Source organism: Novosphingobium sp. FW305-C-111 (genome assembly GCF_058783565.1).
Genome location: NZ_JBYSYP010000002.1, coordinates 164,432 through 219,874, shown reverse-complemented (window position 1 = coordinate 219,874; position 55,443 = coordinate 164,432). Strand labels below are relative to the sequence as shown.

At 67.2% G+C, this 55,443-nt stretch carries 55 protein-coding genes (2 of these 55 only partly in view); 24 read left to right on the top strand and 31 right to left on the bottom strand.

Features of this window, described 5'->3' with window-relative positions; genetic code table 11:
• Positions 1-920: the 5' portion of a GDP-L-fucose synthase gene (gene fcl, locus AC3WLD_RS03605; protein WP_492555554.1), read on the bottom strand. It extends 40 nt beyond the left edge of the window; only the first 920 of its 960 coding nucleotides appear in the window; it begins with the start codon at positions 918-920; its stop codon lies off the left edge, out of view.
• 137 nt (positions 921-1,057) lie between these two features.
• On the opposite strand from fcl, the gene AC3WLD_RS03600 reads away from it, so the two are divergent.
• A complete protein-coding gene (locus AC3WLD_RS03600) occupies positions 1,058-1,474 on the top strand; it encodes a GtrA family protein (protein ID WP_492555553.1) in 417 nt (138 codons plus the stop codon).
• Here the strand turns inward: AC3WLD_RS03600 and AC3WLD_RS03595 are convergent.
• The 4 genes from AC3WLD_RS03595 to AC3WLD_RS03580 are packed head-to-tail and all read right to left on the bottom strand — an operon-like array spanning position 1,471 to position 5,376.
• Positions 1,471-2,208, bottom strand: a complete 738-nt coding sequence (locus AC3WLD_RS03595; RefSeq protein ID WP_492555552.1) for an SDR family oxidoreductase — start codon at positions 2,206-2,208, stop codon at positions 1,471-1,473. The two genes, AC3WLD_RS03600 and AC3WLD_RS03595, sit on opposite strands and share 4 nt — an antisense overlap.
• Positions 2,205-3,527, bottom strand: a complete 1,323-nt coding sequence (locus tag AC3WLD_RS03590) for an FAD-binding oxidoreductase (RefSeq protein ID WP_492555551.1) — start codon at positions 3,525-3,527, stop codon at positions 2,205-2,207. The genes AC3WLD_RS03595 and AC3WLD_RS03590 overlap by 4 nt, the downstream gene beginning before the upstream one ends.
• Complete coding sequence (locus AC3WLD_RS03585) at positions 3,524-3,952, bottom strand: GtrA family protein (protein ID WP_492555550.1); 429 nt, start codon at positions 3,950-3,952, stop codon at positions 3,524-3,526. Before AC3WLD_RS03585 ends, AC3WLD_RS03590 begins: the two co-directional genes overlap by 4 nt.
• On the bottom strand, positions 3,949-5,376 hold the full coding sequence (locus tag AC3WLD_RS03580; protein WP_492555549.1) for a UbiA family prenyltransferase: 1,428 nt from the start codon (positions 5,374-5,376) through the stop codon (positions 3,949-3,951). Before AC3WLD_RS03580 ends, AC3WLD_RS03585 begins: the two co-directional genes overlap by 4 nt.
• Before the next feature lie 184 nt (positions 5,377-5,560).
• Between AC3WLD_RS03580 and AC3WLD_RS03575 the strand changes: the two genes are divergently transcribed.
• A complete protein-coding gene (locus AC3WLD_RS03575; protein WP_492555548.1) occupies positions 5,561-6,823 on the top strand; it encodes a hypothetical protein in 1,263 nt (420 codons plus the stop codon).
• Between the two features lie 98 nt (positions 6,824-6,921).
• Positions 6,922-8,160, top strand: coding sequence for a sialidase family protein (locus AC3WLD_RS03570; protein ID WP_492555547.1), 1,239 nt, complete (start codon positions 6,922-6,924; stop codon positions 8,158-8,160).
• A 7-nt stretch (positions 8,161-8,167) separates the two neighbouring features.
• Here the strand turns inward: AC3WLD_RS03570 and AC3WLD_RS03565 are convergent, their stop codons facing one another.
• On the bottom strand, positions 8,168-9,217 hold the full coding sequence (locus AC3WLD_RS03565) for a sialidase family protein (protein WP_492555546.1): 1,050 nt from the start codon (positions 9,215-9,217) through the stop codon (positions 8,168-8,170).
• Here AC3WLD_RS03565 and AC3WLD_RS03560 point away from each other — a divergent pair.
• Entirely contained in the window at positions 9,210-9,584 is a 375-nt protein-coding gene (locus AC3WLD_RS03560) for a hypothetical protein (RefSeq protein WP_492555545.1), read from the top strand. The genes AC3WLD_RS03565 and AC3WLD_RS03560 overlap by 8 nt on opposite strands.
• Before the next feature lie 123 nt (positions 9,585-9,707).
• Here the strand turns inward: AC3WLD_RS03560 and AC3WLD_RS03555 are convergent, their stop codons facing one another.
• The 5 genes from AC3WLD_RS03555 to AC3WLD_RS03535 form a co-directional block, all read right to left on the bottom strand.
• Positions 9,708-10,607, bottom strand: a complete 900-nt coding sequence (locus tag AC3WLD_RS03555) for a glycosyltransferase family 2 protein (RefSeq protein WP_492555544.1) — start codon at positions 10,605-10,607, stop codon at positions 9,708-9,710.
• A gap of 12 nt (positions 10,608-10,619) precedes the next feature.
• Positions 10,620-11,690 carry a GDP-mannose 4,6-dehydratase gene (gmd, locus tag AC3WLD_RS03550; protein ID WP_492555543.1) on the bottom strand — a complete coding sequence of 357 codons (1,071 nt, stop codon included), beginning with the start codon at positions 11,688-11,690 and terminating at the stop codon, positions 10,620-10,622.
• Between the two features lie 87 nt (positions 11,691-11,777).
• Positions 11,778-12,356, bottom strand: a complete 579-nt coding sequence (locus AC3WLD_RS03545; RefSeq protein WP_492555542.1) for an LptA/OstA family protein — start codon at positions 12,354-12,356, stop codon at positions 11,778-11,780.
• Positions 12,357-12,361: 5 nt separating this feature from the next.
• Positions 12,362-13,006: an LPS export ABC transporter periplasmic protein LptC gene (locus tag AC3WLD_RS03540; RefSeq protein WP_492555541.1), complete on the bottom strand. Its 645-nt coding sequence runs from the start codon at positions 13,004-13,006 to the stop codon at positions 12,362-12,364.
• Positions 13,007-13,018: 12 nt separating this feature from the next.
• Complete coding sequence (locus tag AC3WLD_RS03535; protein WP_492555540.1) at positions 13,019-13,636, bottom strand: ribonuclease D; 618 nt, start codon at positions 13,634-13,636, stop codon at positions 13,019-13,021.
• Between the two features lie 57 nt (positions 13,637-13,693).
• Between AC3WLD_RS03535 and ung the strand changes: the two genes are divergently transcribed.
• A complete protein-coding gene (ung, locus tag AC3WLD_RS03530) occupies positions 13,694-14,377 on the top strand; it encodes a uracil-DNA glycosylase (RefSeq protein ID WP_492555539.1) in 684 nt (227 codons plus the stop codon).
• 6 nt (positions 14,378-14,383) lie between these two features.
• Here ung and AC3WLD_RS03525 read toward each other — a convergent pair whose 3' ends face one another.
• Positions 14,384-14,977 (bottom strand): hemerythrin domain-containing protein, encoded by a 594-nt coding sequence (locus AC3WLD_RS03525; RefSeq protein WP_492555538.1) that lies wholly within the window; start codon positions 14,975-14,977, stop codon positions 14,384-14,386.
• A gap of 113 nt (positions 14,978-15,090) precedes the next feature.
• Here AC3WLD_RS03525 and AC3WLD_RS03520 point away from each other — a divergent pair, with 113 nt between their 5' ends.
• Positions 15,091-16,197, top strand: a complete 1,107-nt coding sequence (locus AC3WLD_RS03520) for an acyltransferase family protein (RefSeq protein ID WP_492555537.1) — start codon at positions 15,091-15,093, stop codon at positions 16,195-16,197.
• 59 nt (positions 16,198-16,256) lie between these two features.
• Here the strand turns inward: AC3WLD_RS03520 and AC3WLD_RS03515 are convergent, their stop codons facing one another.
• The 4 genes from AC3WLD_RS03515 to AC3WLD_RS03500 all read right to left on the bottom strand — a co-directional run bounded on the left by AC3WLD_RS03515 (position 16,257) and on the right by AC3WLD_RS03500 (position 25,324).
• Entirely contained in the window at positions 16,257-17,693 is a 1,437-nt protein-coding gene (locus AC3WLD_RS03515) for a glutamate synthase subunit beta (RefSeq protein WP_492555536.1), read from the bottom strand.
• Positions 17,694-17,706: 13 nt separating this feature from the next.
• On the bottom strand, positions 17,707-22,347 hold the full coding sequence (gene gltB / locus AC3WLD_RS03510; protein ID WP_492555535.1) for a glutamate synthase large subunit: 4,641 nt from the start codon (positions 22,345-22,347) through the stop codon (positions 17,707-17,709).
• Between the two features lie 180 nt (positions 22,348-22,527).
• Positions 22,528-24,039 (bottom strand): hypothetical protein, encoded by a 1,512-nt coding sequence (locus AC3WLD_RS03505; protein WP_492555534.1) that lies wholly within the window; start codon positions 24,037-24,039, stop codon positions 22,528-22,530.
• Positions 24,040-24,082: 43 nt separating this feature from the next.
• Positions 24,083-25,324, bottom strand: coding sequence for a TIGR04063 family PEP-CTERM/XrtA system glycosyltransferase (locus AC3WLD_RS03500; RefSeq protein ID WP_492555533.1), 1,242 nt, complete (start codon positions 25,322-25,324; stop codon positions 24,083-24,085).
• Positions 25,325-25,423: 99 nt separating this feature from the next.
• On the opposite strand from AC3WLD_RS03500, the gene AC3WLD_RS03495 reads away from it, so the two are divergent.
• The 3 genes from AC3WLD_RS03495 (at position 25,424) to AC3WLD_RS03485 (ending at position 27,466) form a co-directional block, all read left to right on the top strand.
• A complete protein-coding gene (locus tag AC3WLD_RS03495; RefSeq protein WP_492555532.1) occupies positions 25,424-25,573 on the top strand; it encodes a hypothetical protein in 150 nt (49 codons plus the stop codon).
• Positions 25,566-26,939 carry a putative O-glycosylation ligase, exosortase A system-associated gene (locus tag AC3WLD_RS03490; RefSeq protein ID WP_492555531.1) on the top strand — a complete coding sequence of 458 codons (1,374 nt, stop codon included), beginning with the start codon at positions 25,566-25,568 and terminating at the stop codon, positions 26,937-26,939. Before AC3WLD_RS03495 ends, AC3WLD_RS03490 begins: the two co-directional genes overlap by 8 nt.
• A 77-nt stretch (positions 26,940-27,016) precedes the next feature.
• The gene (locus tag AC3WLD_RS03485) at positions 27,017-27,466 is read left to right on the top strand and encodes a MaoC family dehydratase (RefSeq protein ID WP_492555648.1); all 450 of its coding nucleotides are present in this window, start codon (positions 27,017-27,019) and stop codon (positions 27,464-27,466) included.
• Between the two features lie 51 nt (positions 27,467-27,517).
• Here AC3WLD_RS03485 and AC3WLD_RS03480 read toward each other — a convergent pair whose 3' ends face one another.
• The gene (locus tag AC3WLD_RS03480) at positions 27,518-28,771 is read right to left on the bottom strand and encodes a polyhydroxyalkanoate depolymerase (RefSeq protein WP_492555530.1); all 1,254 of its coding nucleotides are present in this window, start codon (positions 28,769-28,771) and stop codon (positions 27,518-27,520) included.
• A 165-nt stretch (positions 28,772-28,936) separates the two neighbouring features.
• On the opposite strand from AC3WLD_RS03480, the gene AC3WLD_RS03475 reads away from it, so the two are divergent.
• The 5 genes from AC3WLD_RS03475 to AC3WLD_RS03455 all read left to right on the top strand — a co-directional run bounded on the left by AC3WLD_RS03475 (position 28,937) and on the right by AC3WLD_RS03455 (position 34,809).
• Positions 28,937-30,742: an ABC transporter transmembrane domain-containing protein gene (locus AC3WLD_RS03475; RefSeq protein ID WP_492555529.1), complete on the top strand. Its 1,806-nt coding sequence runs from the start codon at positions 28,937-28,939 to the stop codon at positions 30,740-30,742.
• Between the two features lie 113 nt (positions 30,743-30,855).
• Positions 30,856-32,982, top strand: coding sequence for a M13 family metallopeptidase (locus AC3WLD_RS03470; RefSeq protein ID WP_492555528.1), 2,127 nt, complete (start codon positions 30,856-30,858; stop codon positions 32,980-32,982).
• 65 nt (positions 32,983-33,047) lie between these two features.
• Positions 33,048-33,863: an undecaprenyl-diphosphate phosphatase gene (locus AC3WLD_RS03465; protein WP_492555527.1), complete on the top strand. Its 816-nt coding sequence runs from the start codon at positions 33,048-33,050 to the stop codon at positions 33,861-33,863.
• A 315-nt stretch (positions 33,864-34,178) separates the two neighbouring features.
• On the top strand, positions 34,179-34,448 hold the full coding sequence (locus AC3WLD_RS03460) for a GlsB/YeaQ/YmgE family stress response membrane protein (protein WP_492555526.1): 270 nt from the start codon (positions 34,179-34,181) through the stop codon (positions 34,446-34,448).
• Positions 34,449-34,524: 76 nt separating this feature from the next.
• Positions 34,525-34,809, top strand: a complete 285-nt coding sequence (locus AC3WLD_RS03455; RefSeq protein WP_492555525.1) for a hypothetical protein — start codon at positions 34,525-34,527, stop codon at positions 34,807-34,809.
• A 308-nt stretch (positions 34,810-35,117) separates the two neighbouring features.
• Here the strand turns inward: AC3WLD_RS03455 and phhA are convergent, their stop codons facing one another.
• Positions 35,118-36,044, bottom strand: a complete 927-nt coding sequence (gene phhA, locus AC3WLD_RS03450; protein ID WP_492555524.1) for a phenylalanine 4-monooxygenase — start codon at positions 36,042-36,044, stop codon at positions 35,118-35,120.
• Positions 36,045-36,143: 99 nt separating this feature from the next.
• On the opposite strand from phhA, the gene ppk2 reads away from it, so the two are divergent.
• From ppk2 to ribA, 5 genes are all read left to right on the top strand, one after another.
• Positions 36,144-36,923, top strand: coding sequence for a polyphosphate kinase 2 (gene ppk2 / locus AC3WLD_RS03445; protein ID WP_492555523.1), 780 nt, complete (start codon positions 36,144-36,146; stop codon positions 36,921-36,923).
• Between the two features lie 110 nt (positions 36,924-37,033).
• Positions 37,034-37,201, top strand: coding sequence for a 50S ribosomal protein L33 (rpmG, locus tag AC3WLD_RS03440; protein WP_011446825.1), 168 nt, complete (start codon positions 37,034-37,036; stop codon positions 37,199-37,201).
• 90 nt (positions 37,202-37,291) lie between these two features.
• Positions 37,292-37,960 carry a LolA family protein gene (locus tag AC3WLD_RS03435; RefSeq protein WP_492555522.1) on the top strand — a complete coding sequence of 223 codons (669 nt, stop codon included), beginning with the start codon at positions 37,292-37,294 and terminating at the stop codon, positions 37,958-37,960.
• 293 nt (positions 37,961-38,253) lie between these two features.
• Complete coding sequence (locus AC3WLD_RS03430; protein ID WP_492555647.1) at positions 38,254-39,045, top strand: exodeoxyribonuclease III; 792 nt, start codon at positions 38,254-38,256, stop codon at positions 39,043-39,045.
• The gene (ribA, locus tag AC3WLD_RS03425; protein ID WP_492555521.1) at positions 39,042-40,106 is read left to right on the top strand and encodes a GTP cyclohydrolase II; all 1,065 of its coding nucleotides are present in this window, start codon (positions 39,042-39,044) and stop codon (positions 40,104-40,106) included. Before AC3WLD_RS03430 ends, ribA begins: the two co-directional genes overlap by 4 nt.
• 34 nt (positions 40,107-40,140) lie before the next feature.
• On the opposite strand, the gene AC3WLD_RS03420 is transcribed toward ribA, so the two are convergent.
• The 9 genes from AC3WLD_RS03420 to panC form a co-directional block, all read right to left on the bottom strand.
• Positions 40,141-40,443 carry a hypothetical protein gene (locus tag AC3WLD_RS03420; protein WP_492555520.1) on the bottom strand — a complete coding sequence of 101 codons (303 nt, stop codon included), beginning with the start codon at positions 40,441-40,443 and terminating at the stop codon, positions 40,141-40,143.
• Positions 40,444-40,502: 59 nt separating this feature from the next.
• Positions 40,503-40,856: a hypothetical protein gene (locus AC3WLD_RS03415; protein WP_492555519.1), complete on the bottom strand. Its 354-nt coding sequence runs from the start codon at positions 40,854-40,856 to the stop codon at positions 40,503-40,505.
• Between the two features lie 46 nt (positions 40,857-40,902).
• Entirely contained in the window at positions 40,903-41,844 is a 942-nt protein-coding gene (locus tag AC3WLD_RS03410) for a right-handed parallel beta-helix repeat-containing protein (RefSeq protein ID WP_492555518.1), read from the bottom strand.
• Positions 41,845-41,927: 83 nt separating this feature from the next.
• A complete protein-coding gene (locus AC3WLD_RS03405) occupies positions 41,928-42,266 on the bottom strand; it encodes a hypothetical protein (protein WP_492555517.1) in 339 nt (112 codons plus the stop codon).
• 74 nt (positions 42,267-42,340) lie between these two features.
• Positions 42,341-43,210 carry a 3-hydroxyacyl-CoA dehydrogenase NAD-binding domain-containing protein gene (locus AC3WLD_RS03400; RefSeq protein WP_492555516.1) on the bottom strand — a complete coding sequence of 290 codons (870 nt, stop codon included), beginning with the start codon at positions 43,208-43,210 and terminating at the stop codon, positions 42,341-42,343.
• Positions 43,211-43,297: 87 nt separating this feature from the next.
• Positions 43,298-43,861: a cob(I)yrinic acid a,c-diamide adenosyltransferase gene (locus tag AC3WLD_RS03395; RefSeq protein WP_492555515.1), complete on the bottom strand. Its 564-nt coding sequence runs from the start codon at positions 43,859-43,861 to the stop codon at positions 43,298-43,300.
• Between the two features lie 16 nt (positions 43,862-43,877).
• Positions 43,878-44,105, bottom strand: coding sequence for an HIG1 domain-containing protein (locus AC3WLD_RS03390; protein ID WP_492555514.1), 228 nt, complete (start codon positions 44,103-44,105; stop codon positions 43,878-43,880).
• Positions 44,102-44,944: a tRNA glutamyl-Q(34) synthetase GluQRS gene (gluQRS, locus tag AC3WLD_RS03385; RefSeq protein WP_492555513.1), complete on the bottom strand. Its 843-nt coding sequence runs from the start codon at positions 44,942-44,944 to the stop codon at positions 44,102-44,104. Before gluQRS ends, AC3WLD_RS03390 begins: the two co-directional genes overlap by 4 nt.
• A gap of 14 nt (positions 44,945-44,958) precedes the next feature.
• The gene (gene panC, locus AC3WLD_RS03380) at positions 44,959-45,813 is read right to left on the bottom strand and encodes a pantoate--beta-alanine ligase (protein WP_492555512.1); all 855 of its coding nucleotides are present in this window, start codon (positions 45,811-45,813) and stop codon (positions 44,959-44,961) included.
• A 101-nt stretch (positions 45,814-45,914) separates the two neighbouring features.
• Here panC and AC3WLD_RS03375 point away from each other — a divergent pair, with 101 nt between their 5' ends.
• The 4 genes from AC3WLD_RS03375 to AC3WLD_RS03360 all read left to right on the top strand — a co-directional run bounded on the left by AC3WLD_RS03375 (position 45,915) and on the right by AC3WLD_RS03360 (position 49,794).
• Positions 45,915-46,733, top strand: coding sequence for a division plane positioning ATPase MipZ (locus tag AC3WLD_RS03375; RefSeq protein ID WP_492555511.1), 819 nt, complete (start codon positions 45,915-45,917; stop codon positions 46,731-46,733).
• Positions 46,730-47,026, top strand: coding sequence for a J domain-containing protein (locus AC3WLD_RS03370; RefSeq protein WP_492555510.1), 297 nt, complete (start codon positions 46,730-46,732; stop codon positions 47,024-47,026). The genes AC3WLD_RS03375 and AC3WLD_RS03370 overlap by 4 nt, the downstream gene beginning before the upstream one ends.
• 48 nt (positions 47,027-47,074) lie before the next feature.
• Positions 47,075-48,478, top strand: a complete 1,404-nt coding sequence (pgmG, locus tag AC3WLD_RS03365) for a phosphoglucomutase/phosphomannomutase PgmG (RefSeq protein WP_492555509.1) — start codon at positions 47,075-47,077, stop codon at positions 48,476-48,478.
• A 110-nt stretch (positions 48,479-48,588) separates the two neighbouring features.
• The gene (locus AC3WLD_RS03360; protein WP_492555508.1) at positions 48,589-49,794 is read left to right on the top strand and encodes an adenylate/guanylate cyclase domain-containing protein; all 1,206 of its coding nucleotides are present in this window, start codon (positions 48,589-48,591) and stop codon (positions 49,792-49,794) included.
• 71 nt (positions 49,795-49,865) lie between these two features.
• On the opposite strand, the gene AC3WLD_RS03355 is transcribed toward AC3WLD_RS03360, so the two are convergent.
• Positions 49,866-50,777 carry a BON domain-containing protein gene (locus AC3WLD_RS03355; RefSeq protein ID WP_492555507.1) on the bottom strand — a complete coding sequence of 304 codons (912 nt, stop codon included), beginning with the start codon at positions 50,775-50,777 and terminating at the stop codon, positions 49,866-49,868.
• Between the two features lie 190 nt (positions 50,778-50,967).
• Between AC3WLD_RS03355 and AC3WLD_RS03350 the strand changes: the two genes are divergently transcribed.
• Positions 50,968-53,400, top strand: a complete 2,433-nt coding sequence (locus tag AC3WLD_RS03350; protein WP_492555506.1) for a ligase-associated DNA damage response DEXH box helicase — start codon at positions 50,968-50,970, stop codon at positions 53,398-53,400.
• Positions 53,401-53,561: 161 nt separating this feature from the next.
• Here the strand turns inward: AC3WLD_RS03350 and AC3WLD_RS03345 are convergent, their stop codons facing one another.
• The 3 genes from AC3WLD_RS03345 to AC3WLD_RS03335 form a co-directional block, all read right to left on the bottom strand.
• Positions 53,562-54,002 (bottom strand): ExbD/TolR family protein, encoded by a 441-nt coding sequence (locus AC3WLD_RS03345; protein WP_492555505.1) that lies wholly within the window; start codon positions 54,000-54,002, stop codon positions 53,562-53,564.
• Positions 54,003-54,049: 47 nt separating this feature from the next.
• Positions 54,050-54,580 (bottom strand): ExbD/TolR family protein, encoded by a 531-nt coding sequence (locus AC3WLD_RS03340; RefSeq protein WP_492555504.1) that lies wholly within the window; start codon positions 54,578-54,580, stop codon positions 54,050-54,052.
• 120 nt (positions 54,581-54,700) lie between these two features.
• A protein-coding gene (locus tag AC3WLD_RS03335; RefSeq protein ID WP_492555503.1) for a MotA/TolQ/ExbB proton channel family protein crosses the window boundary here: on the bottom strand, positions 54,701-55,443 show its 3' portion. Its footprint extends 19 nt past the window's final position; 743 of the gene's 762 nt are visible here — the last part of the coding sequence; the start codon falls outside the window, past its right edge; its stop codon occupies positions 54,701-54,703.

Genomic DNA, 55,443 nt, shown 5'->3' with positions numbered 1-55,443 from the left:
GCATAGGCGCTGGCGATGCCCTCGCGCAATCCGATCGTCGGCCGCCAGCCCATTGCGGCGATCTTGTCGCCGCTCATCAGCTTGCGCGGCGTACCGTCGGGCTTGGTTTCGTCCTTGGTGATCGCGCCGGTGAAGCCGACCACGTCGCAGACCAGCTGCGCCAGCTCGCCGATCGGGATGTCGGTGCCGGAGCCGAGGTTGACGTGCTCGAAATCCGAGTAGTTCCTCAGCAGGAACACGCAGCCGTCGGCCAGATCGTCGACGTGGAGGAACTCGCGCCGCGGCGTCCCGGTGCCCCAGATCTCGATGCTCCGGGCACCGGATTCGCGGGCTTCATGCGCCTTGCGGATCAGCGCCGGGAGGACGTGGCTCGACTTGAGGTCGTAGTTGTCGCCGGGGCCGTAAAGATTGGTCGGCATCGCGCTGATGTAGTCGCAGCCGTACTGGCGGCGGTAAGCCTGGCACAGCTTGATCCCGGCGATCTTGGCAATCGCGTACCATTCGTTGGTCGGCTCGAGCGGGCCGGTGAGCAGCGCGGCCTCGACGATCGGCTGCTCCGCGAACTTGGGGTAGATGCAAGAGGAACCGAGGAACAGAAGCTTCTCGACATCGGCCTGCCGGGCCGCCTCGATGACGTTCGCCTCGATCATCAGGTTGTCGTAGAGAAACTCGCCGGGAAAGCTGTCGTTGGCGAGGATCCCGCCGACCTTGGCGGCAGCGAGGACCACGGCGTCGGGCCGGTTCGCGGCGAACCATGCGCGGACCGAGGCCTGTTCCTTGAGATCGAGCTCGCTGCGACTGGCGGTGAGCACCTCGCAGCCCTCGCTCGCCAGCCTGCGGACGATCGCGGAGCCGACCATGCCCCTGTGCCCAGCCACGAAAACGCGTTTTCCGGCAAGATCATAGGCGGGTCGGGTCATCGGTGTTCCTGTGGGGCTGGCCAAGCAATGCTGCAATGCAATACTGATAGGCCGGTGAAGCGCCGGGGGCAATGACCGTTACGCCCTTGTCGTTACACAAGCGCACCCGAACGACACCTGACAACACACAAGGCGACATGAAGGCCCAATCGATCGATCTCGCCAAGTACTGCACCTTCGCGATGGCCGCGGGGGCGGCCAACCTCGTGACGCAGGAGCTGGTGGTGCAGGCAGTGCCCTCTTGGCCGGTGATGCTCTCGATCCTGGCGGGCACCGGGGTGGCGTTCCTGGTCAAGTATGTCGGCGTCAAGCTGTGGGTCTTCGCCGACCCGTACCACAGCCACGGGCACGAGGCGCGCAAGGTGGTGCGCTATGCGCTGCTCGGGTTCCTCACCACGACGATCTTCTGGGCGATCGAGCTTGCCGCCTGGTGGATCTGGCGCGACCCGCAGATCAAGTACGCCGGCGCGGTCATCGGCCTCGCACTCAGCCACGTCGCCAAGTACTTCCTCGACCGCGATTACGTGTTCAACCGTGCGCCGGAAGCCGCCTAGAGGCTTGTCTTCTTGAACACGAACTCCGGAATGTGGCGGATGACCATCATCACCGCCCACCAGACCGGGCGGACCCAGACAACGTTGCGACGCTTCGCCACCGCCTTATAGATCGCGTTGCCCACTTCCTCGGGATGCGCGGTGAGCGGCTTGGGCAGCGGCATGCCCTCCGTCATCTTGGTATAGACGAAGCCCGGCAGCACCGTGACGACGTGGACCCCGGTCTTGCCGAAGCGGTTGCGCAGGCCCGAAAGAAACGCGGTGAAGCCCGCCTTGGCCGAACCATAGACGTAGTTCGACGCGCGGCCGCGCACCCCGGCGACCGAGCTGATCCCGACCAGCGTCCCGCTGCCCCGCACGGCGAAACGGTTGGCCAGCACCGCAAGGATGCTCGCCGGCCCTTCGAAGTTGGAGCGCATGACCTGCGCCGCCGCCACCGGATCGGCCTCACTCGCCTTCTGGTCGGGCATGAAGCCGACCGCGCAGACTGCAACGCCCGGCAGCTCGGGCAGCGAATCGACGAACCCGGCGTGGCTTTCCAGCGCCAGCGCATCGAAAGCGTGTGCGGTCGCGGACACGTTGTAGCGGACGGCGAGGTCCTTGCAGTCGTCGGCCAGGCTCGCCGCATCGCGCGCCGCCAGCTGGATCGGATGACCTTCCCTCGCGAAGCGGTGCGCGGCCGCGCGCGCCATGTCCGATTTCGCGCCAAGAATCAGGACGGGTTCCTTGCTCACAGTCCAAGCCTTTCCGATTGCAGCGAGCGAAACCGCGGCTTCGCGCCAGAGGCGTCGCGATAGGCGCGAAATGCTTCCACCCGGTTATCGCTGGCAGACAAAGTTGCCGCGCTCATCCGGCTGTCCTTGGCGAGGTACTGACGCCCGCCGTGCGCGATGACGATGCGGTCGAGCGTCTCGAACAGCGCCCGGGTCCGTTCCGATACCGGGAAGTCGAGCGCGAGCGTGTAGCCGGGCATCGGAAACGACATTCCGCCGCCGCCTTCGCCGAACCGCTTGAGCACGGCCAGGAACGAGCCGAGTCCGGCGCGCGAGATCGCCTCGAGCAGGGCGGTCAGCCCGGCTTCCGAGCGCTCCAGCGGCAGCGCGCACTGGAACTGGGCGAACCCCGGCTTGCCATAGATCCGGTTCCAGTCACGGATGGCGTCGAGCGGGTAGAAGTAGCTGTCCCAGTCGACCACCGCGTGCCGCCCCTTGGCCTTGCCCGCGGCGTAATAGAGCTGGTTGAACAGCCGCACGGTCAGCCCGTTGAGCGCGAAAGCGGGGAAATCGATCGGCACCGCCAGCTTCGGTCGTTTCTTGCCGGCAAACGGCGCGGCCTGTTTCGCGGGTGGCAGGTCGGCCAGCTTCGCATGCTCGCCCAGCATCACCAGCGAACGGCCGAGCGCCTTCCCCTTGGCCAGGCAATCGATCCACGCCACCGAATAGGTCGCGTCCTGCGAAGCCTCGAACGCCGCCATCGCCGCGGCGAGGTTGTCGGCAGGGATCGTGGTCTGGCGGATCCACGCACTCTCCACGGCGCGCAGCCGGATCGCGGCGCGCAGGATCACGCCGGTCAGGCCCATGCCGCCCAAGGTCCATTCGAACAGCTCGGCATTCTCGCTGCGCGAACAGCGCCGCACGGTCCCGTCCGCGCCCGCGAGATCCAGCCAGTCGACGCAGTTGCGCATCGAGCCTTCGCCATGGTGGTTCTTGCCGTGGACGTCGGCGGCGATCATCCCGCCAAGGGTCACCAGCTTGGTGCCGGGGGTGACCGCGGGGAACCAGCCGCGCGGCAGGAAAGTGGCGATCACCTCTTCCAGCAGCACGCCCGCTTCGGCAACCAGCACGCCTTCCGAAGCATCGAACGCCAGCATACGGCCCATGCCGCGCATCGCCAGCGTCTGTTCGCGGTTGAGCGCACTGTCGCCATAAGCGCGGCCATTGCCCCGCGCGATCAGCGCCCCGTCAGCCAACGCAGAGGTGACGTCTGTTTGGTCGCGCGCACTGCTGACCGCGCAATCGGCCACGGGAAAGCGGCCCCACCCCGACAGCTTCATGCCGGGGTCCTTGCCGTGCCCAGAATGTCGGCGAACACGAACCGGCGGTCGAGCCGGTACTTGACCACATAGCCGATGGCGAGGCCCAGCACCGCGCCGGCCTCGCGCATGGCGTCGGTCTGCCAGACCAGCCAGAAGGCGGTCTCCATGCCCCAGAAGATCGCGGTCGTGATCAGTCCCATCGCGGTGTAGAGGCCGAAGCGCTTGCCGTCCTCTGCCGCCGTCCTGGTCGCGGCGTAGAAGATCCAGCGCTTGTCGAGCAGGTACTTGACCACCAGCCCGGCGAGCGTCCCGGCGCCGAGCGCGATCACGAACAGCACCGGCCCTGTCCCGAACGCCAATACCCCGCGCTGGACGCCGAGGTTCACCAGCGTCGCGATCACCGCGAACAGGCTGTAGCGCAGGACCAGTTCCCACAGCTTCACAGGACGGCGCTCGCGACGAAGCAGGCCAGCACCAGCACCCCGCAGACGAGGCTCTTGCGGTCGGTCACCGCATAGACCACCGGATCGTCGTGCATGTCGCCGCGCGAGGCGACCATGACCATGCGGCTGATCCAGTAGAGCAGGATCAGGCACGCGCCCCACAGTCCGGCCGGCTCGCCATAGAGCGCCGTGACCGTGGTGGAATTGAGGTAGAGCGCCAGCACGAGCACGGAGACGTAGCCTGCCGAGATCGCCATCTGCTGGACCAGCGGCAGGTCGTCCTTGATGTACCCGCGCCCGGCGATCTTGACCGAGCCGCTGGCGATGCCGCCGACCAGCTCCGCCTGCCGCTTCACCGCCGCCAGCGACAGGAAGAAGAAGATCGAGAAGGCGAGCAGCCACATCGACACCGGGATGTCCGTCGCCACCCCGCCCGCCAGGATGCGGATGGTGTAAAGCCCGGCGAGCACGCAGATATCGACGATCAGCTTGCGCTTGAGATAGAACGAATAGGCGGTGGTCGCGAGGTAGTAGGCGAGCATCACGCCCAGGAATTTCGGGCCGAGCAGCGCGGCAAGCCCCGCCCCGGCCAGCCACAGCAGCAACGCCATCCACGTCCCGTGCGCGATCGGGATCGCCCCGCTGGCGAACGGCCGCTTGCGCTTGCGCGGGTGCGCGCGGTCCGCCGCAAGGTCGAGCAGGTCGTTGACCACGTAGACGCTCGAGGCGATCAGGCTGAACGCGAAGAACGCGATCACCGCGTCTAGGATGGCCGACGGATCGAAGCGGTGGGCCGCCACCAGCGGCACGAAGATCAGGAAGTTCTTGAGCCACTGGTGCGGCCGCGCCGCCTTGGCATAAGCGCGCAGTGCTGGTCCGGCGGTTTCGATGTGGTGAGTCTCGATCCCCAGTGCATCGGCCTTGCCGCGCAGGCCGCGGCTGGGCGAAACAGTGACGGCGCGGTGCGCCTCGGCCCAGACGGCGAGGTCGGCCGGATGGTCTCCGGCATAGGCGAAACCGCCCTTGCCGTATCGCTCGGTCAGGAACCGGGCCTTGTTGCGGCCCTTGAGGTTGGTCGTCTCGTCGGAACCGTGAACCTCGTCGAACAGGCCGAGATGATCGGCCACCCGCTGCGCCAGGGCGGCGTTGCTGGCAGTGACCAGCGCCGTCTTCCCGCCGTCTGCGCGCCACTGGCGGATGTAGGCGAGAACGTCTTCGTTCCACGGCAGGGTGGTGCAATCGACATCGGCGAGCGCGTTCAGGCGCGTCTTGAGACCGGCCTTGCCGCCCTGCAGCGCCAGTAGCGCCCGGGGAAGCGTCGTCCAGTTCCGGCCCATCGCCGACCAGAACGTCTCGTACAGCATGTCGGAGCGCAGCAGGGTGCCGTCGAGGTCGACGGCCAGGACGCGCGGGGTCTCGCTCATGAGGCAGGTCGGGAAATGGGAGGCATCAGGGACGGCGGCACCGGCAGTAGTTCAGAGCAGCCCCGGACGTAGCATCGCGAGGCGGCCCGAGGCCAACGGAATTTGTGCGTTGCGGTATCGCTTTATGCTCCTGTAGGCAGGACCGGTCCGGACCATGCCGGGCGCAAGCGGGGTTCGGAGTGCGATGACGACACTTGTGGGCGTTCTCCAGAAAATCAGCGATCGGACATTCGCGGTGGCGGCGGCGGCCATTGTGGTGCTGACCGCCGCGGTCCTCTGGCGAATCGGCTACCTCAACGAAATCCCCAGTCACACCGAGGACGCGTGGCTGATCCTGCGCGGCGCGATCGATCCCGATGAGACGTATCGCCTGCCGCTCGGTTATCCGGGGTTCCTCGCGCCGTTCCTTGCCGGATTGCCCGAAGCCGCGGCGGTCAAGACGCTCAATTTCCTCGCCTATCTCGTTTTTCTCGCCCTGGCATGGCGATGGCTCGCAAGCGGCGGGGGGCGGCGAAGCGGGCTCGAGCGCGTACCTTCGGCGGCGTTGCTGGCGGTGCTCGCGGCGGCCCTGCTGGTCCACCCCTATGTGATGCTCAGCCTGTCGCGGACGAACGAATCGATCCTCGCCGGCGCGCTGTTCATGGGCCTGGTCCTGCTGATGACCCGCCGTCCGACGCTCGGTTCGGCGTTGCTCGCGGGGCTGCTGCTGGGGCTGTCGATGCACGTCCGCGCCAACGGCGTGTCGATGGCCCTGCCGCTCGGGGTGTGGCTGCTGTGGGGAGAGAGCGCCCGCGGCTGGCGCGAGCGACTGCGCCTTGCCGTGCCGCGCGGGGCGGCGCTCGCCGTAGCCGGAGGCGGCGCGTTCGCGCTGTTCAGCATGGCCGTCGCCGGCGTGCCCGACTATCGCCCGAGCAACGGTGGCTACAACCTGTTCGCGGCGACGAATGCCTATTCCTGGGATGAGATCCTGCGCAACCAGAACGCGGAATATGCAATGCGCAAGGCGCTCCCGGAACACGGGGTCGACTTCAAGCAGCGCAACTTCGTGCCGCAGGAGCAGTACGTCGCCTGGGCCAGGGAGTATGCGGTCGCGCATCCGGGAGAGGTAGTGCGGCTGACCGCGCTGAAGGCCATGACCTTCGTCGCGCCGCGACTCGCCAACGCCAATTCTCCGGCCAAGGTCGCGCTGCAATTCTTCGCCGCCGGGTTGTTCTGGATCTCGTTCGGCTGGACCGCGCTCGCGTTCCTGCGCCGCCGCCGATGGAGCGACGGGATGCTGCTGCTGATCGTCGCCAGCTATGCGATCCCGTTCATCCTGACCAACGCCGACCCGCGCATGCGCTTCCCGCTGGACCTGCTGTTCTACGTCCAGCTCATTGCGCTGGCTTTAGCGGCCGCGGCGAAGCGCTTCGGCAGCGCGGGAGCGGAGGCTGCGCGCGGCACCTGACCCTCGATAGCACCATTTTGGACAAAAACTAACTTTAGATAGGCCATAAGTATATATACTTAGACGCACCTAACGACCGGACAGTGGTGGGGTGCATCGTGCGCAAGGGTTTCTGGGGAATCGTGCTTGCGACAGCGCTTGCGGGATGCGGCGGCGATACGGGATCGGGCAGCCAGGCCATGCTCGCGCTCCCGGCAAGCCAGGTGGTGCAAGCCGCCCCGGCCCCGGTGGCCACCGCGACCACGGCGGCGACGCTGACCATGACCGAACTGGTCAACGACAGCCTCGTCCTCGACCCTGCGGTGCCCAGCCTCGACAGCGCCAAGTATGGCCCGCGCACCTTCCAGGGCATCCCGAGCATTGCCCGCGTCGGCAGCCGGTTGTGGGCCGCCTGGCTCGGCGACATCTCCGCAGCCAAGTGGGAGGCGCCCGGCAACTTCCTGATCCTCGCCTATTCCGACAACGACGGTAAGAGCTGGTCGCGCGAGTTCTACCTCGTGCCTAAGAACCCGGTGACCGACCGGACCGGCGACCCGCGGCTGTGGCTCGCGCCCGATGGCAAGCTCTGGGTGCTGTACTTCCAGTCCGGCGGCGGGATGAACATTGACGGCCAGCTCGGCGCGTGGGTGGCGGTCATCTCGAACCCGCTTGCGACCATGCCGACGTTCGAGCCCGGCTTCCGCCTCGCAGACGGTGAGCCGAACATGCCCTTCCAGTACCAGGGCCGCTGGTACATCCCGATCGACTATCTCGGCGGCAACCCGACGCGCTTTCGCGACCGGTTCGGCAAGCACATCTATGCGTTTGACTGGGCGAACCGGCAAGTGACCAAGGTCGCCACCGTTCCGCAGACGCCAAACGCCGACTTCAACGAGATGAACTTCGTCGAACGCAAGGACGGTAGCCTGCTCAACCAGAGCCGCAGCTTCGGCGGCATCGTGCAAAGCATCGCGCCGGCCGGGACGTTGACCTTCCCGGTCCCGACCTTGTGGGGCTTCTACCCTTCGATCCCCTCGCGCCACGTTCTCTCGCGCTCGCCATCGGGCCGGCTAGTGATGATCTACAACCAGACCGATAACGGTGCCGGGCGTACGGACATGACCATCGCGCTGTCGAATGACGACGGGAAAAGCTGGCCGTACCGCGCGATCTTCGACGCGCGGCAGCAGGTTTCGTATCCGGAGGTCACCTACAGCCCGACGGGCAAGATCCAGGTGATCTATGACCGCGGGCGCAACGGCGCCAAGGAAATCTGGCTGTCGGAAATCGACGAGGATTCGGTGGTGCGGGGCCGGGTCAAGTCGGCCCTCCGCCTGGTCAACGTGCCGGCGAAGTAGCGCGCGCCTACTGCTTGTTGACCAGCCTGACGGTCACCTGCGGGGTGCCCTTCACGATCGATTCCTCGTTGATCCGGGTGTACCAGATCTCCTTGTAGCCATTCCGGCCCCGGTCCGAGATGACCAAGATGTCGCCATTCGCGGCAAAGTCGATATCCGGATAGGATACCTGCGGGCGGCTGTCGAAAACATGGTGGAACGGCCAAGTTGCGCCGTCGTCGTCCGAAAGGGCGATCGCCATGTCGGTCCGGCCCGCACCGTTGTTGGTCTGGTTGTAGATCATCATCAGCCGCCCCGACGGCGTGCGCGCAAGCGAGTGACGCGACGGGATCGACGGGTAGAACAGCCAGCGGCTGAGCGCGTTGAAGGTCAGCGAACCGATACCGGTGCTCGTCGACTGGTAGATCCCGTCGTAGCTGCGCGACTGGGTATAGAGCCGCCCGTTCCTGAGCTCGACGTAGTTGTGCTCGTTGAAGTCCGCGTTCGGCGTCTTGGGCACGGTCGAGACCTTGGTCACCCGCTTGTTCGCCCAGTCGAATGAATAGATGTGCTTGCCGGCGCGCTCAGGAAAGCGCTTCGGATTGCCGTTGATGTAATCGACCGGGAGATACCACTGGTTCCGGAATTTGAAGGGACGTGCCGGGAGCCCGTCGGTCAGGTGGAATCCAGGCTCGAACGACGGCGTCGCCGCCAGCGGATCGGTGATGATGTTCGCCCAGACGCCGAGCTGACCGTCGAGCACCATGCCGCCGCCGGACTGGCAGTAAAGCACCCACAGCTTGCCATCGGGCGCAAGCCAGAGGCGGGGATCGCACGTCCGGTCCGTGACCGGGTTTTGCGGCACCAGGTAGTATTCGCGAGACCAGTTGACCCCGTCGTCATCGCTGTAAGCCAGGATCAGGAAATTGCCCGTGGCCTCCCACTTGGCCGCGGTCGCGTCGCCCAGCCAGACCGACCAGATCCGGTTGCCGACCCGCGCCATGCTCGGGATGCCTTGGAACGTGCGCTTGCCATAAAGGCTGGTGTCGATGCTCGGCACCGCAGGAAACTTGACCAAGCTGTCGTTTGCCGTGGTCGGCACCGGAGTGGGAGTCGGCGTCGGTGTCGGGGTGGGCTTCGGAGTGGGCGTTGGAGTCGGGGTCGGCTCCGGTGCTGGTGTCGGCCCTGGGCTGGGGCTCGGCGCGGGGGCCGGCGTTGGGGTCGGTGACGGAACCGGCGTGGGTGAAGGCGACGACGGACTGGGTGACGGAGCCGGGCTGGGCGCGGGCGCGGGCGTCGGCGAGGGCACCGGGCTCGGCAGGGAAATCGGCGATTCGCTACCGCCGCTGCCTCCGCCGCACCCGGCAAGAACCAGCGCCATCGCCGCGCTTGTCAGCAAACCTGCTCGCATCTGCCCGATATTCCTTTTCCGGACAGCCGCTTAAGTGCGATCCGCCGAACCTGTTAATAGCACCGCCTTCTAACCGTCGACAGCGGGTTAGAAAAGGATGTTAACCTTGGATAACGTCCGTTCCGGGACAGGATATGCGGAAAGTCACGGAGTCGGGTCAGACGTCGGTTTGGTTGGCGACGGTCGTGCCGTATCGATTCGGCCTTTGGACCAGCAGGCGCAGGTAGGGCGCGACCCGATGGCGCAGCCCGGCCAGCGGGCGCGAATCGTGGAGCGCAACGAATCGCCGCCAGTCGCGGGCATGGACCTTGCGGTCTTCCGCCCAGCGCTTCTTCAGGCGCGCCGCCAGGCCGAGCGTTTCGTCGTGCGATGACCCAGATACCGAATTGGCCGCACAGGTTCCGCCGACGCGGCTGGCTAGAAACATCGGCACGCCCGCCTTGCCGGCGCGGAGGCCGTAATCGAGGTCGCCGTAGATATGCTCGAAGTCCGGGATCAGGTTGCCCAGCCGGGCTTCTGCCGCCGCCGAGACCAGCACCACGTTGCCGCTTACCGTGTCCGCCGGGATCGGCCTGCCCTCGGGCGCAAGGAGCATCATCCGCAGTGGCTTGCCCGACGGGTCCGGGCGGACCTGCGCGCCGTAGGTGATGGTCTGCGCCCCGGGTTCGCGAACCGCGGCCGAAACGATCACCGCTTCGCCGCGCGTCACGCAGGCATCCGCGTCCTCGACCAGCATCGCCAGCGTGCCCTCTTCGAGCACGACGTCGTCGTTCAGCCACAGGTAGAAGTCGAACGGTCGGCCCGAAGCCTTGGCGCTGTCCCAGGCGAGTCGCATCCCGCCGTTCCAGAACAGCGAGCCGTCGCCGCGGACGACGTTGGCGGCGGGCAGCAGCGCGCGCACGGCATCGCCGGTGCCGTCGCTCGAACCGTCATCGACGAGAAACAAGCCGGACGGATCGAACAGCGGCTCGCGGGCCAGCCGCTCGAGGCAGGCCACGGTCAGGTCCCGCCGGTTGAAGCAGGTCATCAGCACCGCGATCCGGGCGGGTGCAGGCATGATCCCGGCTCCTCAGGCGTCCTTGGCGATCGGCGCGTCCTGCATCACCGCGAGGTCGGCGAGGACCATCTCGCGGGCGAGGTCTCGCGGAGAGGTGTCGTGCTTCCAGCCGAGCTTCTGCTGCGCCTTGGTCGGATCGCCGATCAGCAGGTCGACTTCAGTCGGGCGGAAATAGCGCGGGTCGATCTCGACCAGCACCTTGCCGGTCTTGCGGCAAATGCCCTGCTCTTCGAGGCCGGTGCCCTTGAAGTCGACGTCGATGCCGACGTCCTCGAACGCCCAGCGGACGAATTCGCGGACCTCGGTCGTCTCGCCGGTGGCGAGGACATAGTCGTCGGGCTCATCCTGCTGGGTCATCATCCACATGCCGCGGACGTATTCCTTGGCATGACCCCAGTCGCGCTTGGCGTCGAGGTTGCCGAGGTAGAGCTTGTCCTGCCGGCCGAGCTTGATCGCCGCGGCGGCCCGGGTGATCTTGCGTGTCACGAAGGTTTCGCCGCGCAGCGGGCTCTCGTGGTTGAAAAGGATGCCGTTGGAGGCGTGGATGCCATAGGCCTCGCGGTAGTTCACCGTGATCCAGTAGGCATAGAGCTTGGCCGCGGCATACGGGCTGCGCGGATAGAACGGCGTGGTCTCGCGCTGCGGCACTTCCTGGACGAGGCCGTAAAGTTCCGAGGTCGAGGCCTGGTAGAACCGGGTCTTCTTCTCCATGCCGAGGATACGGATCGCCTCGAGCAGGCGCAACGTGCCGATCCCGTCGGCGTTGGCGGTGTATTCCGGGGTCTCGAAGCTGACCTGGACGTGGCTCTGCGCGGCGAGGTTGTAGATCTCGTCCGGCTGGGTTTCCTGGACGATCCGGATCAGGTTGGTCGAATCCGTCAGGTCGCCGTAATGCAGCTTGAAGCGCTGATGCGGGGTGTGCGGGTCTTGATAGATGTCCTCGATCCGGCCGGTGTTGAACGACGACGAGCGCCGCTTCATTCCGTGAACGGTATAACCCTTTTCGAGCAGAAGCCTGGCGAGATAGGCGCCATCCTGTCCCGTCACGCCCGTGATCAGGGCAACCTTGCCGTTGTCAGACAAATTCCAATGCTCCGCTTGTCCCGTCCGCGACGCAACTTAGCCGCGAACGATTATGTTGCAATGCAAAAAACCCTTAAGGGCGCGCGTTCAGTTACGGCTGGGCACGCTGAAGGTCCCCGACACGCGGCCACCGCCGCGGCTGGGGCCACCGATTGCCGAGGACGAACCGCCGGCCCGGCCGTCGACGCTCGACACGCCGCTCTTCAGATCGATGACCAGCCGGCCGCCGTTGAGCGTGTCGCTGCCGCGCCGCAGCGCGACATTGCCGACCATGGTGATGATTCGTGCGTTGAAGTCATAGACGGCGACGTCACCGCGGGCGGTTTCCCCGCCGCGCGAGACAAACACCCCGCCGGTTGCATCGATGCGCTGGATCTTGAGGCTGCCCGCGTCGGTGTAGGCGACCGTGGTGCGGGCGGCGCGCAGGCGCAGGTTGTCCTGCGTGATGTCGACGTTGCCCGACAGCACGACGCGGTTCTGCCTGTCCTGGAGCTCGATCCGGTCCGCCGCATAGTTCACCGGCGCGTTGGAATTGTGCCCGCCGATGCCTTGGGCGGCGATCTGCTGCGCGCCCGCGATCAGCGCGGCCGCGCCGGCGAAACCGATCGCGAAATGGCGCAAGGGGCGATTGCCGCGGACGGCCTGGAGAAGGGTTTGCTGGGTCATGTCGGTCAGGGCATCTGCAACTTGCCGGGCTCCATCCGCAGGCGGGCGTTGCCGTCGAGAGTGACGGTACGCTGCGACAGGTCGGCGATTATCCGGTCGGCGGAGAAAGTGCCAGCAGGAATCCGGCCTTCGACCCGCCCGCGGCTCATCATCCGCTTGGCGGTGACGTCAATGTTCATGTCCATCGCGGTCATCCGGTAGCCGTCGGCAGTCTGGAAGTTGACCGGCCCGAACACGTCGATCTGCTCGCGCGAATAGTCGTAATTGCCTGATCCGGCGGTGAGGATTGCCGGGCCATCGGCGAGGAGGATGCGCGCGACAAGGTCGTTCATCGCCACCACCGGGGTCCGCGCGGAACGCTGGACGGCGCCGCCCGCAGTGATCGAGAAGTTGCGTCCCTCGTCATCCTGGCCGCGGTACATGGCGTTGCTGACCTTGAGCCGGTCTTCGACCACGGCAACCTTGTTGCGGTCGAGCAGGAAGCTGATCTCGCCGCGGGGCGACAGGGGGGCAAGGATCATGACCGCGGCAAGCACGCCGATCGCCATCGGCAGGCCGACCGCGAGGGTGCGGACGAGCTTGTCGTGGAAGCCCCCCGGCGCGGCGAAGTGCTGGCGGCGGCTGCGCTGGATATCGGCCTGGAGGGTCATCCCGCGCGAGGCCTATTCGTGGCTGAAGATGTCGCGGTCGGCCCAGCCGGCGATGTCGAGCAGGGCGCGCGTCGGGAGGAAGTCGAAGCACGCCTGGGCGATTTCGGTGCGGCGCTCGCGGGCTAGGCGCTCGACGAAGATCGCGTGCATCTCGTGGAGGTAGCGCACGTCTGACGCGGCATATTCCTGCTGCGCGTCGCTGAGCGTCGGCGCGCCCCAGTCGCTCGATTGCTGCTGCTTGGAGATTTCCTTGCCGAGCAGCTCGCGGACCAGTTCCTTCAGGCCGTGCCGGTCGGTGTAGGTGCGGGTCAGCTTGGAGGCGATCTTGGTGCAGAACACCGGCCCGGCCATGACGCCGAGATAGTGCTGGATCGCAGCGAGGTCGAAACGGGCGAAATGGTAGAGCTTGAGCCGCGCAGGATCGGCCAGCACCGCCTTCAGGTTCGGCGCGGCATAGTCGCTGCCGACCTTGAAGCGGACCAGGTGCTCGTCGCCCTTTCCGTCGGAAATCTGCACGACGCAGAGCCGGTCGCGCGGGGTGATGAGGCCCATCGTTTCGGTGTCGATGGCGATCGGGCCGGGAGCGAGCACGCCCTCGGGCAGGTCTTCTTCGTGGAGGTGGACAGCCATTCCCATCCGCTTAGGCGCTTGCCCGGTGATCGGCAAGCGGTCTAACCCGGCCCGGCGATGACCGGAACCGTCCTGCCCGAATCCTGGCGCCCCGCGCTCGAGCCCCTCCTTGCGCAGAAACCGATGCGCCAGCTCGGCGGCTGGCTGGCGGCCGAGGAAGCGGCGGGCAAGACGATCTATCCGCCGCGGGGCAGCCGCCTCGCCGCGCTCGACCTGACCCCGCTCGACGCGGTCAAGGTCGTCATCCTCGGGCAGGACCCCTACCACGGACCGGGTCAGGCACACGGCCTCGCATTCTCGGTGCAGAAGGGCGTGAAGGTGCCGCCGAGCCTGGTGAACATCTACAAGGAGCTGGAGAGCGATCTCGGCTTGCCCCGTCCGGACCACGGTCATCTCGAAAGCTGGGCGCGGCAGGGCGTGCTGCTGCTCAACAACGCGCTGACGGTGGAGGCGGGGCAGGCGGGCAGCCACCAGCAGCGCGGCTGGGAAGAATTCACCGACGCCGCAGTCCGCGCCGTCGCTGCCCGCGCCGAGCCGACGGTGTTCCTGCTGTGGGGCAGCCACGCCCAGAAGAAGGCGGCGCGGGTGCCGGAACTGGCAAACGGGCCGCATCTCGTGCTCAAGGCCCCGCACCCCAGCCCGCTTTCGGCGTACGCGGGCTTTTTCGGCTGCCGGCATTTCAGCCAGGCCAACGCCTTTCTCGAGGCGCACGGGCGCGGGGCGATCGACTGGCGGGTGTGAAGCGGCTCAGTTGAACGGCTTCAGGCGGATCTTCTTCTCGATCTCCGCACCGGCCTTTTCCTCAGCCTTGCGGCGTTCGAAGACGGTGCGCATGTGCTTGCGGTCGGCCTGCGACAGGTGCTTCTCGCTTTCCACGAACTGCTCCTGCTCCTCCTCGCGGATGTGGTGGAGGTATTCCTCCTTGACCTTGGCGAAGCGGCGCAGCCAGCCCGGCGAGGCCATGTCGCGAGCGGCGAGGTCGGCCAGCATCTTGTCCATTTCCTTGTGCTCGCCAACGGCGTGGCGGGCATATTCGGTGGTGTCGGGATTGCGCAGGACCGTGGACCACAGCGCCTGCTCCTCGGCGGCGGCGTGCCCCTTGATCTCGTGGACCAGTTCCTCGAACAGCGCCACGCGCTCCTCGCTCTTGCCCTGCGTCTCGCCGATCATCGCGAACAGCGCGCGGTGGCGGTCGTGATCCTCGACGAGCCGACCGAAGATGTCGGGATCCCCGCGATAGGTGGTCGCGGGCGTGCTGCCGATCGGGGCGGCGACGTCCGGCGCGATCGCGCGGGCCTTTTCGATCGCGGCGTGCTTCGCTGCGGCGGCGGAGGTGGACATGGCGGATTCCTGAGTTGTTTCGTGTTGCTCCCTGAAAGCGGTATCGCCGCGCGAAGTTCCCGGCGGGCAAATAGCGCTTGCAAGCGCCGCGCCGATGCCGGAAGCGGCGAAGCATGCCATCGCTGATCAAGCAAGCCTTCGCCCTCGGCTGGCGGGTCGCCGTCCCGCTCGATCCGGGGGCTTTCCGCTTCTTCCTGGCGATGCTGGTGTTCATCCACCATTTCAGCAGCTTCGCGCTTGGCGGCTACGCCGTGTACGTGTTCTTCGTCCTGTCGGGCTACTGGCTCCAGCGGATGTGGGACGAGCGTTACCGCCACACCCGCGCGGCGTACCTGACCTATATCGTTAGCCGGATCTGGCGCCTTGCGCCGGTGATGATCCTCATCAACATAATCACGATCCTGCTGCTGCCGCTGGTCGGGGTGCCCGAAGACAAGGTCTTCGCCAACTCGCCGCTGCACCTCGCGTTCTCCAGCGCGTTCATGCTGGGCTATGCGTGGCTCGATTACCTGCCGGTCGGGTCGGCCTGGTCGCTCGACGTCGAGATGCAGTTCTACGTCCTCGCGCCCTTGCTCTCGGCGATCCTCGCGGCGCGCCTGCCGCTGCTCAAGGGGGCCGCGTGGATCGTGCTGGTGGTGCTCGCAGCCGGGGCGATTTCGCTGGCGAGCATGGGCCTCGAAGTGCCGTCGCTCCCCAAGTACATCCTGTTCTTTGTCGCCGGGATGGCCGCAACCCGGATCGAATGGTCGAACACCGGCCGCTGGGCCGCGATTTCGGCGGGGCTGTTCGTGCTCCTGGTGATAGGCGTGTTCCTTTCGCCGTGGCGGGGAATGCTGATCGTCGGCGGGAACCCGGGGCCGCTGGCGGTGTGGAACTCGCCGTTCAACGTCGTGCTGGCGCTGATCACCATCCCCTTCGCGATGTACACCACCTCGCGCCGCAGCGACGGGCCCGACAAGATGTACGCGGACCTGTCGTACATCCTCTACCTGCTCCACTGGGTGGCGATGCAGTGGTTCTTCACCTTCGCCGGTGCCCCTACGCGGGTCCGGCTGGCGGTCGCGGCGGCGAGCTTTGCCGCGGTGCCGCTCGGCTCGTGGCTGATCTGGCGGTTCTACGACAAGCCACTCAACCGCATGCGTTCGCGGTGGGTAGCCTCGCGGATGGTCGGACCGCCCGAACCGGTGGCCCGGATCGAGCGCGAGCCGGCGATCAACTAGGCCAAACGAAAAGGGCGCCCGCGATGGGGCGCCCTTCGTGTCGACGAACTTCTCCAGCCTCAGCGCGGCAGTTCGCTCACCCCCATCAGCGCCTCGTCGACCGCGCGGGCGCACTGGCGGCCTTCGCGAATCGCCCAGACCACCAGGCTCTGGCCGCGGCGCATGTCGCCGCAGGCGAACACGTTGTCCACGCTGGTCCGGTAGTCGAAGACGTTGCCCTTGACGTTGCCGCGCGGGTCGAGCTCGACCCCGGCTTGTTCGAGCAGGCCCTGCTTGCGCGGCCCGAGGAAGCCCATCGCGAGGAAGATGAGGTCGGCCTTGAGCGTGAATTCGCTGCCCTGAACTTCCTGCATCTGGCCGTTCGCCCATTCGACGCGGACGCATTCCAGGCCGGTGACGTTGCCGTTCTCCCCGATCACGCGCTTGGTCAGCACCGACCAGTCGCGCTCGCAGCCTTCCTCGTGGCTCGACGAGGTGCGCAGCTTGAGCGGCCAGTCCGGCCAGGTCAGCGCCTTGTCTTCCTTTTCGGGCGGACGCGGCATGATCTCGAGCTGGGTGACGCTTGCGGCACCCTGGCGGTTCGAGGTGCCGACGCAGTCCGAACCGGTGTCGCCGCCGCCGATGACGATGACGTGCTTGCCGGTCGCAGTGATCGACCCGCGCGGCGCGGCGCGCAGTTCGTCGTCACCGGCGTTGCGCTTGTTTTGCTGGGTCAGGAACTCCATCGCGAGGCGCACCCCGGGCAGCTCCGCACCGGGGATCTGGAGCATGCGCGGGTCCTCCGCACCGCCCGAGAGGACGATGGCGTCGAAGTTTTCCTGGAGCGATGCGAACGAGATGGTCACGCCCACTTCCACCCCGGTGCGGAACTGGACGCCTTCGGCCTCCATCTGCATCGCGCGGCGGTTGATGAGGTGCTTCTCCATCTTGAAGTCGGGGATGCCATAGCGGAGCAGCCCGCCGACCCGGTCGTTCTTCTCGAACACCGTCACCGAATGGCCGGCGCGGGCCAGCTGCTGGGCGGCGGCAAGGCCCGCCGGTCCCGAACCGACGACCGCGACCGACTTGCCGGTCTTCTGCGCCGGAACCTGGGGCGTGATCCAGCCCTGCTCCCATCCACGATCGACGATCGCGCATTCGATCGACTTGATCGTCACCGGCTGGTCGATAATGTTGAGCGTGCAGGCCGCCTCGCACGGGGCGGGGCAGATGCGGCCGGTGAATTCGGGGAAGTTGTTGGTCGAATGGAGGTTCTCGACCGCTTCCTGCCAATCCGCCTCGTATACCAGGTGGTTCCAGTCGGGGATCTGGTTGTTCACCGGGCAGCCGTTGTGACAGTACGGAATGCCGCAGTTCATGCAGCGCGCAGCCTGCGCCTTCAAAGACCCCTCATCGTGCGGGACGATGAATTCCTTGTAGTGTGCGAGCCGCTCGGCCGGATCGCGATAGCCGCGGTCCTTGCGGTCGATTTCGAGGAAACCGGTAGCCTTACCCATTGTCTTGTAACCTTTATTCCGCAGCGACCGAGGCAGCTTCGAGGCGTTCGGCCTCTTGCTGGCGGAGCGCGCGGGCATAATCGCGCGGCATGACCTTGACGAACTTCGCCAGCGCCGCATCCCAGTCGTCGAGCAGCATGCGGGCGCGCTTACTGCCGGTGTGGAGGTGGTGGCGTTCGAGCAGGATGCGCAGGCGCTCCGCGTCATGGCGGAGCATGTCGCCCATGCCATAGTCGTCGACGCCCACCCCGCGCTGCTGCGGCCGGCCTGCACCATCCTCGGCATCGCGCTCGGCCGAAATCGGCAGGAGGTCGACCATCGCCGGGTTGGCCAGTTGCCCGAACTGCCCGGCCTCGTCGAACACGTAAGCCACGCCGCCCGACATGCCCGCGGCGAAGTTGCGCCCGGTCTTGCCGAGCACGACCACGACGCCGCCGGTCATGTATTCGCAGCCATGGTCTCCGGTGCCCTCGACCACCGCGATCGCGCCCGAGTTGCGGACCGCGAAGCGTTCGCCGGCGACGCCGTTGAAATACGCCTCGCCCGCGATCGCGCCATAAAGCACGGTGTTGCCGACGATGATGTTCTCGGTCGGCTCGCGGCTGACATGGCCCGGCTGGCGGACGATCACCCGTCCGCCGGACAAGCCCTTGCCGACATAGTCGTTGGCATCGCCGGTGAGGTCGAGCGTCACGCCGTGGGCGAGGAACGCGCCGAAGCTCTGCCCGGCGACACCGGTCAGGCGAACCTGGATCGTGTTGTCGGGCAGGCCGCGATGGCCGTACTTCCGGGCCACTTCGCCCGACAGCATGGCGCCGACCGTGCGGTTGACGTTGATCACGCTGCGTTCGATCCGCACCGCCTCGCCCTTCTCGAGGGCAGGAGCGGCAGCGGCGATCAGGTCGTTGTCGAGCGCGTTCTGCAGCCCGTGATCCTGCGTCCCGCTCCAGTTGAGGGTCGTGCCGGGGACCGGCTCGACCTGGTGCAGCAGCTTCGACAGGTCGACGCCCTCGGCCTTCCAGTGGTGCACGGCCTTGCGGGTGTCGAGCCGGTCGACCCGGCCCACCATTTCGGCAACGGTGCGGAAGCCCATCTCGGCCATGATCGCCCGCAGCTCTTCGGCGACGAAGAAGAAGTAGTTGATCACGTGCTCGGGCTGGCCGGTGAAGCGGGCGCGCAGGACCGGGTCCTGGGTGGCCACGCCGACCGGGCAGGTGTTGAGGTGGCACTTGCGCATCATGATGCACCCGGCCGCGATCAGCGGCGCGGTGGCGAAGCCGAACTCGTCCGCGCCGAGCAGCGCCGCGACCGCGACGTCGCGGCCCGTGCGCAGCCCGCCGTCCGCCTGCACGCAGATGCGGCTGCGCAGGTTGTTGAGCAGCAGCGTCTGCTGGGTCTCGGCAAGGCCGATCTCCCACGGCGAACCCGCGTGGGTCAGCGAGGTCAGCGGCGACGCGCCGGTCCCGCCTTCGTAGCCCGAGATCGTGACATGATCGGCGCGTGCCTTGGACACGCCCGCAGCCACGGTGCCGACGCCCACTTCGGACACCAGCTTGACCGAGATTCGCGCACCCGTGTTCACGTTCTTGAGGTCGTGAATGAGCTGGGCGAGGTCTTCGATCGAATAGATGTCGTGGTGCGGCGGCGGCGAGATCAGGCCGACGCCCGGGGTCGAGTGGCGGGTCTTGCCGATGGTCTTGTCAACCTTGTCGCCGGGCAGCTGGCCGCCTTCGCCGGGCTTCGCGCCCTGGGCCATCTTGATCTGCACGTCGTCGGCGTTGACGAGGTATTCGGCCGTGACGCCGAATCGGCCCGACGCGACCTGCTTGATCGCCGAGCGCATCGAATCCCCGTTCGGCAGCGGCTTGAAGCGCGCAGGGTCCTCGCCGCCCTCGCCGGTGTTCGACTTGCCGCCGATCCGGTTCATGGCGAGCGCCAGCGTGGTGTGCGCCTCCCACGAGATCGAACCATAGCTCATTGCGCCCGTGGCGAAGCGCTTCACGATCTCGCTGGCCGGCTCGACCTCCTCGAGCGGCACGGGATTGTCCGCCTTCTTGAGCTCCATCAGGCCGCGGATGGTCAGCATGCGTTCGGACTGGTCGTTGATCGACTGGGCGAACTCGCGGTACTTTTCCGGGGTCTTGCCGCGCACCGCGTGCTGCAGGTTGGCGATGTTCGCCGCGGTCCATGCATGCTGCTCGCCGCGCAGGCGCAGCTGGTACATCCCGCCGACGTCGAGCATCTTCCGGTAGACCGGGTTGTCGCCATACGCGACCGCGTGGCGGCGCACGGTTTCCTCGGCCACTTCCTTGAGGCCCACGCCCTCGATCGTGGTGGCGGTACCGGTGAAGTACTTGTCGATGAATGCACTCGACAGGCCGACCGCGTCGAAGATCTGCGCGCCGCAGTACGACTGGTAGGTCGAGATGCCCATCTTGGACATGACCTTGAGGATGCCCTTGCCGATGGCCTTGATGTAGTTCTTCTTCACATCCTTGGGATCGAGCGGCAGGCCCTTGTCCTGCCGGATCTGCTCGAGCGTCTCGAACGCGACGTAGGGGTTGATCGCCTCCGCGCCGTAGCCCGCGAGGACGCAGAAGTGATGGACCTCGCGCGCCTCGCCGGTCTCGACCACAAGGCCGGTCTGCATGCGCAGGCCCTGGCGGACGAGGTGGTGGTGAACCGCCGCAGTCGCCAGCAGCGCCGGCATGGCGATGCGGTCGGGGCCTTGGGCACGGTCGGACAGGATCAGGATGTTCTTGTCGGCGAGCACGCACTCGGTCGCCGCCCAGCACATCTCCTTGATCGCCATCTCGAGCCCGTCGGCCCCGGATGCGGCATCCCAGGTCGTGTCGATCGTGGCGGTGCGGAAGGCACCGTCGAGCGCGCTTTCGACCGAGCGGATCTTGGCGAGGTCGGCGTTGGTCAGGATCGGCTGGTCGACCTCGAGCCGCTTGTGGCTGCCGGCGTCGTGGCCGAGCAGGTTCGGGCGCGGCCCGATCATGCTGACGAGCGACATGACCAGTTCCTCGCGGATCGGGTCGATCGGCGGGTTTGTGACCTGCGCGAAGTTCTGCTTGAAGTAGTCGTAGAGCAGCCGCGAGCGGTCCGAAAGCACCGCGATCGGGGTGTCGGTGCCCATCGAACCGATCGGATCCTCGCCCATCGCCGCCATCGGCTCGAGGAACTTGATCACGTCTTCCTGCGTGTACCCGAAGGCCTGCTGGCGATCGAGCAGCGAGGTGGTTTCCTCGGGCAGCGCGTGCTCTTCCTCGTCGACGACTTCGAGGTCCTTGAGCTTGTACTGCGCCTGCTCGAGCCACTCCTCGTAAGGCTCCGCCCCGGCGAGCTGGGCCTTGAGCTCCTCGTCCTCGATGATCCGCCCCTCGGCGAAGTCGATCAGCAGCATGCGGCCCGGCTGGAGCCGCCACTTGCGGACGATGTTGTCTTCCTTGATCGGCAGCACACCGCTTTCCGAGGCCATGACCACGAGGTCGTCGTCGGTCACGCAGAAGCGCGCGGGACGCAAGCCGTTGCGGTCGAGTGTCGCACCGATCTGGCGGCCGTCGGTGAAGGCGACGGCGGCCGGGCCGTCCCAGGGCTCCATCAGCGCAGCGTGGTATTCATAGAACGCGCGGCGCTTGGCATCCATCAGCGGGTTGCCGGCCCAGGCCTCCGGGATCAGCATCATGATCGCGTGAGCCAGGCTGTAGCCGCCTGCCAGCAGCAGTTCGAGCGCGTTGTCGAGGCTGGCGGTGTCGGACTGGCCGTGCGGGACGATCGGCCACAGCTTGTCGAGATCGGGGCCGAGCAGCTCCGATTCCATCGTGCGGCGGCGGGCGTTCATCCAATTGACGTTGCCGCGCACGGTGTTGATCTCGCCGTTGTGGGCGATGAAGCGGAACGGGTGCGCCAGCTTCCAGCTGGGGAAGGTGTTCGTCGAGAAGCGCTGATGGACGAGCCCGAGCGCCGAAACGCAGTCGGGATCGCGCAGGTCGTCGTAGAACGACCCCACCTGGGTTGCCAGCAGCAGGCCCTTGTAGACGATGGTCCGGCTCGAGAAGCTGGGCATGTAAAGCTGGGTCACGCCCGGCAGGCCGTGCTTCTCGGCCATCGCCGCGAGCGGGTTCTGGGTCTGCTTGCGGATGGCGAGCAGCTTGCGCTCGAACGCGTCCTGGTCCTCGGTCGCGGTGCCGCGCTTGATGAAGCACTGCCGGATGACCGGCATCGATTCGACAACCGTCTTGCCAAGCCCGTCGAGCGTGGTCGGCACGTCGCGCCAGCCGATCAGTTCCTGGCCTTCCTTCGCGATGAACTTTTCAAAGGTCTCGATCACGAAGGCGCGCGCGGCGTCTTCCTGCGGCAGGAAGCACATGGCGACGGCATAGTCGCCCGGCTGGGGCAGGTCCTTGCCCGCGCCGGCGGCCCACTTGCGGAACAGTTGGTCGGGAATCTGGATCAGGATGCCCGCGCCGTCACCCAGCAGCGGGTCTGCGCCGACCGCGCCGCGATGGTCGAGGTTGTGCAGGATTTCCAGCGCCTGGCTGACGATCGCGTGGCTTTTCGCGCCCTTGATATGGGCGACGAAGCCCACGCCGCAGGCGTCGTGTTCATTGCGCGGATCGTAAAGGCCCTGGGGCGAAGGGAATCCCATTTCGAAATCAGTCCTGCGTCGAAGGTTGTTGCAACCGCACGCGACTCACATCGCCCGGCAGGCGACGAAAATTGCGCGAGGGTCCCCCATGACTGCAGGAATGTTTTTTTGCAACTGCGAGCAGCAGCGCAATCGTAGTAATTGGCCCGCCTGCCGTAGTTTACGCCGCCGGCACCCGGGTCAACGCGCCCCCGACATCCGCTGGAGCGTGGCGAGCGCCGCTCGCAGTGCGCGGTCGGCCTCCTCGCGATCAAGGCTCGACTGGCCGGACACGAGCGGCTGGCGCGTTGATTCGCCCGGCTGCTGCCCCGCCGGGGTTGCGGCGTGGCCCGGGAATATCACCACGGGTTCGGCACCCGGCGCCTCGACCGGCTCGTCGATCCGCACGAACATCTGCCGCCCCGGTGCCTCCGCCGGTTCAGGCGGGGACGGCTCGTCCGCCGCATCTTCCACGGTCTCCGGCTGGCGGATCACGGGCACGCTCAGCAGCGAGGAATAGCCGCCTGCAGCCGTGTCTTCCGCCGCGAGGATTTCGTCCTCGGCATCCGCAGGCACGACTTGGCTCGCCTCGGCCGGCGTTTCGATGCGAAGGAACCGCGCCGCCTGGGCCGGCAGTTCGAGCGCATCGTCGTCAGCAGCAGGGATCCACGGGGCGGGAGTTACCGGCAAGGTCACCACGGGCGCTTTCTCGAAGCGGGCGATGGTCGGGGCAGGAGCAGGCTGGGGTGCGACGGTCGCGGGGGCGGCCGCAGGGAGGGCGGTCGTCTCGGGTTCAGGCTCGCGCACCTCGGACGGCCGCGGTGCCGTGCCGCCAAGCGTGCGCAAGGCTTCGGCAAATCCTTCGGGAGCGCCCGATTCGGGATAGCGCTGGCGGTGCTCGCCGATGGCCAGCGCGAGCCGTTCGACGAGCTGGACCACGCCAAGGGTCTCCAGCGGTGCCGCAGCGACCGGCGAGGCGGCGCGCACAGCGGGCGTCGGGACCATGGCGGCTGCCACGGGGACAGCCATGACAGGCATAGACTGCGCAGCAGTCGGCTCGGGCGCGACCACCGCCGGAGCTTCGACAGGCTCCTCGACAGGTTCGGCAATGACCGGTTCTGCTACGAGCACCTCTTCGCCTCTAACCGTGCCCTCGCTCTCGATCTCCGCGAACAAGGTGGACAGGTCGAGCGGCATGACCTCCCCGGAACCCGGCACAGGGACGATGTCGCGGTGCTCGGCCGGCTGGGTCTCGTCGGTGACGGCGAGCGCACGGCGGCGGCCGGGAAAGGGCGTCTCGGCCATTTCAACGGGTTCGGGAGCGGGCAGGTGCTCACTCGCGCTGAACGGGCGGCGCGGCGGCGCGTCGGGATGGCTGTCGCGGGCCCGCACCGTGGGAACGGACGATGGCGCGTGCTGGCGCAAGACCGAGGCCGGGCGCCGCCCGCCGATTCGCCGGCCGATGGCGAAGCCGACCAAGGCACCGGTCGCGGTCAGGACCAGCGCCACCAGCGCCTGTGCGGTAAACCCGAGCGGCGGGGCAGCCGCCGGGATCACAGCAGGCAGTCCGCTTGCCGATACCGCCTCGCTGAGCATGGCGGCCGGAACCGCAAAGCTGCCGAGCCCGAGCAGCGCCGCGAACCACAGGGCGACGACAACAGGGAACAGGCGGTGCCTTGTAACCGGCGTTTTCTTGCGCTGCACCATGGTCACCTTCGGCCCCGTCTCGTTCTTCCTGCACCTTTTCCAAAGCCGCTCAGGCCGCGGCAGAGGTGCGATGTTCCGGCCTTCCGGCTAACACGGTTTGGTAAACGTCATGATAACGCCGGACGTTGCGAGCCCAGTCGTGCTCACGCGCAACGAAGGCTTCGGCAATGGCGCGGCGGGCGGGCCACAGCGCGGGCTGGGCGAGGAGCAGGTTGAGCGATTCGGCCAGGCCCGCCGGGTCGTCGGGCGGGAACAGGGTCCCGGTTTCGCCGTCGCGAATGAGTTCGCGGTGCCCCCCGACATTCGAGGCGGCGACGAGCTTGCCTTGGGCCATGGCCTCCAGTGGCTTCAGCGGCGTGACCAGTTCGGTCAGCCGCATCGCCTTGCGCGGGTAGCAGACCACGTCCACCAGCGAATAATAGCGGTCGACCTCCGAGTGGGGAACGCGGCCGACGAAGCGGATTGCGTCGCGTGCCGGTGAAGCCGCGGCCTGCTCGCGCAGAGCCGCCTCCGCCGGGCCGCCGCCGACCAGCAGCAGCGCAGCGCCGGGATGCACGGCGACGATTGCGGGCATGGCCGCGATCAGGTCATCGAGCCCTTCATAGGGGTAATAGCTGCCGAGAAAACCAATTACCGGGCCCTCGCCCAGCCCCAGCTCGGCGGCGAGCGCCGCGTCGCGGGGCAGGGCCGATCCGAACATTTCGAGATCCACCCCGTTTGGCATGATCGACAGCTTGGCGGGCGGCGTGCCCCGAGCGACCAGGTCGTCGGCCAGGCCGCGGCAGATCGTGACCACCGCGTCCGCCCCGGCGACGGCGCGGTTTTCCAAGTGGCGGGTCAGGCGGAACTTGAGCGAGCCCTCGCTCCCGGTGCCGTTTCCGGCAGCGGCGTCCTCCCAGAAGGCGCGGATCTCATAGACCAGCGGGATGCCGAGCGCCTTGCCGGCCCGCAATGCGGCGAGGCCGCACAGCGCCGGCGAGTGGGCGTGGAGCACGTCGGGCCGCCATTCGCGGGCGAGCGCCTCGATTCGCTTGGCCAGCGCCGCGACCTCGCGCCATTCGCGCAGGCCCGGCGGGCCTTCGGGCGCGCCCTCCGTGCGGTCGAAGCGCAGGCCCTCGAACATCCCTGCCGCGTTCGCCTCGGTCCCGCCCCAGGCCAGCTGGCGCTGGCCGGTCACCGCGCGCACCTCCAGCCCGTCCGCCTCCTGCGCGCGCAGGATCGCGCGGGTGCGGAAGGTATAGCCGCTATGCAGCGGCAGCGAATGGTCGAGGACGTGGAGCACCCGGGTCATGCGCCGATTTCCTGCCAGAGAAGGCTTAACGGCGCGTCAACCCCGCCGCGCTAGGACGGGACCGAACAGCCGGAGCGGCCCCGCGCCACCACCAGACCCATGATCGACAAGATCACCATCCTGATCCCCCACATCCTGATGGGAATCGCTGTCTGGCGGCTGCTGCTGCGCGACGACCTCGACCGCGACCCGCTGACTGACCCGGCCCCGCCGCAGATCTTCCGCAAGCGCCCGCGCCGCGATGCTTGACCTGTTCTTCCTCGCCTTCGTCGGCCTGTTCCTGCTCGCCGGGTTCAAGCGGCCGTTCCTGCTGGTGCTGGTCTATGCCTACATCGACATCGTCGCGCCGCAGAAAGTCGCGTGGGGCATCCTCACCAAGATCCCGATCTCGCTGGTTGCCTTCACTCTCGCCTTCGGGGCCTGGGTCCTGCTCGACGACAAGCGCGGCACACGGCTGTCGTTCCGCCAGCTGCTGATGGTCCTTCTCCTCGCCTATTGCGGGCTGACCACGCTGGGCGCGGACTTTCCGGCGGAAGCGGCGGAGAAGTGGTCGTGGGTGTGGAAGGCACTGCTGTTCGCGATCTTCCTGCCGCTGACCCTGCGTACCCGCCTCAGGATCGAGGCGCTGGCCCTCGTCATGGTCCTGTCGATCGCGGTGATCGTCATCGGCGGCGGGATCAAGACGCTGGCCGGCGGCGGCGGCTACCAGTCGCTCAAGCTGCTCGTGAACGACAACAACGGTCTGTACGAGGGCTCGATCATCAGCTGCGTCGCGTTTGCGGTGATCCCGCTGATCGTCTGGCTGGTGCGCCACGGCACGGTCTTTCCAAAGAGCAAGCCGGTGATCCTGTTCGCGGTCGCCCTGTCGTTCGCCTGCTTCCTCATGCCCATCGGCACCCAGGCGCGCACCGGGCTGGTCTGCGGGGCGGTGCTGGCGCTGCTGTCGCTGCGCTCGGTCAAGAACCGCTTCCTCTATGTCGCGGCGCTGGGCGCGGCGGCGCTGATCGTCACCCCGCTCCTGCCCGACAGCTTCACCAAGCGGATGAGCACCATCGAGAGCCACAAGTCCGACCAATCGGCCTCGACCCGCGTCGCGGTGTGGAAGTGGACGATCGAGTACGTGAAGGCCAACCCCCTCGGCGGCGGGTTCGAGGTCTATCGCCAGAACAAGCTGGTCTACGAAACCGTCAGCGAGACGCGGACCGAGGACAACATCATCGCGCTCGAAAGCGAACAGATCGTCGAGGAAGGCCGCGCCTTCCATTCCAGCTACTTCGAGATGCTGGGCGAGCAGGGCTTCCCCGGCCTGGCGCTGTGGCTGATGCTCCACGTGCTTGGCGTGTGGCAGATGGAGATCCTCCGCCGACGCTACCACAAGCGCGACGAACCTGACCTCGCGTGGATTTCGCCGCTCGCCAACTCGCTGCAGCAGGCGCAGATCGTCTATCTTGTCGGCTCGCTGTTCGTCGGAATCGCTTTCCAGCCGTTCTGCTACATGCTGGTCGGGCTGCAGTGCGGCCTGTGGAGCTACGTGCGCCGGCTCGAAAAGCGTCCGGTTGCCGCGTCCCCTGCGTCCCCGCATGCGGGCAGAACGGTCAGGGTAGCGCCCGCCTGATTGCGAAATTCCTGCGGCCCGTCCATGAAGCACCGGGAATCATACCGCACGGAAGGATCGCAGAAATGGCGAAAATGATGGCTCCGCAAGAGATCAAGGCGCTCGAGGGGCAGCAGGTCGGCACCTCGGATTGGGTCGAGGTCAGCCAGGACCGGATCAACAAGTTTGCCGAGGCGACCGGTGATTTCCAGTTCATCCACATCGACGAGGAAAAAGCCAAGCTGACCCCATTCGGCGGGACCATCGCGCACGGTTTCCTTACCCTGTCGCTAATTCCGGTACTGACTGCCGAAAGCGACTGTCCGCGCGTTGCCGACATCAAGATGGCGGTCAACTACGGCGGCAACAAGACCCGCTTCATCGCGCCGGTTCGATCGGGCAAGCGTGTGCGCGGCGTGTTCAAGCTCCTCGAACTCGACGAGAAGCGCCCCGGTCAGTGGCAGCAGACCATGGAGATCACCATCGAGATCGAGGGCGAGAGCAAGCCGGCCCTGATCTGCGAATGGATCACGCAGTTCTTCGTCTGATATGCGTCGGGATGGGCGCGGGCATCGGTCCCGCGCCCTCCTGAAACCGGTTCAGCCTACGGCTTTGAGCCTGCGGCTTGCCGCCTTCTCGTGCTTGACGATCCAGGCGTCGACGACGGGCGCGATCGAGCCGCGCCACTTCGAGCCGTTGAAGATGCCATAGTGACCCACCTCAGGCGCGAGATGGTACTTCTTCATCGCTTCCGGCAGATTCGGCGTGACCTTGAGCGCGGCCCTGGTCTGGCCGATGCCCGAGATGTCGTCGCGCTCGCCCTCGATGCACAGGATCGCGGTGTCGGTGATCTTGCCGAGGTCGACCGCCTTGCCGCGGTGGACCATCTCGCCCTTGGGCAGCAGGTGTTGCTGGAAGACGACGTCGACGGTCTGGAGGTAGAATTCCGCCGGAAGATCGCACACCGCGCGATATTCGTCGTAGAACGCCTTGGTCGCGTCGGCGCTCTCGCCGTCGCCCTGGACCATGTGCTTGAACAGGCCGTAGTGGCTCATCATGTGGCTGCCGAGGTTCATGCTCATGAAGCTGGCGAGCTGGACGAACCCCGGATAGACGCGCCGCCCTTCGCCCGGGTAATTTGCCGGCACCGTGGTGATCACGTTGTGCTTGAACCAGACGTAGGGCTTGGTGATCGCGTGATCGTTGACCGCGGTCGGGCTTTCACGGGTATCGATCGGCCCACCCATCATGGTCAGCGTCACGGGGCGGCAGGGATGCTCGTTCGCGCCCATGATCGCGGTTGCGGCGAAGGCCGGGACCGAGGGCTGGCATACGGCCATGGCGTGCGCGCCCGGGCCGATATGCTCGAGGAACCCGACGACGTAGTCGATGTAATCGTCGAGATCGAACACCCCTTCTTCCAGGGGCACGTATTTCGCGTCGGCCCAGTCGGTGATGTAGACGACGCAGCGCTCCAGCATTCGCTCGACCGTGCCGCGCAGGAGCGTGGCAAAATGCCCGCTCATCGGCGCGACGATCAGCAGCCGCGGCGCATCCTCGGGCAAGCCTTCATGCGTGAACTTCTTGAGGTCGCCGAACGGCCGGTGGACCTCGGTCACCTCGGTCACCGCGCGGACGGTGCCATCGACAGTGACCGTGCGGATGCCAAAGGCGGGCTTGCCGCGCGGCGCGGCGGCGTGGGCGAACACGTCGAGCGCCGAGGCGATCGTCTGGCCGAAGCCGAGGTTGGCCGGCGGGAAACGGGGATCGGCGAAGAACTCCGCCATGATCGAAGCGCTGGCGCTGCCGGCATTGAGCCAGGCGCGCTGGAGTTCGTGAATCTTGTACAGCATGGCTGTCTATCCTTCTGCGCGCCCCCCGGCGCGGACTCGTCATAGGTGAGATTGCCCCGGTTTTGTCGCTTGTGCAACGCAGCAAAGTGTTCGCGGTTGCAAAAACGCCTGCGCCTGTCGCACAGTTCACTTTCGGGACGGGCCTGCATCGGCTAGGCGGACGGGATGGACGAGGGACAGATCAGGGACGAAGGCGCGACCGCCGCCGATCCGAAGCCGGCACGCAGCCTGGGGCCGCTGCGGATGATCTGGCGCGAGGCCGCGAAGTACCCGGGGCACGTCGCGGTCGCGGCCCTGGCCCTGATGGTCACGTCCGGCGCGACCCTGGCTATCCCGGCAGGCTTTCGCCTGGTCATCGACAAGGGCTTCAGCAAAGGCGCCGACGTCGCCCAGATCGCGCACTGGTTCGAGTACCTGCTCGGCATCGTCGTCGTGCTGGCGCTGGGCACCGCGGTGCGCTTCTATTTCGTCTCCTGGCTGGGCGAGCGGGTCGTCGCCGACGTCCGCCTGAAGGTCCAGGGCAACCTCTTGCGCCTGCCGCCGAGCTTCTTCGAGGCCAACAGCCCGAAGGAAATCTCCAGCCGGATGACCTCGGACACTGCAATCATCGAGCAGGTCGTCGGGACCACCGTCTCGGTCGCCCTGCGCAATGCGATCACTGCGGTCGGCGCGGTCATCTACCTGTTCTTCCTCGCGCCCAGGCTGACCGGCATCGTCCTGCTCGGCATTCCGCTGGTGGTTCTGCCGCTGGTGTTCTTCGGCCGCCGCCTGCGCACTGTCGCACGCTCGAGCCAGGACCGGGTCGCCTCGATCGGGGTGATCGTCTCCGAAGTGCTCGGCGCGATGCGGGTGGTCCAGTCATTCGGACAGGAAGGCCGCGAGCTCGAACGCTTCCGGGACCGGGTCGAACACACCTTCGACGTCGCCAAGAATCGCATCCGCCTGCGTGCGTTCATGACCTCCATCGTCATCCTGCTGGTGTTCGGCGGCATCGTCATGCTCGTCTGGGAGGGCGCGCTCGGCGTAGCCGAAGGGACGATCAGCGGCGGGACGATTTTCGCGATCGTCGTCACGGCCGGCCTCGCCGCCGGCGCGCTCGGCGCTTTGAGCGAGGTCTATGGCGACCTTCTGCGCGGCGCAGGCGCGGCCAGCCGGCTCAACGAACTGCTCAACGAAAAGCCGACCATCGCCCCGCCCGCCCGGCCGCAGGCGCTCCCCGTCCCGGCGCGCGGGCAGCTCGCCTTCCAGAACGTCAGCTTCCGCTACCCGACGCGGCCCGAGACCCTGGCGCTCATCGACTTCGACCTGACGGTCGAGCCGGGCGAGACCGTGGCCATCGTCGGGCCCTCGGGCGCGGGCAAGTCGACCCTGTTCCAGCTCGCCCAGCGTTTCTACGATCCCGAAGCGGGCGCAATCCGGCTCGACGGGGTGGCGCTGACCTCGGCTGATCCGGCGGAGATCCGTGCCCGCATGGCGCTTGTCCCGCAGGACGGCACGCTGTTCGCGGCCAGCGCCCGCGACAACCTGCGCTATGGCAACTGGGGCGCGGACGACGCCGCGATCTGGGAAGCGGCGCGCGCCGCCAATGCCGAGGACTTCATCCGCAACCTCCCGCAAGGCCTCGACACCTTCCTCGGCGAAGACGGCGCACGACTTTCGGGCGGCCAGCGCCAGCGCATCGCCATCGCTCGCGCCCTGCTGCGTGACGCGCCGATCCTGCTGCTCGACGAGGCGACCAGTGCGCTCGACGCCGAAAGCGAGCGGCTGGTCCAGGACGCGCTCGACCGTCTGATGAAGAGCCGCACCACGCTGGTCATCGCCCACCGCCTCGCTACCGTGCGCGAGGCCGACCGGATCGTGGTGATGGACGAGGGCCGGATCGTCGAGCAGGGCACCCATGGGTCGCTCAGCGCCGCCAATGGTCTCTACGCGCGCCTGGCCCGGCTCCAGTTCGACGGCATGGCCGCCTGAGCGGGCCATTCGGCGAAGGCATTATCGCTTTCGACCAACGACGTGGTGTTCAGCCGCGTTTAAGCGGCTAGAAGCAATCCAGTCGCAACCGTAACCACCCCGGGGGTTCATCCATGCTTCGTGCGTTCGCCGTCCTTGCGGCCACTGTTTCGCTTTCCGCCCTGTCGCTGCCAGCCCGTGCCGAGACCGCGCCGGCCCCGGCCGCGCCCGCTCTCGCCGCCCCGACCTATCCCGCATGGGGCTATGACGTCGCCGACCTCGACGCCGCAGTGAAGCCGGGGGACGACTTCAACGCGTACGTCAACGGCAAGTGGGAGAAGCGCACCGAGATTCCGCCGCAGTATCCGCTCGCCGGTCCCGCGCTGGACCTCACGCTGGGCGCGCAGCATGACCTCGGCCTCGCCATCGCGGACCTCATCAAGAGCAACCCGGCACCCGGCACTCTCGAGCGCCGGATTGCCGACGCCTACACCTCCTACCTCGATGTCGATGCGATCAACGCCGCCGGAATGGCGCCGGCGAAGCCCTGGCTGAACAGCATCGCCAGCGCCAAGACCCGCCAGCAGCTCCTCGAGCTGATGGCCAAGCCCGGCTATCCTTCGCCGATCGGCATGGGCGTGACGATCGACCCCAACGCGCCGGACCGCAACACCGTGGGCGTCAACGTCGGCGGGATCGGACTGCCGGACCGCGACAACTACCTCGTCGCCACCGACCGCAATCTCGAAATGCAGGCCAAGTACAAGGAGTACCTGACCTTCGTGCTGGGCAAGGCCGGATATGCCGATCCCGCGGCTTCCGCGGACGCGGTCATGGGCTTCGAGAAGCAGATCGCGGCGCTGATGTGGGACCGCACCATCGCCCGCAACCCGGTGATCACCAACAACCCCATGACCGGCAAGGAGCTGGTCGCGATGTCGGGCAAGTTCCCGATGGCGCGGATGCTCGCGGCGTCCGGTCTCAAGCTGGATGACAGCTTCAACGTCAGCGAAGTTCCGCTGGCCGCCGGCGAGGCGGAGACCGCCGGAGTCAAGGCGGACGATGCCGCCAAGCTCGGTGGCGGCTTCCCCGCGCTGCTGTCGCTGCTGCAAACCACCCCGCTGCCGACGCTGCGGGCGTGGATGACCGCGCAGTTCCTCACCACCTATGCCTCGATCCTGCCGGCCGATCTCGATGCCGCGCGCTTCGATTTCTACAGCGGCTATCTCCAGGGCCGGAAGGCCCAGCGCCCGCGTGACCAGCGCGCTGTCGGCTTCGTCGAGGGGGCCATGGGCGAGGCGCTGGGCAAGGTCTATGTCGAGCGCAACTTCCCGGCCTCGAGCAAGACCGCGATGCTCGAACTCGTCGGCAACCTGCGCACGGCGATGGCGGCGAACCTCAAGGACCTGCCGTGGATGAGCCCGGCGACCCGCGCCGAGGCCGAGAAGAAGCTTGCGGCGTTCACCGTCAAGATCGGCTACCCGGACAAGTTCGAGACTTACGAGGGCATGGACATCCGCCCCGGCCAGCCGCTGGCCAATGCGGTCGCCGCCTCCGACTGGGCGTGGCAGAAGCAGCTGCGCGAACTGCGCCAGCCGGTCGACAAGACCAAGTGGCTGATGACCCCGCAGACGGTCAACGCCTACTACATGCCCCCGGCCAACGAGATCGTCTTCCCGGCCGCCTACCTGCAGGCCCCCAACTTCAACCCCAACGCCGATCCGGCGGTCAACTATGGCGCGATCGGCGCGACCATCGGCCACGAGATCGGCCACGGCTTCGACGACCAGGGCTCGCAGTACGACGGCACCGGCGCGCTCAGGAACTGGTGGACCGACGAAGACCGCAAGACCTTCGACGCGCTCGGCGCGAAGCTGGTTGCGCAGTACAACACCTACTGCCCGTTCGACGAAGGCAAGACCTGTGTGAACGGCCAGCTCACGCTGGGCGAGAACATCGGCGACCTCGGCGGGCTGATGATGGCCTACCAGGCCTACAAGCTCTCGCTCGGCGGCAAGGACGCGCCGGTGATCGACGGGCTGACCGGCGACCAGCGTTTCTTCATCGGCTATGCCCAGCACTACCGCGGCAAGTGGAGCGAGGCGCTGGCCCGCCAGATCCTCCAGACCGATCCGCACTCGCCCGACGCGGCGCGGGTCAACTTCGTCCTGCGCAACTTCGATCCGTGGTACGAGGCGTTCGGGGTCAAGCCCGGCGACAAGCTCTACCTGCCGCCGGAAGAGCGCGTCCGCATCTGGTGATGAAAAAGCGGTAACCCGGGAGCGGCGCGCTTGACACGAAGCGCCGCCCCGGCGACCCCGCGCGGATGGACAGCACCACCGTTACCGCCATCCTCCTCGGCATCGTCGAGGGCCTGACCGAGTTCATTCCGGTCTCCTCCACCGGCCACCTGATCCTCGCGTCCGAGCTGTTCGGATACGATTCGGCGCAGTGGGCGATGTTCAACGTGGTGATCCAGCTGGGGGCGATCCTGGCGGTCGTGGTCCAGTACTGGCGGACGTTCTGGGCGGTCGGCTGGGGACTGCTGCGGCTCGAGCCGATCAGCTTGCGCTTTACCCGCAACCTGCTGCTGGCGTTCATGCCCTCGGCGGTGCTGGGCCTGCTGCTCAAGGACTACATCGACGTCCTGCTCGAAAGCCCGATGGTCGTCTGCTGGGCGCTGATCGTCGGCGGCATCGCGATCATCGCGATCGAGAAGGTGGCCAAGCCCGGTCCGCCGAGCGGCATCGGCCAGCTCCCGGTGCGGCAGGCGGTGGGCGTCGGGCTGATGCAGTGCCTCGCCATGGTGCCTGGCGTCAGCCGCTCGGGCGCGACGATCATGGGGGCGCTGGCCATGGGCATCGAGCGCCGTACCGCAGCCGAATTCAGCTTCTTCCTCGCCGTCCCCACCATGCTCGGCGCCTCCACCCTCGAAATCCTCGACAATCGCCACGAGCTGGCGGCGGGGACGATGGCGGTCGGCTGGGGCGAGATCGCGATCGGCTTTGCGGTGTCGTTCGTCGTGGCGCTGGCGGTGATCCGGCTGTTCGTCGGCTATGTCAGCCGCGCCGGGTTCACTCCGTTCGCATGGTACCGGATCGTGGCCGGGATCGCCGCGCTGGCATGGCTCACCCTGACCTGAGCGGTTCCAGTGCCCGCGAGGGTGACACCGGGTTACACCGTGTCACCCTGCATTCCGCTTGCATATCAGCATCCTGAGATCGACCGGACGGGTTACACCCGTGCGGGAAGCGCGCGTCTCCCGGGTGCCAAAAAAGCGCGAACCGACAAAATCAAAGAGCTGCAGGCGGCGGTGCCACAAGCGCGGCCTGTAGGACAGCGCCCATCAATTTGAAGACCCGCGGTGAGCCGTCGGCACTCCATTCGTCGCAATTCCGGAACCAAACGACGGCCTCGTGAATTTCGCCGTCACATCGATAATCAAGGGAATTTCGACATGGGCCTCATCATCGTTCTTATCGTCGGCGGCGTGCTTGGCTGGCTGGCGAGCATCGTCATGCGCACGGATGCCCAGCAGGGCATCTTCCTCAACATCGTGGTCGGCATCGTTGGCGCTCTGCTCGCCGGCTTCATCCTGACCCCGCTGCTGGGCGGTGCGCCGATCACTTCGGGTGCGTTCGATATCCGCTCGCTCCTGGTCTCGTTCCTGGGCGCGATCGTCCTGCTGGCGATCGTCAACCTGGTTCGTCGCGGTTCGGTGCGTTAAGCCACCGGTACAACGGCAAAAATGGGGACGGCTGGCAACGGCCGTCCCCTTTCATAAGCAGAAGGGGAATAAACATATGAAGAGCATCCTGAAGGGCGCGATGATCGCCTCCGTCGCCGCGATGGGCCTTGGCCTTGCCGCCTGCGACTCCAAGCAGGAAAACGCTGCCGAGGACCAGGCCCAGGCCGTCCGCGAGAGCGCTGACGCCACCGCCGACGCGATGGAGAACACCGCCGACAAGATGGGCGGCGCCTCGGAAGACGCCATGGAAAACAAGGCCGACGCCGTCCGCGAAGCGGGCGAGAAGAAGGCCGACCAGATGGAAGACAACGCCGACAAGATGGACAAGACCCCGGGCTGATCCGGGCGATCCTCACGTTGACGCGTGGACCGGCGTCGGGGCAACCCGGCGCCGGTTTTGCGTTTGGGCGGGCAAGACCCTGCCCACACCATCGCAAGTCCCCTCCGTCCTGAGCCTGTCGAAGGACCGCCCTGTCCTTCCACGCCGCGAAGAAGAAAGACTGTGCTGCGACAGGCTCAGCACGGACGGTGGTGGGCCTTTTCAATCACGTGATTCGTCATTGCGAGGCCGAAGGACGCGGCAATCCAGGGCGGCCCCGCCGTCGCTGGATCCCGTTGTCGCTGCGCTCCTCGCAATGACGATATGATTTAAACGGCGGCCGCCCCAGACCCCCGCCCGCCGCGCAGGTGGTACTCCAGCGTGCCCCGATGAAGCACGTTGTCGATGTCGATCACCGCGGTGTTGGCATACGTGAACCCCGGGCCCAGCCCGCGATAGAGCCGGTCGAAGTCGCGCTCGACGGTCTGGTGATAGAGGTCCTCGAAGCTCTCGATGACGAAATAGGTCGGCTGGAGATCGTCGATCACGTAGTCGGTGCGCATTACCCGGTCGACGTTGAGGAACACCCGGTTGGGCGACTGCGCCTCGAGCGCGAACACCGCCTCGGCCGGGCCGGAGAGAATGCCGGCGCCATAGGCGCGCAGGTCGTCCCCCTCCATCACCAGTCCGAACTCGACCGTGTACCAATAGAGCGCGCCCAGCGCCTTCAGCCGGTTGTGGCGCATCGCCTTCCAGCCGGCGCGGCCATAGGCCTGCATGTAATCGGCATAGACCGGGTCGGCGAGCATGGGGACATGCCCGAACACGTCGTGGAAGACGTCCGGCTCCTCGATGTAGTCGAAGGTCTCGCGGGTGCGGATGAAGTTGCCGGCGGGAAAACGGCGGTTGGCGAGGTGCCAGAAGAACACGTGATCGGGGATCAGCATCGGCACCGGCACCACGCTCCACCCGGTCAGCGCGCCGAGCTCTTGCGACAGGTGCGCGAAGTCGGGCACCCCGCCGCGGCCGAGGCCGAGCTTCTGCAGGCCGGCCATGAATGCGGTGGCGGCCCGGCCGGGGAGGATGTCCATCTGACGCGCGTAAAGCTCGTCCCAGATCCGGTGCTCGTCCGCCGAGTAGGCGTGCTGCGCCGGTTCGAGCCAGTCCTCGCCGACATGCGGCGGGCGCTTCAGCGGCGCGGTGAACACGCCCGCAGGAAGGTTGGGGAGGCGGTCGAACTCGCCTGGAAGGTCCAAGGTCTCTGGCATGGTTGCAATTGCAACCTCTACCACCGGGCGTGACAGGCTGCAAACCGGCGCTAGTCTCGGGGCGGACGACTCGGGCGGAGGGCCAGGATGGGCAAGCTGAAGCGCAAGAAATACGACCGGCTGCTCGAACCGCTGGAGGAAGAGCTCGTCGCCATGGCGCGCTGGGCCGCGTCAACCGGCGCACGGATCATGGTGCTGTTCGAGGGGCGCGACACCGCCGGCAAGGGCGGGGCGATCAAGGCGGTTTCCGAACGGCTCAATCCGCGCCAGTGCCGGGTCGTCGCGCTGGCCAAGCCGAGCGACCGCGAGCAGACCCAGTGGTACTTCCAGCGCTATGTCGAACACCTGCCGGCGGCGGGCGAGATCGTGCTGTTCGACCGTTCGTGGTACAACCGCGCCGGGGTCGAGCGGGTGATGGGCTATGCCACCCCGGCGCAGGTCAACTCGTTCCTTGCGGAAGTCCCCGCGTTCGAGAAGATGCTCATCGACGAGGGCATCCTGCTGTTCAAGTACTGGCTCGCCTGCGACCAGAAACAGCAGGAGAAGCGCCTGGCCGAGCGCCACGGCGATCCGCTCAAGCAGTGGAAGCTCTCGCCCGTCGATCTCGCCGCGCGCGACAAGTACGCCGCCTATACCGAAGCGCGCGAGGTCATGTTCGAGGCCACCCATACCCCGCACGCGCCGTGGACCCTGGTCGACTTCAATGACCAGCGGCTGGGCCGGCTGACCCTGATTCGCGACATGCTCGACCGCCTGCCCGACACCACGGTCGAACCGCCCGCGCTCGACCTCGAACCACTCGCCGGGACGCTGCACGAGGAGGAATACCGCGTCCTTCAGCCGATTCCGGCCTTCGGAGCAGACTGACTCGCCTTGACTTTGCCGCGCCGCTCGCGCAAGGGCGGCCCCTTCCAAGGCGGCGTGGCAACGCGCCGCCCGACTTGTTTATACGCGCGCTTGGATTTCAGGAATTCGCCATGGCAAAGCCGACCACCGTCAAGATCCGCCTGGTTTCGACCGCGGACACCGGTTTCTTCTATGTCACCAAGAAGAACCCCCGCAACACGACCGAGAAGATGACCTTCCGCAAGTACGATCCCGTCGTGCGCAAGCATGTCGAGTTCAAGGAAGCGAAGATCAAGTGATGCTTGCGGGCGGGTGTCCGCCCCTGCATTAACCGCCGGAACCACAGGGGTTCACGGCGGGTTCAAAGCCGAAACCATACAGGAACGGCTATGAACACGATCAAATCCCCCCTCCTTCGCAAGACCGCGCTGATGCTCGCCGCGCCTGCCCTGGCGCTGGGCGGCGTGGGCGCAGCCGTGGTCCAGACCGCCAGCGCCGCCGCCCCCGCTGCCTCCAGCGACGTCGAGCGCGCGGTCGCCGCGCTTCGCGCCATTTCGACGATGCGCGCCGATTTCGTCCAGACCGACCGCAACGGCCAGCGCCTGTCGGGCGTGATGACGCTCAAGCGCCCGGGCAAGATCCGCTTCCAGTACCAGCAGGGCGTGCCGCTGCTGATCGTCTCGGATGGCGCCTCGCTCAACATGATCGACTACGAGGTCCGCCAGGTCCAGCGCTGGCCGATCAAGAATTCGCCGCTTGGCGCGCTGCTCGATCCCAATCGCGACGTCGCCCGCTATGCCCGGCTGATCCCGACGCAGAGCCCTGACGTGATCAGCGCCGAGGTCAAGGACCCCAAGCACCCCGAATACGGCACGATCACGATGATCTTCATCCGCAAGGCCTCCGCGCCGGGCGGGCTCGAGCTGTCGAGCTGGGTGGCCATCGATTCGCAGAACAAGCGCACGACCATCCGCCTGTCGAATCATCAGTACGGGCTGGCCGTGTCGGACAACACTTTCCGCTGGAACGATCCGCGCGGAAAGTCGGGCCGTCGCTGAGGAATCTCGGCTCGTCCGGGGTTTGTTCGCCCCTTGCGACAAACCGCGACTTTCCTGACGCGCCCGTTCATCAGGCAGCAAGCGCCACGGGCCTAGAAGGACATCGAACACAGCGGTCGAGGCGGGTTTCCCCCCTGTTGCCCGAACCTCTTTCCAGCCGCCTGTTCAAGCGTGACGAACGCAAATGGAACCCTCGCCCCAATGCCCCCGGGGCGAGGGTTTTCCTTTGCCGGCTTTGCGCCCCGCTTGCCGCCCCCGGCCAAGCTGCCTAAAGCCCCGCCATGGCTTCCCCCATGCTCTCCGTAGCCACCTGGAACATCAATTCGGTCCGCCTGCGCCTCGACCAGGTCGAACGCGTGCTCACCGAGCAGTCGCCCGATGTGCTGTGCCTGCAGGAGATCAAGTGCGCCGAACACCTGTTCCCGCACGAGATGTTCGAACGGCTCGGCTATACGCATCGCGCGGTGCACGGACAGAAGGGCTACCACGGCGTCGCCACGGTCAGCCGCATCCCGTTCCGCGAGTTCGGGCGGCACGACTGGCAGGACAACGGCGAGGCCCGCCATGTCGGGGTCGAGCTGCTCGGCCCCGGACAGGGCGTGGTGGTGGAGAACGTCTATATCCCCGCCGGCGGCGACATTCCCGACCGCGAGACGAACCCGAAGTTCGGCCAGAAGCTCGACTTCCTCGAGCGGATGACCCGCTGGGCCGACAAGGTCGACCGCCCGACGCTGATCGTCGGCGACTTCAACATCGCCCCGCTCGACTGCGACGTCTATGACCACAAGGCGCTGCTCAAGGTGGTCAGCCACACGCCGGTGGAGGTGGAGGCGCTGACCCGGTTCATGGACGCGCATGGCTGGGCTGACCTCGGGCGCAAGCACATTCCCGCGCCGGACCGCAACTACTCGTGGTGGTCCTACCGCGCCTATTGGCGGAACAAGGACCAGGGCCGACGGCTCGACCACATGTGGGCTTCGCCGGAGCTTGCCGCCCAGTCCGTCTCGCACCGCTTCGTCGAGGAGACCCGGCGCTGGGAGCAGCCGTCCGACCACGTGCCGCTGGTAACGGAGTTTGCGCTTTGAGCGATACCCGCGCCGTGGCCCGTGCGCTCGACGCGCTGCGCCACGGCTGGGCGATTCGCGTTTCGCAGGGCGGCGCTGCACTGGTCCTGCTCCCGGCAGAGACCGGCTTTGCCGAAACCGGCCTCGCCGCGCGTCACCTGCTCATCTCCGCGGCACGGGCAGTGACGCTCAAGCTCGCCAACCAGCGCGAGGCGGCAGTGCCCGAGGCGCCCGTGCTCATCCGCGGGGCAGAGCCGTTTACGCTCGACGACGCGCGCAGCCTTGCCGATCCGGCGCTCGACCTCGCCCACCCCTTGCGCGGGCCGTTCCGCGCCGAACCCATCGATGCGCCGGCCGCGGCCGTGGCGGCGATGGAGCTCGCCCGGCTCGCCGGGATCCTGCCCGCTTTCATGGTGCTGCCCGATGGTGATCCCGCCGCCGAGGTGACAGTCGCCGACCTCGCCGCATGGAAAGACCCGGCCAATCTCACCATCCAGGCCCGCGCCCGGCTCCCGGTCTCGGTCTGCGACCAGGCCGAGATCGTCGCCTTCCGCGCCCGCGACGACCTGCGCGAGCACGTCGCGCTGGTGCTGGGCCGCCAGGGCGGCGACCGCCCGCCATTGGTCCGCCTGCACAGCGAATGCCTGACCGGCGACGTGCTCGGCAGCCTCAAGTGCGACTGCGGCCCGCAGCTCGACGCGGCGCTCGCGGCGATGGCGGACGAGGCCAATGCCGGCAGCTGGGGCGTGCTCCTCTACCTGCGCCAGGAAGGCCGGGGCATCGGCCTGATCAACAAGCTGCGCGCCTATGAGCTCCAGGACCAGGGGTTCGACACGGTCGATGCCAACGAACGGCTGGGCCTGCCCAACGAAGCGCGCGACTTTCCGGTGGCGGCGCGGATGCTAGACCTGCTCGGCGTCGGCACGGTACGGCTGATGACCAACAACCCGGCGAAGGTCGCGGCGCTCGAGGGCGTCGGGGTGCGCGTTGCGGAGCGGGTGCCGCACCAGCTTCCCGCCAATCCGCACAACGCCCGCTACCTCGATACCAAGCGCGACCGCTCGGGCCACCTGCTGGGCTGACGGGCGAGGCCTTTTGGCCCCGCCCGATGCCCACCTAGATCGCCCGCCACACGATCGCGACGATGCACAGCGCAATCGCCGCGACCGCGATCGCCGCGTTGAGCATGTCGCGCGGCGAGAAGCGGTCGATATGCTCGGCGCGGAAGGCGCGGTACTGCGCGGCGATCGCGGTGTTGCTGGCAACCTGCGCCACGTCGAGCGATGACGCCTGCCTGGCGAACCAGTTTCGCACCAACGAGATCTCTTCGTCGTCGAGGGCGGGATAATCGGCAAGCAGGGCTTCGATGTGCGTGCGCCTCGCCTCGCGGGCTAAGCGATGATGGTCGTGGGTATCCATGATGTCTGTCCTTCGAAATTGCAGGGGTCCGGCGCCGGAGGGCGCACGGATCGGCAAGATCAGGACAGCGGCGGGGCCTGCGGAGCGGGGCCCCGGGAAAGACTGGGCCAGGTCGGAGGGCCGGTCGCAGGGGGAATCTGATAGGTGGGTGCCGGGCGCTCCTGTGCGGACGGCAACAGGTCATGCGCGGAGGTATCGCCTCCGGGGGCCGGAGCCGGGAGAACTATCGCCTTGCGCACCGCCTCGCGCCGGTCGGGGGCGACTGCGACATCGCTGGTCGCGGCGCTGAAGGCGGAGCCGCTGACCCGCTCGACCGGCGCGCCGACCGGCTGGGCCGCGTGGAACGCCACCGTCAGCATCATGGCCAGCGCGGCGAAGCGCGCCAGCAGGGTCGAAGAGAGCCGGTTCAGCACTTCGCCAAGATAAGCGCTGCGACGCCGTTACGCAAATCGCTGAAGTTCAACGCTTCTCGAACTTGCGTATCCCGGCACCCAGCGTGTTCGCCCCGATCTCGATGCGGTTGCCGGTCCAATCGCAGACGAATGCCGTGTCATAGGAAACGCCCGGCGCAAACCGCGCGTCGTTGTCGCGGATGACGAGGCCGTCGGCGGTCTTCCACGGGCCTTCCGGTCCCACCGTGATGAACGCGGTGGTGTTTTCCTTGTTGCGCCCGGCGACCATCCAGTTGCGTGCGATCAGGCCGGTCCCGCCGATTGACATGTCGATCATGTAGTTGGTGTCGCGCCCGCCCGAATCGTCGAACGAGTTGTCGGTGATCTCGACCCGGGTGGCGCGGGTCTTGATGTAATGGCCGCCCCGGCCCTGCTCGAAACGCGAGCGGCGGACGGTCAGGCTGCCGTAGTCGCCGACATAGATCGAGTGCGCGCACGAAAGCCCCCGATCACATCGACCGAGGCGCGAGAACGTCGATTTCTCGACGACCACGTTCCCCGCCAGATCGGGAGCGGTGAGAATGCCCTGCTCTGCGTCGCGGAACCATGACTGGGTGACCGACAGGTTGCCGCGCTCCAGCCGGATTCCCGCGCCGTTGCCGTCGGCTACGCGCTGGTTCTGGAAGATCACCCCGCTGACCGACAGGCTGCGTCCGCGCATGACGTAGGTCGCCTTGCCCTCGCAGATGCCTCCGTCGAAAATCACCTGCCCCGGCGCATCGGCGATGAGCGTGACGTCGGCACCGAGCTGGAGGGCGCAGTCACGGTAGGTGCCGGCGGCAATGCGGATCGTGCCGACACCGTCGCCGATACTGCCGACCGCGTCCTGCAGGGTCGCGAAGCCTTGGCCGGTCTCCACGCGCATGAACGGGGCACGCGCCGACTGCGCCGATCCGGTTGCTGGGAGCATGGCAACAAGGGCGGCGAGGAGGAGGCGGGCGCGGATCATGGCTACCTCATAGCACCGCCCTGTCCTCCGTGGCCGGCTGGATGCGAGCTGTCCCGGATTGCAACGACTGTTGCCGCGAGTCCTTACGGCGCGCCGCGCGGTGTCTCGTCATCGATGCCGGCTTCGCCCAGCATGCCTTCCTCGTCATCATCGCTGCGTTCACCGCGATAAGCGCTCATGTCGATGCGCCCGCTGGTGACCATCTGCTCCATGTGGTCGACGAGGTCGGGAAGCCCTTGCGCGTCGTCTTCGGAACCGGCGCGTTCGGTGTCGCTGCCCTCGAACGACGAGCGGCGGCCGAGCGCCTCGTCGGCAAGGGTCTGGGCCTGTGCGTCCTCGTCCTGCTGCTCGACGTTGCGCGCCTCGGGCGGGAGCTGCGCATCAGCGCGGTCTTCTGAAGTCTGGTCGATCGGGCGGTCCATCTCGGGTTCTCCGGCGCGGCGCGAGGAATGCGCCGCTTTGCCGGATTACGCCCGAGACAGCCCAGTCGTTCCTGTCAGCGCGTCGGGACCGGGGCCTCGCCCGAATAGTCGTAGAAACCGCGCCCGGTCTTGCGGCCGAGCCAGCCGGCCTCGACGTACTTCATCAGGAGCGGGGCGGGCCGGTACTTGCTGTCGCCGGTGGTGTTGTAGAGCACCTTGACGATGTCGAGGCAGGTGTCGAGCCCGACGAAGTCAGCGAGCTCCAGCGGCCCCATCGGATGGTTGAGGCCGATCCGGCAGCCCTTGTCGATGTCGGCGATGTTGGCCGTGCCCTGGCCGAGCACGAATACCGCCTCGTTGATCATCGGCAGGAGGATGCGATTGACGACGAAGCCAGGCTCGTCCTCGGTCTGGACGATCTCCTTGCCCAGCGCCTCGGCAAAGGCACGGGTCCGGGCGACCGTGTCGCGGCTGGTGGCAAGACCGGGGATCACCTCGATCAGGCCCATGACCGGAACCGGGTTGAAGAAGTGCAAGCCGATGAACCGCTTGGGATCTGGGCTCGAGGTCGCCATGCGGGTGATGGGGATCGAACTGGTGTTCGATGCCATGATCGCGTCCGGGCCGAGGACCTTGCCGGCGGCCTCGAAAATCCTGCGCTTGATTTCCTCGCGCTCGGTGGCCGCCTCGATGATCAGCTGCGCTTCGGCCATCGGGGCATAGTCGCCGACCGGGGTGATCCGCGCCAGCGCCGCCTCTGCCTGATCGGGGGTCATTTTCTCGCGGCTGACGAGGCGGGCGAGGCTCTTCTCGATGCCGGCCTTGCAGCGCTCCGCAATCGCGACGTCGACATCGGTCAGGAGAACCTTCATTCCCGACTGGGCGACGACCTGCGAAATCCCCGAGCCCATCTGGCCCGCGCCAATGATCGCGACTGTCTGCATGTGCGAAATCCCTCACTGTCGCGGAGTCGGCTCCGCAGGTTGCGGGGCGTAGCGCCGCGCTGACTCCTTCGCAAGTGCAGCAATGGACTAGCGGTTCGCGCCGGGAACCCACTTCACGTCGGCTGCGCCATCGTCGTTGAGGACGCGGGCAAGCACGAACAGGTAATCCGACAGGCGGTTGAGGTAGGCGAGCGCGGCCGGGTTGACCGGCTCGGTCGCGGCCAGCGCCGCCCCCGCCCGCTCCGCCCGGCGGGCGATAGCACGGGCGAGATGGACCCGCGCCGCGCCCTCGCTGCCGCCGGGCAGAACGAAGCTGGTCAGCGGGGCGAGGCGCTCGTTGGCAGAGTCGATCACGGTTTCGAGCCAGGCGACCTGCGATGGCACGATCCGTAGCACCATGTCCGAAGGCGCGAAGTCCTTGGCCGGCGTGGCGAGATCGGCGCCGAGATCGAACAGGTCGTTCTGTATGCGGGTGAGCGTGGCCGCCGCGCCTCCGGCGTGGAGCACGGCCAGACCGATGGCCGAGTTCAGCTCGTCGACTTCGCCGATCGCGTGCATCCGCGCATCGTGCTTGGCCCGGCGCGAGCCGTCGACGAGGCCGGTGGTGCCGTCGTCGCCGGTGCGGGTGTAGATCTTGTTGAGCTTGACCATCGCGGGCCGCGCTGGATCAGCGCGCCACCGCCATCAGGATCGCCAGCGCGACGATAGCCAGCGCCTGGTACTTGATCCGCGCGAACATCATCTTGTTCTGTCGCAGCTGCGACGGCGTCGCCCCGGTGCCGGTGTGTTCGAGATCCTCGCGCGTCGATTGCATGAACGCAGCGATCCCGCGCACCAGCGCAATCACGACCATGGCCATGAGGATCAGGATGATGGGGACGAGGATGAGTTTCATGGCATCCTATCTAGGTAATCCGCCGCCTGAATTCCAGCGGGAAAGCGGTTTCGGCGCAGGGATTCGGCCAGCGCCCTGCCGTCCTCCCCCGCCCGCCGCCGGTCGGCGAGCGACGGGCTGCCGCGGCGCTTGGCGAGCTTGCGCCCGCCGGCTTCAACCAAGACCCGGTGATGGTGCCAGACCGGCACCGGCAGGCCGAGCAGCGCCTGGAGCAGCCGGTGGATGTGAGTCGCGGCGAACAGGTCCTGGCCCCGCGTGACCACGGTGACCCCGTCCGCCGCATCGTCGAGCGTGGCGGCGAGGTGGTAGCTGGCCGGCGCGTCCTTGCGCCACAGGACGACATCGCCGAGGCGTTCAGGGGCTGCACGCTGCGGCCCCGCCAGTTCGTCGGCCCATTCGAGAGGGCCTGCCATTGCGGTGGCCCGCGCCACGTCCAGCCGCCACGCCGCACCGTCACCGGTCACATCGCGTTCGCGGCAAGTGCCGGGATAGACCGGCCCCTCCGGCCCGGCCTCGTGCGCGGCAACGGCGATCTCGGCGCGCGTGCAGGTGCAGGGATAGAGCAGCCCCATGCCGCGCAGCCGCTCGGCGGCGGCCCGGTAGTGCTCGATCCTCTCGGACTGCGGCGCCACTTCGCGCCACGACAGGCCTAGCCAGGCAAGGTCGTCCCGAAATTCGTCGGCCAGTTCGGGCCGGCTGCGGGTGCCGTCGATATCCTCGATCCGCAGCAGGAAGTCCCCGCCGCCCGCCCCCGCCCGGTCATGCGCGATCACCGCCGCGTAGACATGGCCTAGGTGCAGCGAGCCGTTCGGGCTGGGTGCGAACCGGGTGCGCAGCATGGCGGCGGGCCGCGCTATCCCACCGGCATGTTGTCGATCAGCCGCGCCGGGCCGATCCGGGCCGCGACCAGCAGCCGCGCCGGACGCCCCGTGAGCGCGGCCAGCTCCTCCAGCGTCGCGGCGTCGCGCAGGTCGGCATAGTCGATCGAGGCGAAGCCGCCGGCGAGGATTGCGCCGCGCAGCTTTTCCAGCGCGCCAGGAACCGCTGCCCCGCCTTCGATCGACGCAATCGCCGCGCGCATCGCGACGTTGAGGCTAGCCGCCTGCTGGCGCTCGGTCGGCGAGAGGTACTGGTTGCGGCTGCTCATCGCCAGCCCGTCCGCCTCGCGCACCGTCTCGACCCCCAGGATCGCGTCGGCATGGGGCAGGACCAGGTCCAGATCGCGGGCCATGCGGCGGATGACGGCGAGCTGCTGCCAGTCCTTCTCCCCGAACAGCGCAATGTCGGGGCGGACCTGGTTGAACAGCTTGCACACCACCGTCGCCACGCCGTCGAAATGGCCGGGCCGCGCCGCGCCGCAGGCGACCTCGCTGACCCCGGAGACCGAAACGTTGGTCGCGTAGCCCGCCGGGTACATGACATCGACCGTCGGTGCCCACAGGATCGACACGCCCTCCGCCTCGAGCAGCGCGGCGTCCTGCGCCATGCGCCGGGGATAGGCATCGAGATCCTCGTTCGGGCCGAACTGGCGGGGGTTGACGAAGATCGAGGCCGCGACGTGCGTGGCGCGCTTCCTGGCCTCGCGCACCAGCGTCAGGTGGCCCTCGTGCAGCGCGCCCATCGTCGGGACCAGCGCGAGGGTGGCCCCGTCCCGTTTCAGGGCGGAAACCGCGCTGCGCAGCTCGTCAAGCCCAGAGATGGTTTGCACAGGCCCAGCCTCTCCTTTATCCGCAAAGCATGGCGCTTCGCCGGCGGCTTCCTAGCCGTGGCAACGCCCGGGCAGCAACACGTCTAACGCAGGATTTCGACTTGAGCACCGGTCCACACCGTATTGTCTTCGCCAACGAAAAGGGCGGCACCGGCAAGTCGACCACCGCGGTCCATGTCGCTATCGCGCTGGCCTACCAGGGGGCAAGGGTTGCGGCGATCGACCTCGATTCGCGCCAGCGCACCTTCCACCGCTATCTCGAGAACCGCGCCGAGACGATGCGCCGCCGCGAAATCGCGCTGCCGACCGCCACGCTCGACGTCTACCGCGGCGACAGCGCCGAGGAACTCGACGCAATGTCGGAGAAACTCGGCCAAGGCCACGATTTCCTGGTGTTCGACACCCCCGGCCGCGACGATCCGCTGGCCCGCCACGTCGCCACCCGCGCCGACACGCTGGTCACCCCGCTGAACGACAGTTTCGTCGACTTCGACCTGATCGGGCAGGTCGATGCGGAAACCTTCAAGGTCCGCCGCCTGTCGTTCTATGCCGAACTCATCTGGGAAGCGCGCAAGAAGCGGGCGATGGCGACGATCCGCGAAGAGCGCCGCGAGATGGACTGGGTCGTGGTCCGCAACCGCACCGGCTACACCGAAGCCCGCAACCAGCGCCGCATCGACCAGGCGCTGGGCGAGCTGTCGAAGCGCGTGGGTTTCCGCGTCGCCAGCGGGCTGTCCGAGCGCGTGATCTACCGCGAACTGTTTCCCAGCGGCCTGACCCTGCTCGACAAGGGCCACCTCGGCGAGCTCGGCACCAGCCACCTCGTCGCCAGGCAGGAGCTGCGAGGGCTCGTCATGGGGCTCAACCTGCCGATGCCAGCCAAGGCCGCGGCCAAGCCCGCGCTGGAGCCGGCCGAGTGATCAAGCTCATCTGGATCGCAGTCCTCGCCAGCATCGCCTGCCGGCTGCTGTCGGGAATGTGGCCGTGGGAGCTGCTCGGCCGCGCCGACCGCTCGGCCGAGGAAGCGCGTGCGCGGGCGCTGCTCGGGGTTTCGCCGGGTGCCGGCCGCGAAGAGATCATCGAGGCGCACCGCCGCCTGATCGCGCTCGTCCATCCCGACAAGGGCGGCTCCGACAAGGCGGTCCACGAAGCCAACGCCGCCCGCGACCTGCTGCTGTCGCGGACCTTGCCCCGGAACGACGGGGGCCGCTGACCGTTCGGCCCGGTGACGGGCCATTCCATTCCTAACGAGGGAAATTTCGTGACTCACCAGTTCCACTCGACTGTCCTTCGTGAATACGACATCCGCGGCATCATCGGCGAAACGCTGGGTCCGGACGACGCCCGTGCAATCGGGCGGGGTTTCGGCACGCGGGTCATCCGCGCCGGCGGCAAGAAGGTCGCGATCGGCTACGATGGGCGGGTGTCCTCACCGCTGCTCGAGCATGCGCTGTGCGAAGGCCTGACCTCGACCGGAGTGAATGTCGTCCGGGTCGGCCTCGGACCCACCCCGATGCTCTATTATGCCGAAGCCTCAGCCGAAGACGTTGACGGCGGCATACAGATAACCGGCAGCCACAATCCCGCCAATTACAATGGCTTCAAGATGGTATTGCAGGGCCGCCCGTTCTTCGGCCCAGACATACTCGACCTGGGCCGGATGGCCGAGACCGGCGACTGGGAAAGCGGCGCGGGCACCAGCGAAGTCCGCGAGGTTATGGAAGCCTATGTCGACCGGCTGGTCGAGGGGCTTGCCGGGATCGACCCGGAAAAGTTGTCGAGCCTGCGGATCGGCTGGGATGCCGGCAACGGTGCCGCCGGTCCCGCGCTCGAGCGTCTCGTCGAAAAGCTCCCGGGGGAGCACCACCTGCTGTTCACCGAAGTCGACGGCCATTTCCCGAACCACCATCCCGATCCAACCGAGGAGAAGAACCTCGCAGACCTCAGGAAGCTGGTCGCGGAGAAGAACCTCGATTTCGGGGTGGCATTCGACGGTGACGGCGACCGGATCGGGGCGATCGACGGCGAAGGGCGGATCATCTGGGGCGATCAGCTGCTGATGATCTATGCCGAAGACCTTCTGAGAATGGTCCCGGAATCAACGATTATTGCCGACGTGAAGGCCAGCCGCGCGCTGTTCGAGCGGGTTCGCGAGCTCGGCGGCAAGCCGCTGATGTGGAAGACCGGGCACTCGCTGATCAAATCCAAAATGAAGGAAACTGGCTCCCCGCTTGCTGGCGAGATGAGCGGCCACGTGTTCTTCGCGCACGATTACTACGGCTTCGACGACGCGCTCTACGCCGCGATCCGGCTGATCGCCGCCTCGGCGCGCCTCGGAAAGTCCGTCACGGCTCTCAGGGGCGAGATGCCGCCGATGGTCAACACGCCGGAACTGCGCTTCCAGGTCGACGAGAGCCGCAAGTTCGCGGTGATCGACGAGGTCAAGGCACGGCTGACCGCCGATGGAGCCGACGTCGATTCGACCGACGGGGCCCGCGTCACCACGGCCGACGGCTGGTGGCTGCTGCGCGCATCGAACACCCAGGACGTGCTGGTCGCCCGCGCCGAATCCTCGGACGAGGCGGGGCTTGAACGTCTCATGGCGCAGATCGACGCGCAGCTGGCCGCATCGGGCCTCGAACGCGGACCGCAGGCCGGCCACTGATCCCGCACACTTGCCTTGGAACCCCAACCGGTTAGGTTCGCACCCGACCGGAGGGGGACAGGATCATCCGAACGAGCGGCTCAGCCCTGTTCCAGTGTTTCGCCGACCCGGTGGTCGAGCGAGAGTACCGCCTCGCCGTGCGCGGCGCGCAGGCCAAGTTCACCCGGATGATGGCGATCCTCGCGGCGGGGATCTTCACCTTCTACGCGGTCTTCAACCCGCTGTTCATCGCCGATCACGCGGTGCTCAAGGTCGCCGCGGCGCAGTTCGCGATGGTCCCGCTGATGATCGCGTACTCTTGGTACGTCGGCCGCCCCGGCTATCCCGCCAACGGCTGGATCGATGCGGCGCTGTTCGTCGGGATCCAGCCGCTGACCTACATCTGGGCAGACACCTTCGCCGCCACCGGTGCTGCGGGCTGGCCGTTCTTTTCCGAGTTCTGCTTCGACCTGCAGATGGAGCTGGCCTTCGCCTGCCTCGCCATGGCGGCATCGGTGCGTCAGTACGCGCTGCTCTCGGTCGCGGCGGTGGCGTGGTATCTCGCGGTGCTGATCGTGCGCGGCTATCCGCCGAGCGTCGCGTTCTACTCGCTGGCGTTCTTTTCGTCGTTCGCGATGGTCCTGTTCTACATCAACTGGGCGATCGACGACAAAACCCGCCAGCTTTTCGCCGAGCGGCAGAAGAGCGAGGCACTGCTCAACAACGTCTTGCCCGAGGTCGTGGCGCGGCGCCTGCGCGGCGGTCAGTCGACCATTGCCGACGAGCACAAGGACGTCACCGTGGTGTTTGCCGACGTCTGCGGCTTCACCGCGATCTCCGCCGGTAACGACCCCAAACGCGTCATCGCGCTGCTCAACGCCTTCTTCGCCGCGGCGGACGAGGCGGTCGACCGTCACGGGCTCGACAAGGTCAAGACCATCGGCGACGCCTATATGGCCGTGTCGGGCGCGCTGTCGCGTCCGGCGGAGACGGTCGGCGCGGCGGTCGACTATGCGGTCGAACTGCACCGCGAGGCGCGGGCTATCGGCGAGGCTTTCGGGCTCGATTTCCGCCTGCACATCGGCATCGCCACCGGCAGCGTGATCGGCGGAGTGATCTCGGCCAAGCGGATGAGCTACGACTACTGGGGCGAGACGATCAACCTCGCGGCGCGCCTGCAGGATGTGGCCGAACCCGCGGGGATCGCGGTCTGCGCAGCCACCCGGGCCGCGCTGGGGTCCGCCGTCGCGTTCCGCGCGCCCAGGCGCGTGCCGGTGAAGGGCATCGGCGAGATCGAGGCGCACGACATCGACATGGCGGCGCTCGCACGCGGCTGACACAAAAAACCCGGACGCCGCCTTCCCGGTTGGTGAGACGGCGCCCGGTAAGAAACCGCACCTGCTCAGGATCAGGCGTCGGTGGAACGGGTCGTGCTGGCCCAGCCGCTGGCGCCGTTAGCGCTCGACGTGGCTGCGGCGCTGTCGGACGCCTGCACGCGAAGGTTGTTCTGGACGTGGCTCACGCCCGAAATCGCCTCAACACAGTCCTCGGCGCGGCGCTTGGCGTCGCGGTTGGGAACGGTCCCGCTCAGCGTCAACTCGCCGCCTTCGACCGACACGGTGACATTGCGCGCATCGACGCGGGGATCGTCGGTCAGCCTGTCGTTGGCGTCCTCGCGGATGCGCTCGTCGCTGCGGGTGTAGTCGGCCGGGCCGTGGCCGCGGTGGTCGGCCTCGCGGCGGCGAGCGGCGTCCTCATCGCCGAACCAGCTCATCACCTCGTCGCTGGCACGATCGAGGAAGCCGCGCTGCTGGCTGTCGCCATAGCCCGACGACCCGCCATACGATTCGCGCTGCCACGACTGGAGGCTCTGCCCGCGCCCGGTGTCGCGGCCGTATTCGGCGCGCGTGCCCTGGTTACCGGTCAGGCCCGAGGCATTGTACTGCGAGGCATAGCGGCCACTGCCGGGGCTGCGCGGTCCGTTGTGGTCCCAGGCGTAAGCGCCCGAGCCGTAATCGCCCGAGCCGAAGTAGTCACCGGTCTGGCCGGAAGCGCCTGAACCATAGTTCGAGTAGCCGGTCCTGACATAGCGCTGGCCGGACGCCTGGTATTCGCTACGCTCGTCATATCGCGGATCACGCCACTCGTTGGTCATCTCGCCCGGGTAGTCCCGGCTGCCCGAATTGCGCGAGCCGCGGTCCGAGCGGTAATAGCTGTCGTCGTCGCGGTCGTGGCGCGAGGCCGAGCGCGTCTCGTCATATTCACCCTGTCGGCGGCCATCGGCGTTGCGGTCGCTGTCCCAGCGGTTGCGGTCGTTCATCTGTTGGTCCTCTCTGGATTGATCGGGCAGGTGAGCCGAAGCGCACCTGCCCATCGTTAAGACAACGGACTGAGGTGAAGGTTCGTTGCCGGCCTCGTCGCATCATCGCCTCGGCTTGGCGCAAGTATCTGTCTTAATATGGTTTTTACTGGCGCATTGCAGCGTCGGCGCAAGCGCCTAGATTGGTGGGGTGAGCGCGCCTGCCCTTCCTTCAGACATCGCTGCGTGGTTCGCCGCGCGCGGCTGGCGGGTGCGTCGGCACCAGACGGAGATGCTGGCGGCAGACGCCCTCGGCCAGCACGCGCTGCTGGTGGCGGACACCGGTGCGGGCAAGACCCTGGGCGGGTTCCTGCCGACGCTGGCGGCCTTCGCCGACCCGGGCGCGCTTCCCCCCGACGGGCTGCACACGCTCTACGTCTCCCCGCTCAAGGCGCTGGCCCACGATGTCCAGCGCAACCTGCTCACACCCGTCGAGGAGATCGGCCTGCCGATCCGGGTCGAGACCCGCAGCGGCGACACGCCGTCGGACCGCAAGGCGCGGCAACGGGCGCGGCCGCCGCACGTGCTGCTGACCACGCCCGAATCGCTCTCGCTGCTGCTCAGCTACCCGGAAGCGGAGACCATGTTCGCCGGCCTGCAGCGGGTGGTGATCGACGAGATCCACGCCTTCGCCACCGGCAAGCGCGGCGACCTGCTCGCACTCTCGCTGGCGAGGTTGCAGGCCATCGCACCGGGACTGCGGCGGGTCGGCCTGTCGGCGACGGTCGCCGATCCCGACGCCTTTCGCGGCTGGCTGGCACCGTGGGGCGATCTCGATTCGGTGGCGCTGGTCGAGGGCGAGCCGGGCGCACCGGCGGTGGTAGACATCCTCGTGCCCGAAGATGCCCGCGTGCCGTGGGGCGGACATGCCGCCGCGTGGGCGGTGCCGCAGCTGTACGAGGAGATTCGCCGCAACAAGACCACGCTGATCTTCACCAACACCCGCTTCCTCGCGGAATACATCTTCCAGCTGCTGTGGGACGTGAACGAGGACAAGCTGCCCATCGGCATCCACCACGGCTCGCTGTCGAAGGAGGCCCGGCGCAAGGTCGAGGGCGCGATGGCGCGGGGCGAACTGCGCGCGCTGGTCGCCACCGCCAGCCTCGACCTCGGCGTCGACTGGGGGGACATCGATCTCGTCGTCCAGATGGGCGCGCCCAAGGGGTCGTCGCGGCTGCTCCAGCGGATCGGGCGGGCCAATCACCGACTCGATCAGCCGAGCCGCGCCCTGCTGGTGCCGGGCAACCGCTTCGAGTTCCTTGAGGCGACGGCGGCCAAGGAGGCGGTCGACGAGGGCCAGCGCGACGGCGAGGACTTTCGCCCCGGCGGGCTCGACGTGCTGGCGCAGCACGTCATGGGCCGGGCCTGCGCGGGCCCATTCGAAGAGGCCGCGCTGCTGGCCGAGGTGCGCTCCTCCGCCGCCTATGCGTGGGTCGATGACGCGGTGTGGCAGCGCGTCCTCAATTTCGTCGCGACCGGCGGTTATGCGCTCAAGGCCTACGATCGCTTCCGGCGGATCGTGCGCGGGGTGGACGGCGTGTGGCGGCTCACCCATCCCGAGCACGCGGCGCGCTACCGGCTCAACGCCGGGATCATCGTCGATTCCGAAATGCTCGAGGTGCGCTTCCGCAACGGGCGCGCGCTGGGCAAGGTCGAAGAGCAGTTCGGGGCGTCGCTGCGCCCCGGCGACACCTTCCGCTTCGCCGGGATGGATCTCGAGGTCGAGAGCCTCAAGGACATGGAGATTCTCGTCCGGGCGGCCAAGAGCGCGGGGCAGATTCCGAGCTACATGGGCGCGCGGATGCCGCTGACGACACATCTTGCCGAACGAGTGCGCGAGATGCTGGTCGACCGCGCCGCCTGGCCGCGCCTGCCCGACGACGTGCGCGAATGGCTCGAGATGCAGGACTGGCGCAGCCGCCTCCCCGGTCCCGGCGAGCTGCTGGTGGAAAGCTTCCCGCACCAGGGCAAGCACTACACCGTGTTCTACCCGTTCGAGGGGTGGAACGCGCACCAGTCAATCGGGATGCTCGTGACCCGGCGGATGGAAGAGCGGGGGCTGCAACCGCTGGGCTTCGTCGCCAACGACTACAGCCTCGCGGTGTGGGGCCTTAAGCCGGTGGTGGACCCGGCGGCGCTGCTATCGCCCGACATCCTTGCCCACGAGTTCGTCGAATGGGTGCAGGACAGCTACCTGCTGCGCCGCGCCTTCCGCGAGGTGGCGGTGATCAGCGGGCTGGTCGAGCGACAGCATCCGGGCAAGCGCAAGAGTGGACGACAGGTCACCTTCTCGACCGACCTGATCTATGACGTCCTGCGCAAATACGAGCCAGACCATGTGCTGCTCGAGGCGGCCTGGGCCGATGCGCGGACCCGGCTGACCGACCTGGGCCGGGTCGGCGACCTGCTCGATCGGGCGGCCGGGCAGCTGGTGCATGTCGAGCTCGACCGGGTCAGCCCACTGGCGGTGCCGGTCATGGTGATGATCGGGCGCGAGACGCTCCCGGCGGGCGCGGCCGATGACGAGCTATTGGTCGAGGCGGAGAGCCTGGCCGCGGCGGCGATGCGACCGACGACTGAGTGAGGTTGGCTGCAGGCCCACCCCAGCCCCTCCCGCATGCGGAAGGGGAGTCGGATGCTGCACGCTCGTCCTCAACGCCGGCAGGACTGGGCTTGGCGCGAACACAAAAAAGGGGCGGGTTGCCCCGCCCCTCTCATGTCTGGTTCGCGCCTTGGCGACCCGGCTTACTGGCCGGCCTTGCCGAAGGTGCGGTACGCCTCGTTGCCGACGAAGCCGAAGCTGCTCACCTTGGTCAGGGTGATGATCCGCATCAGGCGGTTCGCCTTCTCGTAGCTGGCATACTCTTCCGGCTGGAACTGCAGCACCGGCTGCGGGTTCATCGCCTTCGTCGCGTTCAGCAGCGAAACGAGGTCGCCCTCGGTGATCGGAGAACCGTTCCACGTGACCTGGTTCTGCGCCGACAGGAACAAGGTGTTCTTGATCGGATCGATCTTGACCTTGTCGTCGGGGGGGGTCGCCTGGGGGAGGTCGATGGAAACCGAGTGGGTCGCCACCGGGATGGTGATGATGAACATGATGAGGAGAACGAGCATGACGTCGATCAACGGCGTCGTGTTCATTTCCATCATCGGCGCGCCGTCGTCCTTGCCGCCGCTCATTGCCATGACTGGTACTCCTGTTCGCTCTCTGGCCCGGGATAAGGGCTGACGGATCAGCCGTTGGGATCGACCGGGGTGGAGATGAAGCCGACCTTGGGATAACCCGCGGCCTGCACGTTATAGATCACGCCGCCGACGCAGCGCCACGGCACGTTGACGTCCGCGCGGATCTGCACTTCGGGAATCTTGTCGGGTTCGATCTTGTCGACGCCGCCTTCGCGCTTGATGATCGCCTCGAGCCGCTTGAACGCCTGTTCGTAAAGCTCGTTGTTGTCGACCGGCGAGACGTTGTTGAAATAGACCCGGCACAGGCCGCCGCGGGTCGAACCCTCGTAACCGGCCTCCTTGGGGCTGCGTCCGGCAGCGTCGGTCGTGACGACCGAGAGCAGCAGGTTTTCAACCTTGTCCTGCGATTCCGTGCTGGGCAGGACGGGGACCTTGAGCTTCTCGACGGTCTGGATCGCAACCGGGACCGCGATGAGGAAGATGATCAGCAGCACCAGCATCACGTCCACGAGCGGCGTGGTGTTGATGTCCGACATCGGGCGTTCTTCTCCGCCAGCGCCGCCTACAGACATTGCCATGGGTTACATCCTATCCGAAACTTCTGGGCGGGAGGGGCGGACCGCCGCCAGGCGATCCGCCGGATTACCCGCACTGCAACCGGGACGGGCCAGACGCGGCCGCGCCCCCGGATTGCGGTCTTACTTCTTGACAGCCGGAGCCGGAGCGGCCGGAGCAGCCTTGGCCGGAGCCGACGGAAGGGCCGGCTTCACAGCGCCCTTCGAGTTGATGTTCGCCAGGACGTCGGTCGAGAAGCCATTGAGCAGCTCGGCGATGCGCTTGTTACGGGCCTGGAGCCAGTTGTAGGCGAGCACCGCGGGAACCGCGACGAGCAGGCCGAGCGCGGTCATGATCAGCGCTTCACCGACCGGACCCGCGACCTTGTCGATCGAGGCCGAACCGGCGAGGCCGATGTTGATCAGCGCGCGGTAGATACCGACGACGGTCCCGAACAGACCGATGAACGGCGCGGTCGCACCGACAGTCGCGAGGAACGGCAGGCCGCCCGCGAGCTTGGCGTTGATCGAGGCTTCCGAACGGGCCAGCGAACCATGCAGCCAGTCGTGGGCCTCAAGGGCGTCGGTCATGCGGCCGTGCTGGTCCTCGGCGGCGAGGCCGTCGTCGACCACCTGGCGCCAGGCCGAGTTCTTGTCGAGCTTCGCAGCGCCTTCGCGGAGCGAGGGAGCGCGCCAGAAGTTCGCCAGGTTCTTGTACTGGCCCAGAATCTTGTTCTGCTCGAAGAACTTCGTGAACAGGATGTAGAACGAGCCGAACGACATGATGCCGAGGATCACGACGGTGGCGTAGGCAATGAAACCGCCCTGCTCGAGGGCTTCGGCAAAACCGAACTTGTTCTGGGGGGCAGCGTTGGCGGCGGCCTCCT

Excerpts from the sequence above, each read along its gene's own strand:
- AC3WLD_RS03600 (WP_492555553.1), top strand. The coding sequence starts at position 1,058 with ATGAAGGCCCAATCGATCGATCTCGCCAAGTACTGCACCTTCGCGATG.
- AC3WLD_RS03590 (WP_492555551.1), bottom strand. The coding sequence starts at position 3,527 with ATGAAGCTGTCGGGGTGGGGCCGCTTTCCCGTGGCCGATTGCGCGGTC.
- AC3WLD_RS03580 (WP_492555549.1), bottom strand. The coding sequence starts at position 5,376 with ATGAGCGAGACCCCGCGCGTCCTGGCCGTCGACCTCGACGGCACCCTG.
- AC3WLD_RS03575 (WP_492555548.1), top strand. The coding sequence starts at position 5,561 with ATGACGACACTTGTGGGCGTTCTCCAGAAAATCAGCGATCGGACATTC.
- AC3WLD_RS03555 (WP_492555544.1), bottom strand. The coding sequence starts at position 10,607 with ATGCCTGCACCCGCCCGGATCGCGGTGCTGATGACCTGCTTCAACCGG.
- AC3WLD_RS03545 (WP_492555542.1), bottom strand. The coding sequence starts at position 12,356 with ATGACCCAGCAAACCCTTCTCCAGGCCGTCCGCGGCAATCGCCCCTTG.
- AC3WLD_RS03540 (WP_492555541.1), bottom strand. The coding sequence starts at position 13,006 with ATGACCCTCCAGGCCGATATCCAGCGCAGCCGCCGCCAGCACTTCGCC.
- AC3WLD_RS03535 (WP_492555540.1), bottom strand. The coding sequence starts at position 13,636 with ATGGCTGTCCACCTCCACGAAGAAGACCTGCCCGAGGGCGTGCTCGCT.
- ung (WP_492555539.1), top strand. The coding sequence starts at position 13,694 with ATGACCGGAACCGTCCTGCCCGAATCCTGGCGCCCCGCGCTCGAGCCC.
- AC3WLD_RS03525 (WP_492555538.1), bottom strand. The coding sequence starts at position 14,977 with ATGTCCACCTCCGCCGCCGCAGCGAAGCACGCCGCGATCGAAAAGGCC.
- AC3WLD_RS03520 (WP_492555537.1), top strand. The coding sequence starts at position 15,091 with ATGCCATCGCTGATCAAGCAAGCCTTCGCCCTCGGCTGGCGGGTCGCC.
- AC3WLD_RS03515 (WP_492555536.1), bottom strand. The coding sequence starts at position 17,693 with ATGGGTAAGGCTACCGGTTTCCTCGAAATCGACCGCAAGGACCGCGGC.
- gltB (WP_492555535.1), bottom strand. The coding sequence starts at position 22,347 with ATGGGATTCCCTTCGCCCCAGGGCCTTTACGATCCGCGCAATGAACAC.
- AC3WLD_RS03500 (WP_492555533.1), bottom strand. The coding sequence starts at position 25,324 with ATGACCCGGGTGCTCCACGTCCTCGACCATTCGCTGCCGCTGCATAGC.
- AC3WLD_RS03495 (WP_492555532.1), top strand. The coding sequence starts at position 25,424 with ATGATCGACAAGATCACCATCCTGATCCCCCACATCCTGATGGGAATC.
- AC3WLD_RS03490 (WP_492555531.1), top strand. The coding sequence starts at position 25,566 with ATGCTTGACCTGTTCTTCCTCGCCTTCGTCGGCCTGTTCCTGCTCGCC.
- AC3WLD_RS03485 (WP_492555648.1), top strand. The coding sequence starts at position 27,017 with ATGGCTCCGCAAGAGATCAAGGCGCTCGAGGGGCAGCAGGTCGGCACC.
- AC3WLD_RS03480 (WP_492555530.1), bottom strand. The coding sequence starts at position 28,771 with ATGCTGTACAAGATTCACGAACTCCAGCGCGCCTGGCTCAATGCCGGC.
- AC3WLD_RS03475 (WP_492555529.1), top strand. The coding sequence starts at position 28,937 with ATGGACGAGGGACAGATCAGGGACGAAGGCGCGACCGCCGCCGATCCG.
- AC3WLD_RS03470 (WP_492555528.1), top strand. The coding sequence starts at position 30,856 with ATGCTTCGTGCGTTCGCCGTCCTTGCGGCCACTGTTTCGCTTTCCGCC.
- AC3WLD_RS03465 (WP_492555527.1), top strand. The coding sequence starts at position 33,048 with ATGGACAGCACCACCGTTACCGCCATCCTCCTCGGCATCGTCGAGGGC.
- AC3WLD_RS03460 (WP_492555526.1), top strand. The coding sequence starts at position 34,179 with ATGGGCCTCATCATCGTTCTTATCGTCGGCGGCGTGCTTGGCTGGCTG.
- AC3WLD_RS03455 (WP_492555525.1), top strand. The coding sequence starts at position 34,525 with ATGAAGAGCATCCTGAAGGGCGCGATGATCGCCTCCGTCGCCGCGATG.
- ppk2 (WP_492555523.1), top strand. The coding sequence starts at position 36,144 with ATGGGCAAGCTGAAGCGCAAGAAATACGACCGGCTGCTCGAACCGCTG.
- rpmG (WP_011446825.1), top strand. The coding sequence starts at position 37,034 with ATGGCAAAGCCGACCACCGTCAAGATCCGCCTGGTTTCGACCGCGGAC.
- AC3WLD_RS03435 (WP_492555522.1), top strand. The coding sequence starts at position 37,292 with ATGAACACGATCAAATCCCCCCTCCTTCGCAAGACCGCGCTGATGCTC.
- AC3WLD_RS03430 (WP_492555647.1), top strand. The coding sequence starts at position 38,254 with ATGCTCTCCGTAGCCACCTGGAACATCAATTCGGTCCGCCTGCGCCTC.
- AC3WLD_RS03420 (WP_492555520.1), bottom strand. The coding sequence starts at position 40,443 with ATGGATACCCACGACCATCATCGCTTAGCCCGCGAGGCGAGGCGCACG.
- AC3WLD_RS03410 (WP_492555518.1), bottom strand. The coding sequence starts at position 41,844 with ATGATCCGCGCCCGCCTCCTCCTCGCCGCCCTTGTTGCCATGCTCCCA.
- AC3WLD_RS03405 (WP_492555517.1), bottom strand. The coding sequence starts at position 42,266 with ATGGACCGCCCGATCGACCAGACTTCAGAAGACCGCGCTGATGCGCAG.
- AC3WLD_RS03400 (WP_492555516.1), bottom strand. The coding sequence starts at position 43,210 with ATGCAGACAGTCGCGATCATTGGCGCGGGCCAGATGGGCTCGGGGATT.
- AC3WLD_RS03395 (WP_492555515.1), bottom strand. The coding sequence starts at position 43,861 with ATGGTCAAGCTCAACAAGATCTACACCCGCACCGGCGACGACGGCACC.
- AC3WLD_RS03390 (WP_492555514.1), bottom strand. The coding sequence starts at position 44,105 with ATGAAACTCATCCTCGTCCCCATCATCCTGATCCTCATGGCCATGGTC.
- gluQRS (WP_492555513.1), bottom strand. The coding sequence starts at position 44,944 with ATGCTGCGCACCCGGTTCGCACCCAGCCCGAACGGCTCGCTGCACCTA.
- AC3WLD_RS03355 (WP_492555507.1), bottom strand. The coding sequence starts at position 50,777 with ATGAACGACCGCAACCGCTGGGACAGCGACCGCAACGCCGATGGCCGC.
- AC3WLD_RS03345 (WP_492555505.1), bottom strand. The coding sequence starts at position 54,002 with ATGGCAATGAGCGGCGGCAAGGACGACGGCGCGCCGATGATGGAAATG.
- AC3WLD_RS03340 (WP_492555504.1), bottom strand. The coding sequence starts at position 54,580 with ATGGCAATGTCTGTAGGCGGCGCTGGCGGAGAAGAACGCCCGATGTCG.